The 57671-nt window shown below is 28.6% G+C and carries 53 protein-coding genes and 1 pseudogene (1 of these 54 running past the window's edge); 10 read left to right on the forward strand and 44 right to left on the reverse strand.

Annotated features, from left to right (window positions below):
- Positions 1 to 343 precede the first annotated feature (343 nt).
- From Tmeso_RS00005 to Tmeso_RS16895, 8 genes are all read right to left on the reverse strand, one after another.
- Entirely contained in the window at positions 344 to 928 is a 585-nt protein-coding gene (locus tag Tmeso_RS00005) for a helix-turn-helix domain-containing protein (RefSeq protein WP_099187130.1), read from the reverse strand.
- A 379-nt stretch (positions 929 to 1307) separates the two neighbouring features.
- A complete protein-coding gene (locus tag Tmeso_RS00010) occupies positions 1308 to 1517 on the reverse strand; it encodes an aspartyl-phosphate phosphatase Spo0E family protein (protein ID WP_099187131.1) in 210 nt (69 codons plus the stop codon).
- Between the two features lie 92 nt (positions 1518 to 1609).
- Positions 1610 to 2440, reverse strand: coding sequence for a phosphoenolpyruvate hydrolase family protein (locus tag Tmeso_RS00015; RefSeq protein WP_099187132.1), 831 nt, complete (start codon positions 2438 to 2440; stop codon positions 1610 to 1612).
- Between the two features lie 36 nt (positions 2441 to 2476).
- Entirely contained in the window at positions 2477 to 3685 is a 1209-nt protein-coding gene (locus tag Tmeso_RS00020; RefSeq protein WP_099187133.1) for a Tm-1-like ATP-binding domain-containing protein, read from the reverse strand.
- 159 nt (positions 3686 to 3844) lie between these two features.
- A complete protein-coding gene (locus Tmeso_RS00025; RefSeq protein ID WP_099187134.1) occupies positions 3845 to 5038 on the reverse strand; it encodes a phosphoenolpyruvate hydrolase family protein in 1194 nt (397 codons plus the stop codon).
- A gap of 250 nt (positions 5039 to 5288) precedes the next feature.
- Complete coding sequence (locus Tmeso_RS00030) at positions 5289 to 5828, reverse strand: nitroreductase family protein (protein ID WP_099187135.1); 540 nt, start codon at positions 5826 to 5828, stop codon at positions 5289 to 5291.
- A 34-nt stretch (positions 5829 to 5862) separates the two neighbouring features.
- Complete coding sequence (locus tag Tmeso_RS00035; protein WP_099187136.1) at positions 5863 to 6837, reverse strand: helix-turn-helix transcriptional regulator; 975 nt, start codon at positions 6835 to 6837, stop codon at positions 5863 to 5865.
- 6 nt (positions 6838 to 6843) lie between these two features.
- On the reverse strand, positions 6844 to 6975 hold the full coding sequence (locus tag Tmeso_RS16895) for a hypothetical protein (protein WP_278281307.1): 132 nt from the start codon (positions 6973 to 6975) through the stop codon (positions 6844 to 6846).
- 652 nt (positions 6976 to 7627) lie between these two features.
- Between Tmeso_RS16895 and Tmeso_RS00040 the strand changes: the two genes are divergently transcribed.
- Entirely contained in the window at positions 7628 to 8158 is a 531-nt protein-coding gene (locus tag Tmeso_RS00040; protein WP_099187137.1) for a folate family ECF transporter S component, read from the forward strand.
- A gap of 315 nt (positions 8159 to 8473) precedes the next feature.
- On the opposite strand, the gene Tmeso_RS00045 is transcribed toward Tmeso_RS00040, so the two are convergent.
- The 3 genes from Tmeso_RS00045 to Tmeso_RS00055 all read right to left on the reverse strand — a co-directional run bounded on the left by Tmeso_RS00045 (position 8474) and on the right by Tmeso_RS00055 (position 10216).
- Entirely contained in the window at positions 8474 to 9265 is a 792-nt protein-coding gene (locus tag Tmeso_RS00045) for a GNAT family N-acetyltransferase (protein WP_099187138.1), read from the reverse strand.
- Positions 9266 to 9653: 388 nt separating this feature from the next.
- Positions 9654 to 9947, reverse strand: a complete 294-nt coding sequence (locus Tmeso_RS00050) for a spore coat protein (protein WP_099187139.1) — start codon at positions 9945 to 9947, stop codon at positions 9654 to 9656.
- Positions 9948 to 10000: 53 nt separating this feature from the next.
- Positions 10001 to 10216, reverse strand: a complete 216-nt coding sequence (locus tag Tmeso_RS00055) for a hypothetical protein (protein WP_330400269.1) — start codon at positions 10214 to 10216, stop codon at positions 10001 to 10003.
- A 396-nt stretch (positions 10217 to 10612) separates the two neighbouring features.
- Here Tmeso_RS00055 and Tmeso_RS16260 point away from each other — a divergent pair, with 396 nt between their 5' ends.
- Positions 10613 to 10783: a hypothetical protein gene (locus tag Tmeso_RS16260; RefSeq protein ID WP_187296162.1), complete on the forward strand. Its 171-nt coding sequence runs from the start codon at positions 10613 to 10615 to the stop codon at positions 10781 to 10783.
- 139 nt (positions 10784 to 10922) lie between these two features.
- Positions 10923 to 11879 (forward strand): peptide-methionine (R)-S-oxide reductase MsrB, encoded by a 957-nt coding sequence (msrB, locus tag Tmeso_RS00060; RefSeq protein ID WP_278281308.1) that lies wholly within the window; start codon positions 10923 to 10925, stop codon positions 11877 to 11879.
- A gap of 196 nt (positions 11880 to 12075) precedes the next feature.
- Here the strand turns inward: msrB and Tmeso_RS00065 are convergent, their stop codons facing one another.
- Together Tmeso_RS00065 and Tmeso_RS00070 are read right to left on the reverse strand one after the other, a co-directional pair.
- A complete protein-coding gene (locus Tmeso_RS00065; RefSeq protein ID WP_242967768.1) occupies positions 12076 to 13473 on the reverse strand; it encodes a DHA2 family efflux MFS transporter permease subunit in 1398 nt (465 codons plus the stop codon).
- 200 nt (positions 13474 to 13673) lie between these two features.
- The gene (locus Tmeso_RS00070; RefSeq protein WP_099187141.1) at positions 13674 to 14609 is read right to left on the reverse strand and encodes a flavodoxin family protein; all 936 of its coding nucleotides are present in this window, start codon (positions 14607 to 14609) and stop codon (positions 13674 to 13676) included.
- A gap of 309 nt (positions 14610 to 14918) precedes the next feature.
- Here Tmeso_RS00070 and Tmeso_RS00075 point away from each other — a divergent pair, with 309 nt between their 5' ends.
- Entirely contained in the window at positions 14919 to 17450 is a 2532-nt protein-coding gene (locus tag Tmeso_RS00075) for a GH39 family glycosyl hydrolase (RefSeq protein ID WP_099187142.1), read from the forward strand.
- Between the two features lie 142 nt (positions 17451 to 17592).
- On the opposite strand, the gene yidA is transcribed toward Tmeso_RS00075, so the two are convergent.
- The 3 genes from yidA to pepI form a co-directional block, all read right to left on the reverse strand.
- Complete coding sequence (gene yidA, locus Tmeso_RS00080) at positions 17593 to 18411, reverse strand: sugar-phosphatase (RefSeq protein ID WP_099187143.1); 819 nt, start codon at positions 18409 to 18411, stop codon at positions 17593 to 17595.
- Between the two features lie 520 nt (positions 18412 to 18931).
- Positions 18932 to 19432: a cupin domain-containing protein gene (locus tag Tmeso_RS00085; protein ID WP_099187144.1), complete on the reverse strand. Its 501-nt coding sequence runs from the start codon at positions 19430 to 19432 to the stop codon at positions 18932 to 18934.
- Positions 19433 to 19510: 78 nt separating this feature from the next.
- A complete protein-coding gene (gene pepI, locus Tmeso_RS00090; RefSeq protein ID WP_099187145.1) occupies positions 19511 to 20392 on the reverse strand; it encodes a proline iminopeptidase in 882 nt (293 codons plus the stop codon).
- 592 nt (positions 20393 to 20984) lie between these two features.
- On the opposite strand from pepI, the gene Tmeso_RS00095 reads away from it, so the two are divergent.
- The gene (locus Tmeso_RS00095; RefSeq protein ID WP_099187146.1) at positions 20985 to 21677 is read left to right on the forward strand and encodes a hypothetical protein; all 693 of its coding nucleotides are present in this window, start codon (positions 20985 to 20987) and stop codon (positions 21675 to 21677) included.
- 218 nt (positions 21678 to 21895) lie between these two features.
- Here Tmeso_RS00095 and Tmeso_RS16180 read toward each other — a convergent pair.
- The 3 genes and pseudogenes from Tmeso_RS16180 to Tmeso_RS00105 all read right to left on the reverse strand — a co-directional run.
- Positions 21896 to 22002 (reverse strand): annotated as a pseudogene (locus Tmeso_RS16180) (IS3 family transposase); the annotation flags it as partial.
- A 211-nt stretch (positions 22003 to 22213) separates the two neighbouring features.
- A complete protein-coding gene (locus Tmeso_RS00100; protein WP_099187147.1) occupies positions 22214 to 22636 on the reverse strand; it encodes a VOC family protein in 423 nt (140 codons plus the stop codon).
- A 51-nt stretch (positions 22637 to 22687) separates the two neighbouring features.
- Complete coding sequence (locus Tmeso_RS00105; RefSeq protein WP_330400276.1) at positions 22688 to 23785, reverse strand: stalk domain-containing protein; 1098 nt, start codon at positions 23783 to 23785, stop codon at positions 22688 to 22690.
- A gap of 500 nt (positions 23786 to 24285) precedes the next feature.
- Between Tmeso_RS00105 and Tmeso_RS00110 the strand changes: the two genes are divergently transcribed.
- Complete coding sequence (locus Tmeso_RS00110) at positions 24286 to 24726, forward strand: hypothetical protein (protein ID WP_242967771.1); 441 nt, start codon at positions 24286 to 24288, stop codon at positions 24724 to 24726.
- A 365-nt stretch (positions 24727 to 25091) separates the two neighbouring features.
- On the opposite strand, the gene hypE is transcribed toward Tmeso_RS00110, so the two are convergent.
- The 12 genes from hypE to Tmeso_RS16665 all read right to left on the reverse strand — a co-directional run bounded on the left by hypE (position 25092) and on the right by Tmeso_RS16665 (position 36758).
- Positions 25092 to 26099 (reverse strand): hydrogenase expression/formation protein HypE, encoded by a 1008-nt coding sequence (gene hypE / locus Tmeso_RS00115; protein ID WP_099187149.1) that lies wholly within the window; start codon positions 26097 to 26099, stop codon positions 25092 to 25094.
- 11 nt (positions 26100 to 26110) lie between these two features.
- Positions 26111 to 27196 carry a hydrogenase formation protein HypD gene (gene hypD, locus Tmeso_RS00120; RefSeq protein ID WP_099187150.1) on the reverse strand — a complete coding sequence of 362 codons (1086 nt, stop codon included), beginning with the start codon at positions 27194 to 27196 and terminating at the stop codon, positions 26111 to 26113.
- Between the two features lie 15 nt (positions 27197 to 27211).
- Positions 27212 to 27427 (reverse strand): HypC/HybG/HupF family hydrogenase formation chaperone, encoded by a 216-nt coding sequence (locus tag Tmeso_RS00125; protein ID WP_099187151.1) that lies wholly within the window; start codon positions 27425 to 27427, stop codon positions 27212 to 27214.
- Positions 27428 to 27431: 4 nt separating this feature from the next.
- On the reverse strand, positions 27432 to 29696 hold the full coding sequence (gene hypF, locus Tmeso_RS00130; protein ID WP_330400277.1) for a carbamoyltransferase HypF: 2265 nt from the start codon (positions 29694 to 29696) through the stop codon (positions 27432 to 27434).
- The gene (locus Tmeso_RS00135; protein ID WP_099187153.1) at positions 29697 to 29939 is read right to left on the reverse strand and encodes a hydrogenase maturation nickel metallochaperone HypA/HybF; all 243 of its coding nucleotides are present in this window, start codon (positions 29937 to 29939) and stop codon (positions 29697 to 29699) included.
- Between the two features lies 1 nt (position 29940).
- Complete coding sequence (locus Tmeso_RS00140) at positions 29941 to 30408, reverse strand: hydrogenase maturation protease (protein WP_099187154.1); 468 nt, start codon at positions 30406 to 30408, stop codon at positions 29941 to 29943.
- Between the two features lie 2 nt (positions 30409 to 30410).
- Complete coding sequence (locus Tmeso_RS00145) at positions 30411 to 31820, reverse strand: nickel-dependent hydrogenase large subunit (protein WP_099187155.1); 1410 nt, start codon at positions 31818 to 31820, stop codon at positions 30411 to 30413.
- A 14-nt stretch (positions 31821 to 31834) separates the two neighbouring features.
- Positions 31835 to 32707, reverse strand: coding sequence for a hydrogenase small subunit (locus tag Tmeso_RS00150; protein WP_099187156.1), 873 nt, complete (start codon positions 32705 to 32707; stop codon positions 31835 to 31837).
- Between the two features lie 16 nt (positions 32708 to 32723).
- Positions 32724 to 33134 carry a cytochrome b5 domain-containing protein gene (locus Tmeso_RS00155; RefSeq protein ID WP_242967773.1) on the reverse strand — a complete coding sequence of 137 codons (411 nt, stop codon included), beginning with the start codon at positions 33132 to 33134 and terminating at the stop codon, positions 32724 to 32726.
- Positions 33135 to 33555: 421 nt separating this feature from the next.
- Complete coding sequence (locus tag Tmeso_RS00160) at positions 33556 to 35655, reverse strand: TerD family protein (RefSeq protein ID WP_099187157.1); 2100 nt, start codon at positions 35653 to 35655, stop codon at positions 33556 to 33558.
- Positions 35656 to 35948: 293 nt separating this feature from the next.
- Positions 35949 to 36260 carry a DUF2262 domain-containing protein gene (locus Tmeso_RS16660; RefSeq protein ID WP_305791267.1) on the reverse strand — a complete coding sequence of 104 codons (312 nt, stop codon included), beginning with the start codon at positions 36258 to 36260 and terminating at the stop codon, positions 35949 to 35951.
- 15 nt (positions 36261 to 36275) lie between these two features.
- Positions 36276 to 36758 carry a DUF7021 domain-containing protein gene (locus Tmeso_RS16665; RefSeq protein WP_207653809.1) on the reverse strand — a complete coding sequence of 161 codons (483 nt, stop codon included), beginning with the start codon at positions 36756 to 36758 and terminating at the stop codon, positions 36276 to 36278.
- Positions 36759 to 37378: 620 nt separating this feature from the next.
- Here Tmeso_RS16665 and Tmeso_RS00170 point away from each other — a divergent pair.
- On the forward strand, positions 37379 to 38845 hold the full coding sequence (locus Tmeso_RS00170; RefSeq protein WP_242967775.1) for a phospholipase D family protein: 1467 nt from the start codon (positions 37379 to 37381) through the stop codon (positions 38843 to 38845).
- A 636-nt stretch (positions 38846 to 39481) separates the two neighbouring features.
- On the opposite strand, the gene Tmeso_RS00175 is transcribed toward Tmeso_RS00170, so the two are convergent.
- The 4 genes from Tmeso_RS00175 to Tmeso_RS16265 all read right to left on the reverse strand — a co-directional run bounded on the left by Tmeso_RS00175 (position 39482) and on the right by Tmeso_RS16265 (position 44517).
- On the reverse strand, positions 39482 to 40324 hold the full coding sequence (locus Tmeso_RS00175; RefSeq protein WP_099187158.1) for an Rpn family recombination-promoting nuclease/putative transposase: 843 nt from the start codon (positions 40322 to 40324) through the stop codon (positions 39482 to 39484).
- 255 nt (positions 40325 to 40579) lie between these two features.
- Positions 40580 to 41485, reverse strand: a complete 906-nt coding sequence (locus tag Tmeso_RS00180) for a hypothetical protein (RefSeq protein WP_099187159.1) — start codon at positions 41483 to 41485, stop codon at positions 40580 to 40582.
- A gap of 723 nt (positions 41486 to 42208) precedes the next feature.
- Positions 42209 to 44224, reverse strand: coding sequence for a methyl-accepting chemotaxis protein (locus Tmeso_RS00190; RefSeq protein WP_099187160.1), 2016 nt, complete (start codon positions 44222 to 44224; stop codon positions 42209 to 42211).
- A 152-nt stretch (positions 44225 to 44376) separates the two neighbouring features.
- On the reverse strand, positions 44377 to 44517 hold the full coding sequence (locus Tmeso_RS16265; protein WP_187296163.1) for a hypothetical protein: 141 nt from the start codon (positions 44515 to 44517) through the stop codon (positions 44377 to 44379).
- A 417-nt stretch (positions 44518 to 44934) separates the two neighbouring features.
- Between Tmeso_RS16265 and Tmeso_RS00195 the strand changes: the two genes are divergently transcribed.
- Genes Tmeso_RS00195 through Tmeso_RS00205 form a run of 3 tightly spaced genes read left to right on the forward strand, consistent with a single transcriptional unit; the run spans position 44935 to position 46915 of the window.
- Positions 44935 to 45588: a PspA/IM30 family protein gene (locus Tmeso_RS00195; protein ID WP_099187161.1), complete on the forward strand. Its 654-nt coding sequence runs from the start codon at positions 44935 to 44937 to the stop codon at positions 45586 to 45588.
- 14 nt (positions 45589 to 45602) lie between these two features.
- Complete coding sequence (locus Tmeso_RS00200; protein WP_099187162.1) at positions 45603 to 46259, forward strand: DUF1292 domain-containing protein; 657 nt, start codon at positions 45603 to 45605, stop codon at positions 46257 to 46259.
- A 14-nt stretch (positions 46260 to 46273) separates the two neighbouring features.
- Positions 46274 to 46915: a hypothetical protein gene (locus tag Tmeso_RS00205; RefSeq protein ID WP_099187163.1), complete on the forward strand. Its 642-nt coding sequence runs from the start codon at positions 46274 to 46276 to the stop codon at positions 46913 to 46915.
- 163 nt (positions 46916 to 47078) lie between these two features.
- Here the strand turns inward: Tmeso_RS00205 and rny are convergent, their stop codons facing one another.
- The 9 genes from rny to Tmeso_RS00250 form a co-directional block, all read right to left on the reverse strand.
- Positions 47079 to 48620, reverse strand: a complete 1542-nt coding sequence (gene rny, locus Tmeso_RS00210) for a ribonuclease Y (protein ID WP_099187629.1) — start codon at positions 48618 to 48620, stop codon at positions 47079 to 47081.
- Between the two features lie 313 nt (positions 48621 to 48933).
- Entirely contained in the window at positions 48934 to 49953 is a 1020-nt protein-coding gene (gene recA / locus Tmeso_RS00215) for a recombinase RecA (RefSeq protein ID WP_187296164.1), read from the reverse strand.
- A gap of 166 nt (positions 49954 to 50119) precedes the next feature.
- Positions 50120 to 50638: a CDP-diacylglycerol--glycerol-3-phosphate 3-phosphatidyltransferase gene (pgsA, locus tag Tmeso_RS00220; protein WP_099187165.1), complete on the reverse strand. Its 519-nt coding sequence runs from the start codon at positions 50636 to 50638 to the stop codon at positions 50120 to 50122.
- Entirely contained in the window at positions 50622 to 51962 is a 1341-nt protein-coding gene (gene rimO / locus Tmeso_RS00225; RefSeq protein WP_099187166.1) for a 30S ribosomal protein S12 methylthiotransferase RimO, read from the reverse strand. The genes pgsA and rimO overlap by 17 nt, the downstream gene beginning before the upstream one ends.
- Positions 51963 to 53018, reverse strand: a complete 1056-nt coding sequence (gene mnmH / locus Tmeso_RS00230) for a tRNA 2-selenouridine(34) synthase MnmH (protein ID WP_187296165.1) — start codon at positions 53016 to 53018, stop codon at positions 51963 to 51965.
- A gap of 1 nt (position 53019) precedes the next feature.
- Complete coding sequence (locus tag Tmeso_RS00235) at positions 53020 to 55311, reverse strand: DNA translocase FtsK (RefSeq protein ID WP_099187168.1); 2292 nt, start codon at positions 55309 to 55311, stop codon at positions 53020 to 53022.
- 180 nt (positions 55312 to 55491) lie between these two features.
- Positions 55492 to 56205, reverse strand: coding sequence for a ClpP family protease (locus Tmeso_RS00240; RefSeq protein WP_099187169.1), 714 nt, complete (start codon positions 56203 to 56205; stop codon positions 55492 to 55494).
- A 157-nt stretch (positions 56206 to 56362) separates the two neighbouring features.
- On the reverse strand, positions 56363 to 57577 hold the full coding sequence (gene dapG, locus Tmeso_RS00245) for an aspartate kinase (protein ID WP_099187170.1): 1215 nt from the start codon (positions 57575 to 57577) through the stop codon (positions 56363 to 56365).
- Between the two features lie 17 nt (positions 57578 to 57594).
- Positions 57595 to 57671 carry the final stretch of a YlmC/YmxH family sporulation protein gene (locus tag Tmeso_RS00250; RefSeq protein WP_099187171.1) on the reverse strand. It continues 169 nt past the right edge of the window, so only the last 77 of its 246 coding nucleotides appear in the window; its start codon lies beyond the right edge, outside the window; its stop codon occupies positions 57595 to 57597.

Raw genomic sequence — 57671 nt, forward strand, 5'->3', positions numbered from 1 at the left:
TGAAACATTTATGCAACACCACCTGTTATGTTTTTGTGTAGGAACTTAATTATAACAAGGTTTTGCATAAATGTTTTTTTGTTTTATTTTAATGGAAAATTATTGAAGTGTTTTTGCACTTTCATAGTTATTATATAATATTTTACATATGTTGTATTGATACAAATTATAAAAAGTATATTATTTTTATGTTATAATCAATTCTAACTCTAAATATATTTTTATAAATAACTTTAATACAAAACAAGAATGATTTACACATTCTCTTTCACATAATAACAGATAGTCATTTTTGAAATGTATAATTCATTCTTGTTAATATATCTTAAGCAAATTCATTATTTTATATTGTTTGGTAAAATAAACCATCATCTATGCAATAGAAATATAATTTACCATGACCTTGTTTACGAAATCTAAATTCCATATTCCATTCAGGATATTGCTTTACAATGAGAGCTCTATCTCCTCTAACATAAGCTATAAAGGAAATGTAATGTTCCTTTTTCATTTCATGTTTAGAAGTTACATATAATTCATCTTCTACAGGCTCTACTTCAAGTATATGTTTATTATCTGCTTTTTTCACTTCTAATGGTTCTATCTTTTTTGAGCAACATAATATAGTTGCATCTCCTGTAGCTGTCATTAGATTATTACATTGTGGACATACATAAAACTTTAATTTATTCATGTTCCCTCCTACTAATTCATTTAAATTTATTTCGCCTGATAAAATCCCATCAACACTTACCTCTAGTATCTGTGCTAACTCTGGAAGTAAAGAAATATCAGGACACCCTTGTCCTCGTTCCCATTTGCTTATTGCTTTATCACTTATGTTCATAGCATCTGCAATTTGTTTTTGTGTCATATTTTTTTCTTTTCTCAATTGATATATTAATTTACCAATTTTATTACAGTCCATTGTTATCACCTCTTATATTAATTTAACCTACTTAGCAATTTTATTCAATAAACGAATCGTAGAGGAGGAATTTGCATATTAATTCGGACATATGAATGGTATTATATTTGTACAAGTACGAACTCTTATGATATTTATTATCAAAAAACATTATTAATATTATATTTTCAAAAATATGTTTCAATTTATATTAAAAAAAGCTTTTCTTCTACTTTCATGAGTAAGAAAAGCTTTTTTTAATATTATATTAGTAATATTTGTATTTCATCTTATGTAAATCTTTTTTATAAACTTAGATGGAATAGTGTATGGCTCTACATCTTTAGCAACTAGTTTGTAAGATAACCTTTTTTTTAATATTATTGCTAAATCACATTAATTAAGAACTAAATTTTTTTATAATACTTTGATATTTTAGAATTAATCTATCTAAAGATTGACTTAATTTAATAACTTCCTCATCTAGTAAGTTTTCATTTTTTTCTATTATTAAATTATTTAATCCTTCTCTAGTTTTTTCAATTTCTCTATAGAAATTTTCATGATAATATACTCGAGATTTCCTTTTTTTAAACTCATATAAAACCATGATTATCCCCCCTCTGTTCATAAGTTAATAAGCTTTTAATTTAATAGTCTGTATCCATAAACCAAATCCCAAACAACCCCTTATAGCATGTACTATTTTCTTATTGATTTAAATGCTTCTGTTTGTAATTTTATACCTTTTTCAGCTGCAAATCTTTCGATACTAGAAGCTCCAAAGAAGCCATCAATTCCTTCCGTTTTTTCTATTACGTATGCAGCATCTTCTGGCTCTGCAATGGGTCCCCCATGGCAGATTACCATAATATCAGGGTTAACTTCTCTTCCTGCCTTAATAATATCTCCAATTCTTTCTACACAATCATCTAGTGTAAGTGCTGTTTGTGCACCAATTTCACCTTTTGTAGTAAGTCCCATGTGTGCAACTAATATATCAGCACCTGCTGCTGCCATTGCTCTTGCTTGATTCGGATTAAATACATAAGGAGTTGTAAGCATATCTAGCTCATGTGCCTTTTTTATCATTTCAACTTCTAAATCATATCCCATACCCGTTTCTTCTAAATTCTGTCTGAATACGCCATCAATCAAACCTACAGTAGGAAAATTTTGAACTCCTGTAAAACCTTGTTCTTTTAATTGCTTAAGAAAAACTTCCATTACTCTGAATGGATCAGTCCCACAAACACCCGCAAGTACTGGAGTATTTTTTACAACCGGAAGTACTTCTGACCCCATTTCAACTACAATTTGATTAGCATCTCCATAAGATAGTAAACCTGCAAGAGAACCTCTTCCTGCCATTCTGTATCTACCTGAATTGTAAACTATAAGCATATCTGCTCCACCAGCTTCACTGAATTTAGCTGTAATACCTGTACCAGCTCCTACACCTAATAATGTTTGTCCATCTTTGACCTGCTCTTTAAACTTTAGCATAATTTCGCTTCTTGTCATTGTATTCATAAAAAACGCCTCCAGTAATTTGAATTTATTAATTTACTATTTTTCCATCATATCTATTAATTTCTTGGCTGCAGCTTCTGCAAATTCCACATCATTAATAACGCAATCCATTTCTACTACTTCTACAATATTTTTGTTTACACCGTTTCTTAATGTGTCAAATAGTACTTTATCTTCTTCAGGACCATAGAAAGGTTGTCCCTTTACATCTATACTAGATACTCCTTTTAGTGGTATAAATAAAGCTATATTTTCTTTAGCTAGATTTAATTTTTCAACCAATTTTTTGCCAATTGCTTCATTTTCCTCTTTATTCGTTCTCATAAGGGTCACGGTAGGATTATGTTTATATAAATTACGTCCCATAAACTTCTTAGGTACTGTTTCATATGATCCAAAATTACACATATCAAGAGCACCTACTGATACAACTTGTGGTATATATTTTTTACTTGCAGACTCTAAGCGATTAGGTCCTGCATTCAAAACACCGCCGATAATTTCATCTGCCCATTCTGTAGTAGTAAGATCCAGTACACCTTCAATAAAGCCTCCCTCAATAAGAGCTTCCATTGAACGCCCACCTATACCTGTTGCATGAAATACAAGAACCTCATAACCTCTTTTTTCAAGATATTCTCTTGCTGCTGTTATACATGGCGTTGTTACACCAAACATAGTTGCCGCAACTAATGGTTTTTTCGCTACAATCTTCGTATTTTCAAACTTAAGCATACCTGCAATTGCAAATACGGCATTTGCAAAAATCTTTGTTGAAATTGAGTTAAGACCTGCAACATCCACAACAGAAGGTATCATAATAATATCACTTGTGCCTACATATGGTTCAGTATTTCCTGAAGCAACTGTTGAAACCATGACCTTTGGCATACCTATAGGTAATGCTCTCATAGCTGGAGTTACCAGTGAAGTTCCTCCAGAACCTCCAAAGGAGATGATTGCATCAAATTTGCCCTCATTGTATAATTTAGGTACTAATTTTTCCATACCTTTTGATAATAACTCTGTTGCTAATGCCCTGTCTTTTTTAGAAGCTAGAATTTTTATGTCTATGCCTGCAGCCTCTGCTACTTCACTGTTTGATATATCTGGTTCAAATGTTGGCTTAAATACTCCTGTGTGAATTGTAAAAGTACCTAAACCTAAACTTTCAATCAATTCTTTTACGTATGAATATTCAGTGCCTTTCGTATCAAATGTTCCTGCAATAGCGATTGTCTTCATTTGTTAAACCTCCTCTATAACTTTACTTTTACCTAATATTTATACTATTAGATAAAAAATCAGAAAACGTTTTCATGAAAAAAGTATGATTAACTTTATAATTAATCATACTTTTTTTGCATCTCAATGTAAACGTTACTATGTACTATGTTTTTGTGTTTATGTTATATTTTTAGTTTTATATTTTTTGGGAGAACATCCTTTATACTTTTTAAACATCTTGCTAAAATGTGCATAATCCTTATAACCAACTAATCCTGCTAAATCTGATAACTGTATATTTTCTTTATTTATAATTTCTACTGCTTTATTTATACGGAATTTGACTAAGTACTGTGAAAAACTACAACCTACTTCTTTTTTAAATAGACTACTTAAATATCCTCTAGATACATGAGCTACCTTAGCTAAATCTAAAAAAGAAATATCATTCATATAATTTCGAGAAACGTATTCCTTCACAAACTCAACATAGTTATAGTGTTTTGTAACCCCATCTAACATCTTAAGCATTAAATCATCTTCATTAAGTTGTTCGGAGATTTTAAAAGCTTTTGTTATATTAATAATAGATTTTTCTGATGGAATTCGTTCAAATGCTGATCCCCCTATATATCCCATTAAATCTTTGTTATTACTGTACATGTACTGAACATCAATTGGTGTTTTTACAGGACCACCATATATTAGTTTAAGCACGTCTGGTTTTAACTCATTACACTTATTAAATATCTTTCTCATTTTAACCTTTGCAACTTCTAATGAAAATACTTTTTTTGCTCCTAGTAACCCTCCTCCTGTTAAACCTAAATGTACACAAATCACATCAGCCCCAGCATTAATCATTTGCTCTGCTTGTATTTCATTAAATACAAATGCAACTGTAAACATATCTTTTTTATGAGCTATTCTTATTGCTTCTACTTCAATTAAATAATTACATCCATCTTCTTCGAGAGCTTCTCTAAATTGACTATCTATAAGTCCAACTGTAGGATAGTTATTAATACCTGAAAAACCCATATTCTTTATTTCATCTATATAACTTTTCATATTTTTTGTAGGGTCAGTTGCATTGAGTCCAAAAATAATTGGCATATCTTCTACCAAAGGTATAACTTCTTTTGAAGCAAAATCCATTACCATATCATTACTATTGCAAAATGGTAAAAAACCCGCTAATGAGCTTCTCCCCATTTGTCTAAATCTACCTGAATTTAACACTAAAATAAAATCAGCTTCTCCCTTTTTAGCACATTTTGCTGTCATCCCTGTACCTGTTGCTACTCCAATAATATGATTTCCCTTTTTTATTTGTGCATTGATATTATTTAATAACTTTTCTCTATCCATACTTTCTATACCTCTTATCTTGTTAATAATTTATTATTCCCCACAAATTCAAAACTGTAGCTAAAAACAATTGTAGAAACAGTTTTATTACCTTTTACTACCATTTTATCACATCTTATTTTTAAGTTCATTTACTTACTGCAAGATTTTGCTATTAATTCATAGTCACCCAATTATTGTCTACAATTAGAATCTATTTACGTTTTATTTAATCTGTTAGAGTGCTTGGAGTAGCCCTTTATTAATTTTTTTACCAATTTTCATAATGTATTATATCTCGAAGTTTCTTGCGAGGACGTTCTTTTGGTGCCTCGTCTGCATAGCCAATTGGAATAATACCTACTACATATTTGTCTGATGGTATATTTAATATTGGCCTGATTTCTTCTTGTGTAAACCACGCAACCCAGCAAGTACCTAAGCCTAAATGATCAGCTTCAAGCACTATATGCTCTATTGCAATCGATGTATCTCTAATTATAAGCTTAAGCTCTGGTTGAGGACTGTTCTCATCCAACAACACGTCTACATCATCATTTATTCTTGTGCGTATATCTGCAACACATACTATATGAACTGGAGCCATTCTCATCCATTTTTGATTATGAGATGCTTCTGCTAGTTTTTGTCTAGTTAATTCTGATTTAACTACAATAAAGTGCCATGGTTGAGTGTTACTGCCAGATGGAGCAAGTCTTGCGCTTTCAAGTAGTTGAAAAATTTTTTCATCATCTATCGGCTTATCCATATATTTTCTTATACTTCTACGCATTTCAATTTCTTTAATCATAGCATTTAACCTCCAATAGTTTTCTAAATTTATTTTAAAATTTAATTTCATAAATTCTATTTAGTCGCTTTAATTCTTCTTTAAATTTTTCTCGAATCCACAAAGGTTCCAAAATTTCTAAACTATTAAAAAATCTAAAAGCAAGAGAAACATAAAAATCAACATTAGTTGTCTTTACACCAATTATATAACTGTCACCATCTTCTTTAATCTCACCATACTTAAAAAACACATAATCTTTTATATTAGGATATATATTCTTTTTTACTCTTAACTTTATAAGTATGCTATCTGTGGTTTCGTAAGCATTTTTAAAACAGCAACTACTATAGTAATTTTTCATATTGAAATTCTCGGATGAATCAAATACTTCATCTAATACAGAAATATTACTTATACTTTCAATATTTAAATGAATCTTTGAATTACTCAACTCTGAAAATGCAACGATGTACCATATACCGTCTTCAAACACAATCCCATAAGGTCTTATTATCTGTTCTTCTAAATTTTTAGATATATTTTCATTACAACTCACCTTTAATTTAAAGTTATGCTTAAGTGCTTGTTTTACAATATCAAAAACATAAGAATTTTCAATATCAATATCATTAGATTTTATATCAAAAACTATTTTCTTTTGTACGTCATCAAAATCTTTTTTAAAACATTCATCTACAATGTTTTCGATTTTCAAAAAAGCAGAATTAGCAGAAGCACCATAGCCTGGAATATTAATTATATCAGCAATCTTTTTAGCTAGAAGTAACGCAAATACTTCATCTTTATTAAACATTATTGGTGGTATAAAATAATCATCTAATATTTCATAACCACCTTCGCTACCTGGATAAGATATCACAGGTACATTAATTTCACTTAGAGCCTGCATATCTCTATAGATAGTTCTAACATCAACCTCAAAAACCTCTGATAGCTCTTTTGCAGTCATCTTTTTCTTGTTCTTTAAAGCTAAAATTATAGCCATTAATCGTTCTATTTTTTGCATACTAAATCACCACTTATAAAAATGTACTTTTGATTTATTATATCTATTTGATATTGCTTTTACTATTTCATCAGAAACTTCCCTTTCCTCATATTTTCTTATACTTTTTCTTTCCAAAACTACTTGTATAGCGTCCATAATATGGCCTCCTCATATTTCTTTTCAGTAATAAGTAATTAGTAATCTTTTGCAATCTTTACTAATTTTATATTAATAATAACATAATAATACTGACATAAACCTGTCAGTATTATTATTAATATATTTCTTATTAAGTTCCCTTTGCAATAAATTATTTTTCCATTGAATTTGAATTTTTGAAATCTTAAATGAATGCAAATAGAATATACTTGACTTTACTATTAGTGATGATTTCTTTTGAAATAGTAGCGAAGCTAAAGTTTTTTACAAGTTCAGATTTATTTTTTAAAGTACCATCTGTATTTATATTTTTTGCCCAATGTGGATTAATGGTATTCGGTATATGCCCATTTTTTGAATATAAGAGTTAATAATCCCCAGTGTATCGTTGGTATTCTCTAGAATCTAAAAGGATGATATTCAAATCTTGAATTGCATATAAATCAGAAAATTCAATTTCTTTATGATTTAAATGTTTCTTAAGCCAATTTCAATCAACAAAATTCTTCATTTTCTATTTTTATATAATTTTATGACAAATTAATGCAGTTATGTTATAATTTTAATACAAATATTTTACATATTTATTCAATCGTTCCATTATATTTATGCATACACGCATACATTTACTAATGAATAGGGTGATTTTATGAGTAATCAAGGAAATAAAAAACTTAATGCAAGAATAACTGCTGAGCTTGGACTCTTAATAGCGTTGCAAGTTATATTAACAAGATTTATGTCTATTCATACACCAATAGTTCGGATAGGTTTTGGTTTTTTACCATTAGCCATAACTTCAATATTGTATGGACCTTGGGTAGGAGGAGTTACAGCTGCTATAGCAGACCTTATTGGATTTGCTTTATTCCCAATGGGAACTTATTTTCCTGGTTTTACATTAACTGCATTTCTTACAGGGTTTACTTATGGTATTTTATTTCACAACAAGCCCAAGTCACATAAGAGACTACTCCTATCAGTTTTAATAGTATGTATTCTACTTAACTTAGGTCTAGATACTTTATGGCTATCAATCCTTATAAGTAAAGGATATATAGCATTACTTCCTACTCGCATAATTAAAACTCTAATTATGATACCTGTTCAATTTATTTTAATAAGTCTTGTATGGGATAAATTCTTACTTAAAATAAACCGTCTTATAGGAGCAAGATAAAAAGCTGATTTAGATGGAGTAATACTCCATCTAAATTGTAATTAAGTTAATCCTTGAATTTTTTTATTTCTACTTTATTTTTTCCAACACTCACTATATTTTTAAATATGAACAACACTTGATTTGTGTTATAAGAAATTTAGTCCTCTTCGCTAGTAATCATCTATATATACTTATTTTTTATTATTTATAATTATACTCCCTACATATGCTATACATGATATTCTTTGATATGATACTCCACTTTACAAAATGCTATCAGGAACCGTTAGCTTAAAGGGATATTACCGGCTAGTACTCGAAATCTCTAAAATACTATATATTGTTTTCTACTGTACAAGCTATAAATTTTCCAAACTCTTTAAAACCCAGTTTTTTATAGCAATTAATTGCTGAAAAATTATTTACTTTTACGTTTAGTCCAATAAACTTTATTTTATTTTTAAGACTTTTTAATAATGAATACACTACTTTTTCACCATATCCCCTTTTTCTATAATCAGGGTGAGTTGTTATATGTGCTACAGTAGCAACTTGATATTCTTCAGAATAAGCATGTATACCTGCAAAACTTATTAACTTTTTATTATCATATATCCCAAAATTTTCATCTAACTTAACTAAATTATCATCTAGCCATGCCTCTGGGTAACTTTCCATAATTAGTTCTTTTATATCATTTAGATCATTAAAACCTAACCTTACAGCTTCATTTTCATATTTTTCATCTCGATTCTTATAATCACATAAACCCATATTCATGTATTCTTCTAATTCAAAAATATTATTTTGTGAAAATACACTTTCTAAAGTTGCTCTATTAATATGAGTATAAAATTGTGCTGGTAAAAAATTTTTTATTCTTTTAACTAACTCTGTATTATATTTTTCATTTTCAAAGCTAGCAGCAAGTAAGACAGGTATTTCATAGTTGATAATTAATATAGCGATTTGTTTAAGTTCTAAATTATCAAATAATCCATAACAAACAACATTGTCCCATTCCTTAATTGATAAATAATTTAATTGATATATGTAATTATATTTTGCTTTGTTTTCTAAAAACTTATAAACTACACTAGTATTATGAATAATTCTTACTTCCATATTATAATACAACCTTTCTATATATTATTTTTTGTGTTATTCCTAGAATACTTTATAGTATACGTGAATTATCCCAAGAACATATTTCTACATGTACTTACTCAAATCCTATGTCTTATAACTTTTTTGTTTACAAAGTATTACTAATTATGTAATATTTTGTATGAATTTTATTGATACCCAAAAACAAACAATTTTTAACATACCTATATTTTAATACATGTTAAAAAGAAGGCTACCCGTAAGTCCCTTCTTTTCATAAATAAGCTATGAAATTTTTGTACTCATATCTAGTTTCTCTCTTTGTCATGATAAAGCCCTACCTCAATGTCCCCTTAAAGTACAATGAGAAGAATAAGTCTATATTTATTCTTCTCATTTAATAAAATTATTTTAACCCACTAGATAATTGAGTAGCTTTTTGCTTGGCTTCTTGAACTTTATTTGTTGGAGCATCTTCTGTTTTATACCAACCTTTTTGTTTCATAGCATCAAAAACTCTATATTGAATATTTTGTGAGGTTTTGAAATTATTTACTAATGTATCTCTAAGGTTGGGACAAGAACTTTCTGTTATTCCAGTACTATATGCCGATATAACTTGTTTTTCAGTAGCTAATATATCATCCATTAATTCTTGTTCAGTTAAATTTCCAACATTTCCACCTGTTAGGTTTTGCATAATTATACCTCCTATAATTTATGTTAATGAATTCATAGTAGTTTGTTCAAATACTATTCATGCGATTCTAAATAGTTTTTTAGTGATATAAAGTTTTGTTTATGAGTATTCGCTGCTTCTGTGCATAAAGATTTTAATTGAGGGTCTGTGCAGTATTGAGAATATAAATTACATTTTTTATTCATCAAAGACTCATAATTCAATTGATCATTTATTACTTTTAAGTTTTTATCTTCTAATTGTGGTTTTCCACCCATATTCATATTCATAAATTCTTTACCTCCTATAATGTTCTAGTAGCTTGGCTACAAAATATATTATCTCCTCTTAGTAAAAAATATATACGTATTAAACTATATATTTACTAACTGCAAAATTATAAATTATTTCGTGTTAATTTATTCAATATCCATATTATTTTGCTCAATTAAGTGTAAAAATATAGTGCATCTACTTTTGCTAATTTGTTATAATTTTACTAAATATGTACATATTACAAAGATGAACAACACTAGCTATTAGCATTTTATTAGTGTAAATAATAATATTACAAATGTATAGTACACTTGTAATATTATTTCAGAAACTTTATCCACAAATTTCTTAGGGTAAAATCAAAATTTTTACATAAAATAAATTAGATTATATATAAAGGAGATGCTTGTATGTCTGGTAAAAACAAACAATTCAATAAACAAGATAAAAAAATTGCAGAAAGAATAGAAAATATGAATCTAGAAACTTCAAATGAACTAGGTTTAAATGAATATAAAACAGATATTGGATACAGAAAACAGAACAATAAGCAAGGCCCAAAGGCAAGAATAGATCAATAAAAAGATAGGAGCGAAAGCTCCTGTTTTTTATGAAGCATTATATGATTTAACTTATGGCATAAATTAATTTTATTAGATTCTATAAAAATTATATGGGTATGAGTATAATATACTATTTAATGGAAGGAGATGATCATATTTGTGCAAATATGATTTAGCCACTTTTGCAGGAGGATGCTTTTGGTGTATGGTAAAGCCGTTTCACGAATATAAAGGTGTACTAGAGGTTTCATCAGGATATACAGGAGGTCATCAACAAAATCCAACTTATACACAAGTATGTAGTGACATTACAGGCCACTATGAAGCAGTACAAATAAAATTCAATCCCAATATCATAAGCTATGATTCATTACTATCTATATTTTGGTCACAAATAGACCCTACAGATTCTACTGGTCAATTTGGTGATAGAGGTAACTCTTATAAAACTGCTATCTTTTATCATAATCAAAAGCAAAAAGAAGAAGCTATAAAATCCAAAGATTCACTTCAAAAAAATGGTGTTTTTGATAATCCTATAGTTACTGAAATATTACCATCTAAAACTTTTTATCTAGCAGAAGAATATCATCAAAATTATTATAAGAAAAATCCTACCCAATATGAAATTTATAAAACAAGGTCAGGAAGGGAAAATTTTATAAAAACCCATTGGAATGAAAGAAAAGATAATGAACTACTTAAATCTAAATTAACCCCCCTTCAATATGAAGTAACTCAAAATAAAGGTACAGAGCCTGCTTTTAATAATGAATATTGGGATACTAAGAAACAAGGCCTATATGTAGATATAGTGTCCGGTAAGCCTTTATTTAGTTCAAACGATAAATTTGATTCTGGATGTGGTTGGCCTTCTTTTACAAAACCCATAGATAGAAAATTTATAAAAGAAAAAGCTGATTTTAGCTATAATATGCATAGAATAGAAGTTATAAGTACTAAATCTGACGCTCATCTAGGCCATGTATTTAATGATGGTCCAGTAGATAAGGGTGGTCTTAGATACTGTATAAACTCGGCTTCTTTAAGATTTATTCCAAAAGATAAGCTAGAAGAAGAAGGGTATCAAGACTATAAATACATTTTTGATTAACATAACTTTTATTAATACACATACTAAAATAGTCACTTTGTATAAAAATACTCAATAATTTTAAAAATAATAATAAATAAAATTCAATACAATTAAAACAACAGCATGAATCGAATTAAATATCGAAATCATGCTGCTTGCACACACTCAAATGCCCAGTTTTATTTTTGCTCAATTTTGAAGTTCCCTAGGTCTACTAACTATATTTAATCTTTCCACGTCCAAAATTAAATGATAAAATGAAACCGACTATAACAATACCTGCTGCTACTGTTGTTGCACTTGAAAATCCTGAAGCTACTGCAACTTCATTTGTTACATTTCCTGTCTCTAAAATTTTAAGTTGAACCACTGACATTATTCCCATAAATAATGATGCTCCTATTGCAGCAGAAACTTGCTGTAGTGTATTTACTATTGCTACTCCATGAGGATAATACTCCTTAGGCAATTGATTTAAAGAATGTGTTTGAGATGGTGACATGGTAAATCCAACCCCTACACATATACACATATAAGTTATGATTACCGTTACTAATGATGTTTCACTATTAAACTGAACTAAAACTAATAAAAATACACCTGTTATTCCTAATCCAACAGGTACTAACCACTTTACACCAAATTTATCGTATATTTTTCCACCTATAGGTGTTGCAATTCCATTACAAAGTACAGCTGGCAATAATGCAAGAGCTGCTGTAAAACTTGTTGTTCGTAGTGCCCCTTCTAAATACATTGGCAACATTACATTCATAGTAAAGATAGTCATCATTGATATCATTACTAACAATATACCTATTACAAATTTTGGATATTTAAATGGTGATAAGTTTAACATAGGTTCAACTAAATTAAATTGACGTTTTACAAAAATTATTATGCAAACTATCCCTATAATAAAGCTTAATAAAGTTACAATAATACTCCCTCCAGCAATACTACTTATTCCATATATTACAGCTCCAAGTCCTATAGTTGAAAGTATAACTGATAAATAATCTATTTTTGGTTTTGTAATCTCTACTACATCAACTAACACCATTTTTCCTACAAGCATAGTTACTGCTATAACTGGAATTAAAGCTATAAATAATGCATGCCAGCTAAAATATCGCAATATAATCCCTGAAGCCGTTGGTCCAAAGGCAGGCCCAAGTGAAACTGCACATACACAGGCCGCCATTGCTAAACCTATTCTTTCTTTTGGAGCTACTAGTAATACTGTATTCATCATAATTGGTATCATCATGCCTGTACCAGAAGCTTGTATCATTCTTGAAATCATTAACATAACAAAAGATGCTGAACATGCGGCACATACTGTTCCTAATAATAACAATCCTAATGCACTTAAAAATAAGTTCTTGGTTTTAAATGTTTGAATAAGAAATGCTGTAACAGGTACCATAATCGATGTTACTATCATATATGCTGTGACTAACCACTGAACCGTACCAGCAGTAACATCCATTTCTTTCATAATACCTGATAATGCTACATTTAATACAGTTTCATTAAATGTAGCTATAAATGCACTAAATACTAGTACTGATATGATTGCCGTTGAATCTATTTTCTTTGTAATTTCCAATTTATTTTCCTCCATTGTTTCCTTGATTTTTTAGTTAAATCTACACACTAAATTTTTAAAAAACAGCTAACTATTTTTTCATAAACTAAAATAACCCTCGACAATCAAATTTTTGATTGCCGTGGATTTCATTCTGTATGATAAATCTTAAGTCAATAAATTATTAAAGTTCCATAAAACACAATATCTATTTTATTCTTTTATCTTGCTGGCTTAGTTGCTGTAATAAAATTCTTATATTTTTCTATGCTTTGTTTGTAATCATCTGATTTCTTTAATTCTATGCTTGTAGCAATCGTCTTTCCAATATCCTCAGCATGAATTAATTTCCCAGATAAGGTATCATGTGCATGTTTCAATTGTTCTTGTGGAAATTCAAATCTTACTTTACCATCAACAATTTTAACATCCCCTTCAATACCACACATACAGCAAATAGCATGTGTAGATTCCCTGTCTAAAAAGAAATTTCTACTATGGCAGTGTGTACAAACACCTTCTTCTCCTTTATAAGAAGCATTAGTTATATCTTGTGCAGCTTTAGCAAGATTCCAACCTATTTCATGAATTCTTGCAACTTTATCCTTATCTACAATAATCCCTGTAGACCAAGGAAAAACTTCATTATCTATAACTTTCCACATAGGAGTTAATGCTTGTATTGCTGAATCACATTGGAATCTTGTAACCCAATCTGAACCTCCAATACCTATATAAGAAATTACCTTATCTTTTAATATTCTTGGGTCTGGAGTTTTACCTCCTGTTTCTTTTGCGATTTTATTAGCAGTAACATTATTACCTCTATCCATTCTTGGTCCAAAACGATCTCTAATTGCAAGGAACATACTTGGAGCGCCTTTGCAAAAAATCGGATTTGCAAAGATTATTCCATCTGCATCCAGCATCTTATCTAATAACCAATCAAAATCATCTTTTAATACACACATATTTCCTTTCCCTGTCATAAGTGAATTTACACATGCTGTACACCCAATACAATGTTTTATATCTAAATCTAATAGATTAATAAATTCAACCTCTGCTCCCATCTCCTTTGCAGCTATAAGAGCCTCTTTACACATAGAATCGTTATTCCCATATTTTCGTCCACCTGAAATGCCTAAAATTTTCATATTTTATATCCTCCGATTATTTATTTTCGTGCAAAGTATTCACACAGTTTTTTTATTCATTAGTATTTTAACATGTTAAAGTTATATAAAATATATATTCATATATTATATTAACTACAGTTTTATATTCTTTTTTACTTTAAAGATATTTTTTTTATTATTCTTGATAAAATTTTGCAGTTAAAAAATTAAAATTTTGCAGTTTTAATTTTTTTCTTGTTTTCTGTTATGTTATAATCTTTATTGATAGTGTTATAATTTAGTACTCTATTATATTCTAAAATTATATTTTTACTATGGAGGTACTCTATGGATATAAATCAAGAACTTGTAAACTTTAAAACTTCTTCTTCAATGAATTTTTCTGTACTTTCCATTGAAAATTTAGAAAGATACTGGCATCAAAGTATAGAGCTAATATATGTATTATCGGGTAGTGTTCACGTTCAATGCCGTAATATGCAGTATAATTTACACGAAGATGATATTATTCTTATAAATATGTTTGATGTACATGCCTTATCTAGTAATCAATGTGAAGTATTATCCTTAAAAGTTGATATTTCTTCGCTTGATTCCGAAATTTCTCGTTTCTCTCAAAAGCGATTTGATTGCAATTCATCTATAGAAACAGATAAAACTAAATTTCTACCCTTAAAGCGGCTTCTTGCTTCAATTGTAAAATCTAACCTAAATCCAGAAGATAATATTGAACTTTTGAATAAATCATATATTTATAAATTATTGTACACATTGACCACTAATTTCAAAGTAGAAGATACTAATAATTTCAATGACTTAAATAAGAATTCAGAGAGAATAAAAAATATATTGAATTATATAAACGAAAATTATAGACAAAAAATATCATTAACTGATTTAGCAGATGCATTTTATCTATCTGCCCCATATATTTCAAAAATTTTCAAAGAATTTATAGGTATTAGTTTTAGTGAATATTTAACGGAAGTTAGGCTTTCTTATGCAACAAAAGATTTAGCTGTGCCTAATTTAAAAATTGAATATATTGCTGAAAAAAATGGTTTTTCAAATACACGCTCATTTGTTTCTGTATTTAAAAATAAATATGAATGTCTTCCAAGTAAATATCGAAAAAAAATGGATACATATAATTCTGAGAGTCAAAATAGCATGACGGAGAGTATAAATTATTTTGCTTTGCGTCATCATACTTCCTTTAATCGTTTAGTAGATTATCTTAAACAGGATGTTATTATTTCAGAGGAAAACAAATCTCATACTACAATTTATGAAATAAGTCCAATTAATACATCAATAAAAGGAATGCCGCTTCGACATACATTTAAAACACTTACTTGTATTGGAAAGGCAAAACATCTATTAATTTGTGAAAATCAACATATGCTTCTTGAATTACAAAAAGATATTGGATTCGAGTATATTCGTTTTCATGGATTACTTGATGATGAAATGATGTTTTATTCTGAAAATGAAAATGGAGACCCGGAATTATGTTTTACTTATATTGATTTAGTAATAGATTTTCTTCTTTCAATTAATTTAAAACCTTTTATGGAACTTTCTTTTATGCCTAAAAAACTAGCAAGTAATCCTGAGCGTACAATGTTTTTTATTGATTCAGTTATTAGTTTGCCAAAAAGCATGCAAAAGTGGACTTATATTATCCAGCAGCTAATTAAACATTTTATTTCTCGATACGGTAAAAAAGAAGTTGAATCTTGGCCATTTTTCTTATGGAATGAACCTGATTTAATAAAAATGTTTGGATTTAAAAATAGAAATGATTTTTTTGATTTTTATAAAGAAACGTATAAAACTATAAAAAATATTAGCCCCTATATTTGCTTTGGTAGTTCTCCAGTTTTTTCTGATACAATAGCGGGGTCAAATAACTGGCTAGATACATTTATAGATTTCTGTAAACTAAATGATTGTTTCCCTGATTTTATAAATATGCATTTTTATCCCATGGATTTATCAGGGCAGGATGTTACCACTATTTCAAGAAAAGTTCATGGTGAAATGCAAAAGTATCTAGTATATATGGAATCTGAAAATGCCCTAAAAGAAAACATTCGATGTATAAGAAAAAGAATGAAGGAAAATCATTGGGAAACTGACAAGCTATATTTAATTGGTTGGAATTCTTCAATATCTCATAATGAATTATTAAACGACACTGTATACAAAGCAGCATATATCGCTAAAAACATATTAGAAAATTACGATACCATTGAAAGTTTTGGTTATTGGCAAATATCAGATTTCACTGAAGAAGTAAAGATAAAAAATCAATTATATCAAGGAGGTAAAGGTTTTTTTACTTACAATGGAATAAAAAAATCCCACTATTATGTTTTCCAAATGCTTAATAAGCTCGGTGACAGACTTCTTGAAAAAGGAGATGGATTCTTTATAACTACAGATGGAGATTCAATTCAAATAATCTTATATAATTATCAGCATTATTCAAAACTTTATGCATCAGGTGAAGTATTTGATATGACTTTTGAGAATAGGTATACACCATTTCCAAAGTCCCATACTTTAAAAGTAATTCTTCCACTTACAAATCTTTTGGAAGATAGTTATCAGTTAACAGAAACTATTGTGAATAAAAACTATGGAAGTTCTTTTGATAAATGGCTTGAACTAGGTGGTCTGCCTTTAGAAAATAAAAATGATATTGAGTATTTAAAATCTGTATCTCTTCCACTAATTCAAAAAAAAATACTAGATATAGAAAACAACTCCTTAACAATAACTACTGAATTACAGCCACATGAAGTACGCTTGATAGAAATCAAACCTCTTTATGCTGATTTTCTTAATATCTAAAAATACTTATAATTTTGTATTTTATAGCTGTAGTTGAGAAATTTAATATATGAAATTGAAGTATTTAATAAATCAGCTATAATAATTAAATGCCGATTATCTTCTTAATACAAAAGCCCCTTAAATTCAAGGGGCTTTTGTATTATACTGCGTCTACTTTTTCTATCATAAACTTATTTATAACATGTGCAACACCATCTTCTTCATTTGATAAAGTTATATAATCTGCAATTTCTTTAACTTCATCAAATCCGTTTTCCATGGCAACTCCAAGTCCTGCATATTCAATCATCGCAAGATCATTTTCGGCATCTCCAACACAAATTACTTTATCTGAATTAATACCAAGCTCATTTGCAACTGCATTAATCCCTACTCCTTTATTTACAGACTTGTGTAAAAACTCTAAAAAGAAAGGAGCACTCTTTACAATAGTATATTTATCTTTAATATTTTGAGGTATTTTAGGAATAATCTTATCTATTAATTCAGGTTCATCAATCATCATAACCTTAACTATAGTTTCATCTTTATCAACAGACTCAACTGGTAATTCATAAACATCTATTCCATTCATACTACCCTCTAAATCTGTATACTTATTGCTGTTTGGCGTAATTACACTAGATTCTGTTAATGCATGTATGTTAACACCAAGTTCTTTGCTCAGTTCATAAAGTTCTTTGTAATCATCTAAGCTTAAAGTTATCTTAGAAATAATCTTTCCACTTTTAGTAGTTTGAACTAACGCTCCATTAAATGCTACAACATAATCCTCATCAGAAATAAGGTCTAACTCTTTAAGAAATTTCTTAACACCAAGAAGTGGTCTTCCAGTTGCTAGAACAACCTTCTTTCCCTGATTCTTTGCCTGTTGAATAGCTTCATAATTAGCCTCTGATACTTTCATTTCTTTATTAAGTAAGGTACCATCCATATCTAATCCAATTAATTTATACATAACTTTTTCCTCCTATTGTTTATTGTAGTATTATATATACTAAAATAATATTATAATATATTTTTTATACTTTGAAAAACCCTTTAAGATATAAACTTAAAGAGTTCAATTCATTATTTGGGCATAACTACTATATTTATTAAATCTCTCTTTGTGCATTTACATAAAATCATTCCTTATATGTTATATATAATCTATTAATTAGTCATTTAGTTCTTATACCTTTCAAATTGTTTTTTATAATATCTAAAATTAACTTTTGCCATGATTTTCTTAAGTATAGATATGGTATATCATATACTCTTTTAAACTATTTATCCTTATAATTAAAAAACTCCCTCAAATAGTTATTAACTATTGGACGGGAGTTTTAGTCACATGATTCCATCTATTTTTATTGATATCTAACAATATCAACCTCTTCAAGTACAACAAAGATTACTTTGTTTACACTCTATCACTATAACGGGTGTAAGGATTCCCAAAACAGTCTACTACCAAAAAGAATTACTTTTATTAATTACTTTCTTGTTAATTTAATAACAACATCTTTATATTGAGGATATTTCTTTAAAAGGTATTCTCTTTTAAATAGTTCAAAGTCTTCAAATTCAAATCCAGGGGAAACCATACATCCAACAAGAGCATATCCAGGATCATTCATTGCAGAGCCAAATATATAATTTTTACGAACTAGAACTTGAGGCTTTTCTCCATTTTCAATATCTAGTCCAAGCTTTTCTTGTGTAAGTTCACCTTCAGGAGAAATCATATATATTGTTAATGGAGAACCTGATTGGTAATACCACATTTCATCAGATTTAAGTCTATGAAAATTTGAAACTTCTCCATCTCTTAATAAAAAGTAAATACTTGACCATAGTTTTCTATTGCCTTTAAAGTTAACATCTAAGTTATTATATGTAATAGTTTGTTCAGAAACAAACATTTCTTTGTAAAATCCACCTTCAGGATGAGAACTCATATTTAGTTTTTCAATAAAATAATCTGCTGTATACATTTCTAAAGCCCCTTTTAACCTTCACTTTCGTGATTATTTTTTGCTTTGATAAAAAGATTCAGATAGCTTACTTATTCATTAGTCGTTTTCATTCAACCATTTAATAAGCACTTCTATGTATTTGTCATTCTCTTCTACGAACGGCATATGGCGACTAAATTCAAATAATTCCCATTTTGAATTAGGAATCTTGTCATTCATTGTTTTTGCAACAAGTGGCGAGCAAAGATCAAGCAAACCACTGATAATTAAACTAGGTTCTTGAATATATTCAATCTCTTTCATAAAATCAAAGTTTTTTAATGTACCAGATGGGCTGAACTCATTCTGACCCCAGGCAGTTACATAGGCCTCTGTTCCAGCAACCTTTGGTCGTCTTAAGCACTCTGGGGAATCTGATCCTACTGGTCCTGCACAATGGCGAAGCATGAATTCTGCTTCTGCCTGCTGATACTCTTTTAACGAATAATCTCCATTTTCTTCTGCTTTTGCAATAGCAGCTTGCATTTCCTTAGGAAGATATGCAACTCTTCTACGCTGTTCTTTTTCCCATAATTCAGCTGATGGTAGAGTACTGGATAAAATATAACTCTTTATTCCTTGCGGTTTATATTCACAAGCATATTGGATTGCCTGCATTCCTCCCCATGATTGTCCTAATAAGTGAATCTCATCTAAGCCTAAGTGTTTACGTAACTGGATTAATTCTTCAATCCAAGTCTTAGCACACCACAAGTCAGGACGAGAAGGTGTTGAAGACAATCCGCATCCCAATTGGTCATACATAATAACTGCACGTCCATCTTCCGCAACTTTGTCAAGTACTTCAAAATAATTATGTGTAGAACCCGGTCCACCATGTAGTAAAACCAACGGCTTCTTATTTCCTGTACATTCACCCACTATACGATAGTAAGTTTTATATTCTAGATATGGCATATACCCTTCAGTAATTTTCATAATCAATCTCCTTATGTTTATTTTTTAGTTATTAAATACTAATAGGATAATATTATTACCTAAAAATGTCAACATGAAGATTAAATTTTATAATTTCCTATTTTTTATAGAACTTTATAGTTTTTTTGTTATTCTAGTATTTAGCATACATTCCTTTATAAAAGTTATAATCTGTTAGCATATAAAAATAACCTCACTTAAGGTATTCTTCCTAGTATACTTGTCTTATATATTATCTAAATTTAAATTAGTATATCCTTCACAATTTTGTACTACTACAACTTACTTCTTGGCGATATTATAACATAATGTACCCTTTTTACAATTCTTCTTAAAATACCATGTAGATTTATTTTGATAAGTATTTTTTTCTTAACTTATACTATTATTAATTTTGAATATATCTAATTATCCCCTTTGCCAAGTTGCTCTTCATACAATTTACTGTTGCGTAGCCTCATTTTCTCAGCCAGTTATTCAAAGATTAAATTTAGAAGAGAAGAGCATTGAAATATTCAATTAGACAAGACTCTGTTTTTATAAGTATAATTATGAATAACCTAAACTTAGGACCGGAAGGGAGTAAATATTAATGTGTGATATTGCTATTTCAACATCTGCATTCTGTTTGTGGGATATTGGACCTGAACGCAAACTGAATATTTGCAAGGAGTTAGGATTTAATCGTATTGTTATTGCGTTTAGCACATTGAAAATGCTTCGCCAGTTTGCTTCATCACCTAAGCTATGTGAAAAATTGACACAGTTTAATCATGTGATGATTCATGCACCTTGGTGTGGAATCAATTACAAAAATAACAAAGCAACGAAAGATGTATTTGCTCATCTAGATATGATTGTTCAAAAAGTGAAAATTGATGCAGTCATTTTTCACTTTGATTGTATTAAGGATTGGTCGCAATTTAGAGATTGCTCGTTTCCTTATTATATAAAAAATCCTAATCATGCATCGTGGCAGACTTTTGATGAGGCATTGCATCAGCATGGTTTTGATAGTGTATTAGATATTAATCGATCAATCCGTTTTGAAGATTATATTGATAAATACTTGAATCATCATGGAGAACAGATAAAAGCCATCCATGTGAGTGGTTTTATTGATGAACTGGGGCGCACCCCCATTGTTGAGAGTGGGCAAATGGAACTGCTGAATAAAGTGAAACAAGTCAATGCCCCTATTATTATTGAAGGGCTATTTTCGCCAGGCGATTTTGAAGGTATACGAGAAGAAATTAAAGTCATTCAAGATAGTGTATATGGGTAATGCTTGTTTTTTCTAGGAAACAGGCAATTTTGGCACAACTTAAATGTCTTATAAATAATCCTGCTTACCCCCATTACAGTGAACCGCATCATAAATGATACGAACAGAAATTTTTGAAAAAAAGAAATTAAATAAGAATGTTAATTAAAATGGTACCTATAGATAAGACATACTAAAAAAGTGTTTGTTCTATAGGTACTTTAAATTGTCAACAATTTTTACACTTTTTGTTGGATATCAATAAACCTATATTCTACAGGACTAAGACAATCTAAGGACCCGTGGATTCTGTGATTGTTATACCAATTACATAATCAAATAATTCACATTTTGTCTAACCTCCAGTATCAAACTATTTATAGAATCCTTAATAGTATTTTCTCATCTACTAAAAATATTCATGTTAAAAAAACACTTTAAATTATTAATTAGAGTATTTAATAGAGAATCTACTATACTTCATAAAACATGGATAATAAGCAAATATATTATACTCAAGTTTTTAAATCCCTTTATTATAATTTTAAATTCATTGTTTAATTTACTCGTTTTACAATTGGATGACTCTCTTTAAATTGAACTAAATCCCATAGATTACCATACAAATCTTTAAATACTGCAACTATACCGTATGATTGCTCTTTAGGTTCTCTTACAAACTCTATCCCTTTTAAAATCATTTCGTTATAATCTCTCCAAAAATCATCAGTTCCTAGAAATAGAAAAACTCTGCCACCAGCTTGATTACCTATAAATGCCTCTTGTTCAGTTTTCGATGCTCTTGCAAGTAATATTGTAGTCCCAGTAGAACTAGGTGGCGATACAACTACCCAACGTTTGTCTTGTTCAGGTTGATATGTATCTTCAATTAGTGTAAAATGAAGTTTTTTCGTATAAAATTCTATAGCTTCATCATAATCTTTAACAACTAGAGCTATATGGACAATTGATTGTACCATTTTCTTACCTCCTAAACATTTCTATATTATAAATAATAGCAGTGTTATTGTCTACTGTCCCTTATATATGGAAATTGCTCCATCCGTTCCAATATGTAAATAAGAAGGAATACAGTCTACTGTTCCAAACCATTTACCGCTAACTCCAATTATTGGTCTCCATTCGCTGTATAAACCATAGTTCTTGAAATCCAAATACAAATCAGATTTTGCCTCGGATACCTTCATATTAGCAATCTTACAATTGTCTGATCGTGAAAAGCAGTTATTACCATCAAAAGTTTTAGACATTGCTATTGAGGTAACTGCTTTTACAGAAGCATTTGTAAAGTCGGTAACCGTTGAAACTTTTCGGATTATTTCCATACCATCAAGTTCAACCACCAAATCCACTTGTTTTTTAGATACTTTCTCGCTATAGAATTTTATATGATGAGTAGAACCTTGCTCTAAAGCAATATTGTCCCCCCAGCGCCAATCATCCCCTTGACGCATATATACAGTCCATTTATTGTAGTTAGGGTGATTTGAATCTTCAATGAATTGAAAGCCACCTTCAACGTTTCCCACATCATTTTTCCAATCAAAACCAAAATATACATAGGGACAGTCTCCTTTTTCTGCTATTGTAACCATAGGTAGCGTAATTTCTGCTTGTATACCATCAAAACCTTTAAACTCAAGCTGTTTACGTGAGAATATACCCGTAGAACCTCCATTGATATTAAATGGCGTGAATTCTATCGAATTGTCATATGAGGTGTTTTTGGTTACTGAAATAATCCTAGTTTTATTGTCCCAATCAACTGCATATCCGTAAGCCTTCATAACCTCCCTAAGAGGAAGATAAGCGCGTCCATTTTTTACTACTGCAGCTGTATCTATAGAAATAGGTATTTGATTTTTGAAAATCTCCTTCTTACCCATAGGAATTTCCACTTTAATTTCACCTTTGCGTGATATTACAGTCTGTATCTGTTGATTCCAGTCCACTTGACAACCTATTGAACTCAAACAAATTCGTAAAGGTACCATAGTACGGCCTGTATCGCTTACGTAAGGAAACCCAGTTGATTCATCAAACATAATCACTTTGCCATCTACTATGATGGTAAGTGGTTTTTCCGAGGCCTTGCCCACTGTACCCATAGCAACAATAATTATACTGATCAAGGTAATTAGAACTATTTTTTTCAAAATATGAATCCTCCTTCTTTGTAAGTATCTTTATGTATTCTTAAACTTGATTTTCTTAGTCTAATTATATACGAAAATACTATTTTTTAGTATAATTATCTATTATTACTTGGTAATGCATCTGAATCTATGCCTATATAAAAAAGACAACCTCATTTTAATAAGAGTTCCCTGATTATTTCAAATCATCTATTCTTCTAAAGTATATTTTGAATCAATAGAGTCTCTACAAGCCAAATCGTATCATTTGCATGATAGAATTTCATTCCATCTATTGATGGTTCAATGTAATTTAACCCATACTTATACAAAAATTACTGATTTTAAAGAGATAACCTATATTTATATAATTCTATACTGTTACTTAAAATCAATATTGTAATTGATATATAAATATACTATAATTCTATACACTTATAGTAATATGAAATTTAAATATCGAGGTGAATGCAATGAATAATTTAAAATTAATTAATACTGATAAAACTCTTTTTAATGGCAAAGCATACAAGTATCTAAAAGGAAGTATTTTAGTAATGTATGTTCTATTTATGTTAGTCTATATGTTTAGGGCGAATTTATATAAATTAGATAATCATTACACTACCTTGTTTGCCTGGACAGCACCAAATCTTATACCAAGTTTCCTTTTTACATTGATAGGTATTTTTTACGTAGTTCCTATATTATTTAAAACTACAAATGTAATTAGCAATTCTAAGTTTATATGGTTAATTAATGTGCTTAATATAAGTATTTTTGCACTTATAGAATATCTTCATGTAATATTTAATTTAGGACTATGGGATAACAAGGATATGATTGCTTCTTTAATTGGTATTATAGTTGCTACAATTGTTTACTTTAAATTTAGAAAGTCTTTTATTAATTAAATATAAATAGGAATTTGCTCTTATATACTAACAGTTTTGACTCTTTACCATATAATATCAATAAGGTTTTTCTTTTCATACAAAACACTCAAATCATAAAATAGATATCAATACAAGCTGAATAAAGACTTGTCTTTTATAAAAACACTAGATAATATCCTGTAAGTATAAGAAACCCGACTGACTCAATACCCACAACATAAAAAGAAAATGTCATTAAGAGAAAACATATATCTAAAACAGTAATATGTTAAACGATTACTTATAAAACTAAAAATTCAGATGAAGCAATTATTCCATCTGAATTAAGTTTCACTTTATATAAGTTATACCAATCTATTTTTACTTTTATTAAGAATATATTATTAACATATCCTCGGTAACAATTCTCCTTCATGCATATTCAACATCCTAGTTCCTCCTATTTCTGTCTTCAAATATACACTTCTTTTATTATCATTTATAACTTCACCTATTATCATAGAATCTCTTCCTAAAGGATTTTTTTTCATAGCTTCAAGTACCCTATTAGCATCATTATTTGATACTATAACTACTAGTTTTCCTTCATTTGCCATATATAAAGGATCAAATCCTAACATTTCACACATACTCATTACTTCATCTTTAACTAATATATCTTCTTCATATAAAACTATACTCCTACTGCTATGGTTTGTTATTTCATTTAATGTTGTAGCTAATCCCCCTCTTGTTGGATCTCTCATTATTCTTACGTTTTTACTTGCATTTAATATATCTTTAGTCAACGTATTTAGTAAATTGCAGTCGCTTTTTATATCTACATCAAAATCTAAGTCTTCTCTTTGACTTATTATACTCATTCCATGATCTGCTATTGTTCCACTTATTATTACCTTATCTCCTTCTTGTATATTGTTTGCACTTATATTTAATTTATCATCTTCTATTAACCCTATACCTGTTGTATTTATATATATTCTATCTACATTTCCTTTTTCAACAACTTTGGTATCCCCAGCAACTATTTTTACATTAGCTTGTTTTGCTGTCTTGGCCATTGAAATAACTATCTTTTCTAAAATATTTATCTCTAAACCTTCTTCTATTATAAATCCAACGGTGATGTACATTGGTTTAGCACCACTCACCGCTAAATCATTTATTGTTCCACATATAGATAATTTTCCAATATCCCCACCTGGAAAAAATATTGGTTTGACAACAAAAGAATCTGTTGTTACAGCTATTCTTCCATTTAATTTTTGTAAAATGCTAGAATCATTTTGCTGTAATAATATATCATTTTCAAAATGTTTATAAAACATATCATTTATAAGATTATGAGTTATCTTTCCCCCACTTCCATGAGATAGAGTAATTACATCCATATTAACACTCCTTATCTTATGCCGTAATTATAATATGCATTGCACGTTCCCTCCTGTGATATCATACAGGCTCCTATTGGATTTGATGGGTTACATACTTTAGAAAATAATTTACATTGTGTTGGTTTTTTTATTCCTTTTAATATTTGACCACATAAACAATCTTTATGAATATCATTATGTACTGTTTTAATATTTAATTTAGACTTTGCATCATATATTTTATATTTTTCTTTTAACTCAACCCCTGTATTTTTTATATTTCCAAGACCCCTCCATATGCTATCAGAATTAGTAAATACTTCATCAATAATAGATACTGCCTTTTTATTTCCTTCATATTTAACAATCCTGTTATATATATTTTTAACTTCATATTTTTCTCTATTTATCATTTCTACTAAAAAATATATAGCTGATATTATATCACAATATTCGAATCCTGCTATAACAGCTGGTAACCCATATTCTTTAGCCAAAAACTCAAAAGGCTTAACTCCTACAATAGCGCTTACATGTCCCGGACATAAAAATCCATCTATATTAACTTGTTTATCTATTACTATCTTTTTTATAGCGTTTGGCATTGTTTTTATAGATTGTAAAACACTAAAGTTATTTATATTTTCATTTTTAGCTTTATAGATACTAAGTGCTATAATTGGAGCTGTTGTTTCAAAACCAATTCCTAAAAACACTACTTCTTTTTTAGGATTTTGTTTTGCAATTTCATGGCAATCAAGAGGCGACATAACTAATCTAATATCTCTTCCTAAAGCCTTCTCTATTTTAAGTGAACTATATGTACCAGGAACTTTTATCATATCACCAAATGTAGTTATTATAACATCATCTCTTTTACAAAGCTCTATAGCTGTATCTATATAACTCTGTGCCGTTACACACACAGGGCAACCTGGGCCTGATATTAAGTTTATATTTCGAGGTAGTAAATCCCTTATTCCATTTTTTAATATAGACATTGTATGCGTTCCACATACTTCCATAATTGATATATCTCGTTCTAATTTATCTGAAATACTATATAACATCTTCTTTGCTAATTTAGGATTTCTAAATTCTTTTATATATCTCATATATACTTCCTTTATTTAATCTTTTAATATACCTTCAAATAATTTTAAGGTGTGTTCTGCCTCTTTTTTATCTATCTTTTGTATAGCACATCCTACATGTATTAAAACATAATCTCCTATATTTAAATTATCTAATAAACACGTATTTACTTTAGTTTTAACTCCCCCAAAATTTACGAAAGCTTCCTCTTCATAAACTTCTATAACTTCAGCTGGAACTGCTATACACATATTATCACTCCTTAGAATTCTCATTAGCTATAACTACTTGCCCAACACATATACCACTATCATTACACGGTATTAATTTATGAGTATAGACTTTAAAACCTTGTGAAACTAGCTTTTCATATATTCCCTTTAATAATATTTCATTTTGAAATACTCCTCCGCTTAATGCAACCTTATGTATATTATAGTTTTCAGCTATAATATTACACATTTTTACTGAAAAATCTATTACTGTATTATGAAATTTTTTAGATATAACACTATAATTTATACCTTGATTTACATCTTCTATTATTCCTTTTATTATTTTATCTGTATTTATAATATATTTTTTATTTATACATTCTATATTATAATCATATTTTCTACACTCATTTTCATCTGCTCTATTTTCTAATAAAATTGCTGCTTCACCTTCAAACGTTACTTTACCAAAATATCCAGTTACAGCTGATACAGCATCAAATAGCCTTCCCATACTCGAGCACTCAGGAGAATTTATATTATTTTTTATTATAGCTAATATAGGTTTTATATTTTTATCATTCATAGAAGGTGGTATGTTTTTGTATATCTCATTTTTATAGGTTTTATAAATATAGCTTACAGCCATTTTCCATGGCTCTTTAGCTGCTACATCTCCACCGGGCATACTTACATAGTTTATATGTCCAACCCTTTTAAAATCCTTATAATTACATATCAAAAACTCCGAACCCCATATTTGTCCATCAGTTCCATACCCAATTCCATCATAAGCTATTCCTATAACATTATCTTTTACTTTATTTTCAACCATACAGCTTACTACATGTGCATGATGATGCTGTACAGCTATTTTTTCTATATTTTGCTTATTTACATATTCTGATGACCAATAATTTGGATGCATGTCGTAAGCTATTATTTTAGGATTTATATTATATATATTTTTATAGTGAAATACATTATTTTCGAATCTATCATAGGTTTCTAAGTTATCCATATCTCCTATATACTGACTTATAAATACATTTTTGTCTTTAGATAAAGCGAATGTATTTTTTAAATGTGATCCACAAGCTAAAATATCTTTTTTATTTTCAATATTCATATATATTGGAGAATATCCTCTAGAGCTTCTTAAAACTCTTTCCTCACCTAAAATAACTCTACTTACAGAGTCATCTACTGGTATATATATCTCTCTATTGTGAATAAGAAAGTAATCTACAATATTATTTAACTTTTTTAAAGCATCTTCATTTTTATACTCTATTGGAAGTTTTCTTAAATTCGCACTAGTCATAACTAAAACTTCTATACCCTCTTTAAACAATAGATAATGAAGTGGTGTATATGGAAGCATAACTCCTAATTTATTACTATCAGGTGCTATATTATATGGTAGCTTCTGTTCTTTTTTATTTAAAAGTAATATAGGTCTTTTATTACTTAAAATTACATTTTCTTCTTTTTTATTTAAATTACAATATTTTTTTACAGTATTAATATCTTTCATCATTAAAGCAAAAGGCTTCGTAGGTCTATACTTTCTATTTCTAAGTGTATCTATAGCTTTTTTATTTTTAGCATCACAAACTAGATGAAAGCCTCCTAATCCTTTTACTGCAACTATTTTACCTTGTTTAATTAATTTAACAGTTTGCTTTATAGTATCATTGCATAATATTTTATTTTCAAAGTTGTCTATAAGCTCTACCTTTGGACCACAGATTTGACACGCATTAGGTTGTGCATGAAATCTTCTATCTAATGGATTTTTATATTCATACTTACATTTATCGCACATTTCAAATTCATTCATAGTTGTTGAGTCTCTGTCATAAGGCAATTTTTTTATTATTGAAAATCTAGGTCCACAATTTGTACAGTTCGTAAAAGGGTATTTATATCTTCTGTTTCTAATATCTTTTATATCATTTAGACACTCATCGCATATCCCTATATCAGGAGATATTAATGTTATAGCATCTTCTTTATCACTATGTTTTATTTCAAACTTTTTGTGATTTATTATTTTTTTATCTTCTATAATTATTTCTTCTATCTTAGATAAAGTAGGTGGTTTATGTTTTAAGTTATATATAAATTTATTAATATTACTCTCTTTTCCTTCAATATCTATATATACTCCTTTTGAAGTATTTTTTACCCATCCATTCAAATTATTATATGAAGCTGTTTTATATACAAAAGGCCTAAATCCAACCCCTTGTACTATTCCCTTTACTGTTATATATTTTCTAACTATATTTATTTGTATTATTTATTCCCCCTCTATACTATCTAGTAACAACTCATGTCCTTTTACTTTTTCTATTACTATTTGTGCGTTTTCACATATAGTTCCTTTAGCCATTGTTTCAAAGGAAAATTTAATAGAACTTTCATCGATACAACTTAACTCTCCTATTTTAATTACTACTTTATTTACCTTTTTTAAACCATAGCTCACAATATTTTGGTTTATTATCTCAAACATCTCAGACATTGCAGATACTTCATGCATTTTACTTGCCTCCCTCAATATTATTTAAGACTCTCTTTATTTTGTTTAAAACATCATTACATATATTTTTAAATATTTCATTTAAAGAATCAGAAATACTTAATCTAAAATCAACATCAAAAACTTCAATTCCGATAATATATCCTCTTACACAATTTTTATAATTTATTATCATATCTACAAGACTAATATCATGTTGAGTTTGTGGATTATTTGAATATCCTTTTGCTTCTTCAAATGATAAAAATGAGACCGTTCCACACTCTAAGCCTAAATATGTGCTATCCAGTATGATAACAAAGTCATTATCATCAATTTCATTTAAACAATATAAAAAATCTGTTTCTCCAATAATCACTTCTATTTCTGAGTTAAGCTTCATAATTTCATCTTCGATTTTTTCTAAAACATATATAGCTACCCCATCATCACCCATAACTCTATTCCCTATACCAATGACTTTTATCATAATTAAACAACCCTTATATTAATACTAGAATGTTTATCACTTATAATATGAGTAGCACAAGAAACACAAGGATCAAATGATCTAACTATCCTTCCAATCTCTACAGGATTTTGTACATCTTTAACATAAGTCCCAATTAAAGCTTTTTCTATAACTCCTTTTATACCATCTGAATCAGTTGGAGATACATTCCAAGCTGTAGGAGTTATAATCGTATATTTTTCAATTTTTTTATCATCTATAGATAGCCAATGACCCAAAGCCCCTCTTGTAGTTCCCTTAAGTCCTATTCCATTTGCTTTATCAGGAATTTCATATTTCTCTTGTTGTGTAGGTTCCATTTTTATTTTGCTTAAAAGATTATCAATTATATTGCATATTTTCTTAGCTTCAAGTCCTCTTGCAATAGTTCTATCCATAGTAGATACTCCTCTAGTATAATCATTACTTAACCACATTCTTGCTAAAGGTCCTACTTCAACCGCATATCCATCATATCTAGGTGCCTTAACAAAACTATATGCATTTTCTTTATTAATATCCGGCTCAACATACCCTTCTTCAGGTCTTATATTATTTTTAGCTGACTTATACCAAGCATAATGTACGTTTTCAGTAATTTTATTATCATCAAGGGGTTTTCTTTTATTATTTATTAATACTCCTGGTTTAACATATATTAAAGGTTTATTGTAATCACTATCAAATACTCCATAGCTCATAAAATTACCATAGCCCTTACCATTTTCAAAATAATCACTATAATATTTAGATATAATATAAATATCTTCTATCATTATATTTTCTATAAAATCTTTTATGGATGATAATATTGATTTTAACTCTATAAGTATTGATGAGTTCATATTTACTGTAACTCCACCTACAAATACACCGTGATTATGTGGTGCTTTACCTGCAAGAATAGCTAACATTTTATGAGATAACCTACTGTATTTTATAGACTCTACATAATGGTTACTTAATTTTTCATTTAGTTCTTTTGGCAGTCTATAATCTCCATAAGATTCTTTGTACAATGGATTTATTTTAGGGCCATTAACATAATCAGGAAAAGTATATTGATAGAAATGTCTTAAATGGTTTTGTAAAAATTCACACCCATGTATTATATCTCTAATCATGCTATCATTTTCATTAGGTACTACTTTTAAAGCATCTTCAAGTGCTAGCGCTGATGATATTGAATGAGCAGTTGAGCAAATACCACATATTCTTTGAGTAAAATATATTGCATCTAAAGGTGGTCTTCCTTCTAGCATTTTTTCAAATCCTCTAAACAACATACCACTACTTTTTGCATCTACTACTATGTTTTTTTCTATATTAACCTCTATTTCTAAGAATCCACTTATCCTAGTAAGTGGATTTATTACAATCTTTTCTCCCATGGTTTCCTCCTCCCTTAATATCTTACAAATGGTTCCATAGAATCTGGGAATCCATTTCTAGCACAACCTATACATGGTGTATTATTACCGATAGGCCAATTGATACTATCATTCCACCTTTTTATTGGGCAATCTGTTTTAGTAATAGGTCCTCTACATCCTAGTTTGAACATACACTCCTTATCTCCTAGCTTTTTAGCAAATATTCCTTTATCAAAATATGATCTTCTTTCACACATATCATGAATTGTTACACCATAAAAAAGTATAGGTCTATTTTCTTTATCTAGTTCTGGTTTTCCAAAAGATATAATATGAGCAATTGTACCAATTATCCATTGTGGATGCGATGGACAGCCTGGAACTCTTATAACTTCTCTATCTAAAAAATCATACACACTTTTACTTAATGATGGATTAGGACTTGCTGCTGAAGGTCCTCCATATGATGCACATGAGCCTAAAGCTATAACATATTTTGCTTTTTTGCCTGCCATTAATACAGCTTCCATTCCAGTTATTAGTTTCCCTTTGTATCTAGCTATTACATTATACAGTCCTTTATCTTTTGTAGACACTGCACCTTCTACTACAAGAATAAACTCCGTATCTAGAACCTCTAAGAATTTTTCAAATGCTTTTTCTCCTTCTTCAGCCATAATACTGTTGTCATATTTCATGTTTACCATCTGATCAAGAAAATATATTACATCTGGATCTTCTGCATTTAATAAAGATATAATATTTCCTGAACAACCACATGCCTCAAGCCAAATGAGATTAATTTTCTTATTTTTGTTTTCATTTATATTTTCTATAGCCAAGTCAACTATTTGTCTTGGAATTTTATTTTTGCTATCTATTATGGGACACTTTTTATTAGGCAATATAGATCCCCCTCATTTATTTCTTTAATACTCCAATTTTAGGTAGATTGTTTAAAATTTCTTCTTTGCCATGGCATTGCATAAACTCATTTGTTAAATCTTTTCCTGAATATAATCCAAAATGAGTACCTCCACCCCATGTAATCTCGTTGCTTAAATCATAAACAATTCCATTTATTCCTACATAAGCAGGTTTACCATTTGACCCATCATACTGAGCTAACTCTTCAATTGTAAATTCTCTTTGATTATTAGAATTTACTTTTTCCCCATCTCTATTGTTAGTTAGATTTTTTAATTTATTTATTTCGTTTTTTAAGAGTTTTTTATAATATAGTTGTTGAGATGGAAATTTTGCAAAGTAAACCATTTGTTTTAAATACATGATTTTTTGAATTTTAAATTTAATTTTCAGACTCTTTTTCACTTTATTCACCTCATATTTTTTGTTGCAAAATATATGCTTTAATAAATACAATATCTATTAATAAATACTTGAATATATAACGTTTTATTACAATAAAAAAAGAGATGCAAAGCATCCCTCTCTTGTAAACTAGTAATATACTATAATAATTTAAAATAATAATTGTTATTTCTATAGTTAACTGAACAATATTTAAAGATACTATGAATTTCAAATGATTATTTTATAAAGGTAATAAAATCAATGTTTTTTTATATAAAAACTAAATTATATAATATATATCAATACAACTTACTGAAAACTTACTTTATGTAAAATTCGTAAATATTTTAAATCATATCCTATAGTTATAAGGAACCCAACCGACCCAATACCCACATAAAAAAAGGTAATCTAATTTAAAATCAGATTACCTTTTGCCTTACATAAATTCAGACATTATTTTTTCAATATCAAAAGGTGTAATACCTCTATCAACAGAAAAAATAGTATCCGCTTTATCTATTTCATCAATAATTGTTCCTCTTGTATTAGCATGCATTTTAAATAATTGGTATAAATTAAACTTTGATAAATTTGTAATAGCTTTTCCCATTAAAACCATACCTTTTTCATTTCCTTCAATATTATTATACAAGTATGGATTAGATTTTAAAGCTAAATCACTCCAAATAACTTTCCTTTCTACTAAATCAAGTATTACAGGAATACAAATTCTAGTATCAGCTGTTACATCTATTTTATCCTTTACTGTTGCCGGTTCAAAGACTTCACCCGAATTAGGATATTGTCTCATCATCCAACCAGCATAGCATTCTGGAAGATTACAATAAGGTTGCTCCGTAAATGAATTTAAAGACATAACTACATATCGTCCACCGCATTTTATAATTGAATTTATATCTATATCAATAAATTCACATGCCCCATTAGGTGCTTCTACAATATCACCACTATGACATACTTTATACTTATCTGACTTTAAATTAGTATATGAAGCATGTTCCAAATATCCCCAATTTCTATCATAAATAATAGCAGATAAATCAATATCTACTCTCCCAGTATGGACATTGCCTACAAATCCTTCTTTCCACCACAAGAAAAATCTGATTGTATTCCCAATTGTATTCCCATCAGAAATATCAATCTGAGAACCTCTTACAATAGTTCGAAGAGCTTTACTAGATGATCTTTGTGAAAAAGGTACAATATAATCATTTAACTTTTCATTTATATAAACATTGCCTAATTGCGCTAGCTTTGAAAAACGTGTTCTAAGCTCATTTTCACATATTTTAACTACTCTATTACAGACTTCATCATCTATTAAAGTTAAATTATTCTTTATAGCATATACTTTTGCAACGTTTCCTTTTGGGAAAAATACACGTAGATCATTATCTTTATTTCTATGTTTAAAATGAGCTATTACTTGCATCAATACAGGAGATGCTATTTCACCACAAACTTCTTTAAAATTGTCTATAACATATTGCCAGTCTTTAGTTGAACGTAACAACTGATCTAACCTTCTCGCAAATTCTCCAGGTCGAGTCTTAAGTAAATATACTGATTCTATAATATCATTATTTAAAAAAGCTTTTTCTATTTGAGAATTAAATGTTTCGATTTTTATGTTATTACGAATAATATTAAATGCTTGAAAAGATTTTGGATATTTACCCTTATACTCAAAAGGATGTAATTTTTCTCCTAATCGTATCCATTGATTTTTATATCGTATCATATCTTCTGTTATGTTATTACAGTTTTCAAGCAAACTTAATATAAGTCTTCTTTCACATCGTTTAAAATTCCTAAATCTAGTATTTGTTGCTAAACTAGTATCTCCATCTGACAAAGCTACTGTTAATCTAAGTACATCAGTAGCTGTTTTTATATAATTAAAAAGAATATCCTTAGCTCTATTAGTATGTTTTAATAACAAACTTGCTAATAATGCCACATTTTCTTTAAGAGGAATATCCTTTGGAATAATTGAATTTACATCACCTTTATATTCTTCAACAAACCACTTAATATCTTCTTTGTCTGCTTCAGAAATAGAAGTTTTTGAGCTTAACAAATCAATACATATTTGTTTAAACTCTTCTTCATCACCTAAATCAATAACTCTTAAATTTATATTATCTAATAATGGTATTCTTTCTTGGACTTTGGATTTGGGTAAGTCTAATGTTATATAGTGAATTATAGCATTTATATATAAAGTGCATACATCACTATCCATTACTTGTTTAGGAAAATTAGGATACATTGGTTTATGTTCTACATTATAACCTACTATCGTTTTTAACTCACCAATGATTGAATCATAAAAAACTTCTAATTCATCTATTGATAGTGTTCTTATTATATCCATCAGTTTTTTAGAAAAGGTATAACCTATTCCCTCAATATTTTTGAGAATAGATGCTAAATATACATCAGGTAATTTATTGTTACCTACTTTAATAAGAATTTTGTTTTTACGTCTTAAATAAATTGAATTTATCATAACAACTCCTAAATATCAGGAAAGCGGTACCCCTAATTCCAATAAGATATCAATAGAAGGAAGGAGTACCATAGCCTGAAACTTGAATTTTCATTCTAAATTAGAATACCAAATCGATGGATTTTTGTAAAGTTATTTTTAATTTTGAATTTGCTCAAATTTATTTTATTTAAATATTTTCTTTTTCTTCTTAATGCAACACTTAAAAAAAATATAAAAAAGACAACCTCATTTTAATAAGATTGCCCTGGTTATTTCAAAATCACCTATTCTCCAATACTTGCTATATGTCATTATCCTGCTATATATGCCGAATCAAATTCTCCATTTACGTTTCCTTCTACAATTATGCAGTGACCCCAGAACATGTCTCCATCCGAAAAGTACATCTCAAAACTGCCGTCCTGATGAACGCTCATGCTCTCAAATTCCATAAGTCTAATAAAAATATCTTTTGTAATCTTATCAACCTTCGCATCATCATCCTTCAGCCATTCATTCGCCAACTCCAACATTTCACTCGACGCGTAATCCCTTATTTTCGCATTCCATTCCAACTCATTCTTAAAAAGCACATGCGCGGTTTGAAGCGAGCTCTTCATCACATCTTCGTCTTCATTTCAGTCAAAACACAAATCTCCGTCTTCTCCACCCCATGAAACATCTTTTCCGAAAACCTTGACGCTCTTATTCATTTCAAATTCACCCAAAATCTCATCATTATAATAAATAGGCTTCATCGACTCCTCAAGTATAGCTTCAAGCTCCTGATCTTTATATTCAACATCCAAAACCTCTAAAAGCATCATGGACCTTTTCCCCCTGCGTATACTAAGCCTTACAATCGAGTTCTTCGTTAGAATGCCCCTTGTTTTTCTCAGTTCCTCGTCGTCTACAAGCCATTCTAGACTGACTTCATCCTCTACGACAGGCTTATCTCCATTTACATCCTTACATGCAATAATGTCTATGGACGAGTTCCACAGAACATCTCCTCCCACTTTTCCCGAACTCACACCCGATGCCCCTGTTACAACAGCCACTTCAATCACATCTTCGGTGAATCTATTTTCGAATCTGTTTTTTTCACTAGATCTGCTCATATCATTCCCCCCACTTGTCTCATATTTACTCTAATGTTAAATTTTTTACTTGTACCTAAATTCCACGTCAAATTAAAATAGCCTTGCTTTATGGCTAACTTGAAAAGAATTCTGTAAATATATTCTATATTGTACCATTTTCATAATGTCCTTTCCATAAAATTTAATGAAGAATTTCTGTGAACCTCAATATTCTATTTGATGTATTTTTCAAGCTATACGGACGTTTTCTAACTTGTTAACGTAGAATCTAGGTATAATTTAATAAATAGTCTCATATCATGAAAAAATAAGTTGGTATTCGATCTTATATACTAAAAAACTTATACTAATGGTTTGTACTCTTTATAATATAAACACGTTTTTTCTTTTCATACAAAACATTCATCCATAAATATAGATGTCAATATATGTTATATCTCCAATCCAAGTTTCATTTTTAGTATCAGCAGAGAAATTTTGCATAAGAAGATTATCTTTTATTAATTCTTCTTCAACTTTTTATAACTTCCATGTTCTTTTCTAGGATGTTTACCAGAAATAAGCTTTGTTATTATGTTAGATAAATTTCGACATGATATGTTATACTTTAAAGAAAACAAATGAAAGGATTGATAATTTTGTCTTCGAATAAATCTAATATCATATTTATAAGCAAAAATCCGAAAAAGAAATATTTTACTGTAAAAAATATAGCAATTATGCTAGCAATCGTTACAGTAGTAAACGGATTTATTACACCAATGCCAAAAGGACTTTCATTTGAAGGAGAATTACATAATGTTTCTGATATAGAATTTTTATATGATCTTACATATAAAAAGGATGGTGAAGTGATACATGAGCAATCTATATTTGAAAAACAGTTAGAATTGATTAAAAATGCAAAAGAATTTATAATTTTAGATTTGTTTTTATTTAATGATGATTATGATAGGAAGTTAGATTTTCCTCAAATATCAAAAACATTAACAGATACATTGATAGAGCAGAAAGACAAATATCCAGATTTAAAAATAATATTTATAACCGATGAAATAAATAACTTTTATGGTGCGTATAAGTTCAAATTCATAGAGCAGTTAAAGGAAAATGATATTGAAGTTATTATTACAGATTCAACAAAGACAAGAGATTCTAATCCTTTATATTCAGGAGTGTGGAGAACTTTCTTTAGGTGGTTTGGAACTTCAGGAAAGGGTTTGATGAAGAATGCTTTTAGTCCAGATTCTCCAAAAGTTACTCTTCGTTCTTACCTAAAGTTGCTTAATTTTAAAGCCAATCATAGAAAAGTTGTAATTACAGAAGAATCTGCGATTATATCTTCTTCTAATCCTCATGATGCTAGTTGTTATCACTCTAATATTGCTTTTAAAGTTAAAGGGGATATAATTGATGATTTAATACAGTCAGAATTAGCAGTAGCTCGTTTTTCAGGAAGTGAATTTAAAGATTTAAAGTTAAAGTATAGAGGTGATATTAAAGAACCGTTAGAAGCTACAAGATTAGCTTTAATAACAGAGGGTAAAATAAGAAAAAATCTACAGGAAGAGATTGAAAATACTAAAGTTTATGATAAGATTACAATGGGAATGTTCTATTTATCCGATAGATTTATTGTAGAAGAATTAATACGTGCTGCAAATCGTGGTGTAGATGTAAAGTTAGTTTTGGATTCAAATAAAGATGCATTTGGTATAGAAAAAAACGGTATACCAAATAGGCCAGTATCTGCTGAATTAGTAAAGAAAACAAATGGCAAGATTAAAATAAGATGGTATCAAACTCATGGAGAGCAGTATCATGCAAAATTAGCTTTTATTGAGAAAGATGATCAAACTATAATAATCGGCGGATCTGCTAATTTAACAAAAAGAAATATAGGCGATCATAACTTAGAAACTGATATAAAGATAGAAGTAAAAAACGATAATAAGCTTGCTTTGGAAATAGGTCAGTATTTTGATAGGATATGGCAAAATAAAGATGGACACTATACAGTCGATTTCTCTGAGTTTAAAGAAGATGGTTTTTTAAGAAATATAATTTATCGCATTCAAGAATTTACTGGACTAGGAACTTTTTAAAAAATTGATATGTAAAAAATGGACCAAGAAAAAAATAAGTTGAGTCTTCAAAATTAAAATTTGTAAAGAATCATATATTCTCATTTATACTAAATCATTTAAGTTTTGAGCATAAATTTGCATCATTATGATTATAGCCCAAATTATAAGAAAATATGTATATTTCTCTATAACTTGGGCTATAATCATAACTAGAAATTAAAATATTCAATTTTTTCCAAATACTGATTAGTACCGAATAGTTCAATTATAAATTTTAAAGCACAAAGTTATTTACACACTCTAATATTTTATAAGGCTAATATTATCATCTTGTATAAAAGCACTCGATAATATCCTGTAGCTATAATGAACCCGTATGACCCAATACCCCAACATAAATAAAACTATTATTAAAGGAAAATATCCACCTAAAAATAGTCATAGGTAAAAATATTACTTACTATAATAAAGCAGTTTTCTAGTATATATCTTTCAAATAAGTATTTTAAATTATCATTTTAATCTCATATATGGCTGCCTAAAATCTATTTTTATTTACCTATAAATTAAAACAATGCTTATTAAAATATCAAGTAATTCTATTTTAATAAGCATTGTTTTCTTAACTTAAATATTATTAAATTTTTAATGCATCTAATTATTTTCTTTTTCTAATATTTCCTTTAAATTTATTATATCTTCTTCTGATAATTTCGTAGCCTCTTTTACTATTGATATATCCATTCCTAGTTTTAATAAATTCTTAGCAGTTTTCATTATTCCTTGCTTCATTCCATCATTTTTAGCCTTATTAAGTGCACTAACTTTATCCTTTAATATTTTAGCTCTCATCTCATAAATCATTCTCTGTTCATCATCATTACTAATCCTTACTAGTTCATCCTTAGCTTCTTTTATTTCTTCTATACTCATTTCTAACTTTCTAACCTTTTCACTTTCAGGATTTTTTAAAAATTCAGTCCAAGCAACTAACATATCCTTTTCATCACTATTTTCCTTAAGCTTTGGTATTTCTATAAAGTGTATTTCCATAATATCAGTAAGTTCTTCATTAGTTTCCTTTTCTTTTAATAAATAACCATTATGAAATCTATCATTTTTTAGATATTTGAAATTAAGTATGTTTATACATATAGTTCTTGATAAAGTAGAATAATTATCCCCTTCGCCAAGTTGCTCTTCATATAATTTACTCCAATAATAAAGGCTTCTTTTTATCATATTGTATTCATTCTTTAGCTGTATCTCTATATTTATAACTTCTTTGTTGCTTGTTGTAGCTTTTACATCAAGTCTTGAAAATTTATCTTCTACAAAGTGTTTTTCTAAATCAGTGTTTTGTATTTCAACATATTTTATTAAATGCTTTGGCTTTAATATAGCATTTAAAAATGATATTAGTATTTTAGGATGTTTAGTTGATCCAAATATATTCTTAAATACAAAATCTATTTTAGGGTCTAATAAACCTTTCATAATAGCACCTCCAATTTATCTATTTATTAATATTATATACTATAAACGTACATCTTTACATAAAAAAAGACAACCTTATTTTAATAAAATTGCCTTGATTATTTTCAAATCACCTATTCTTCCATAAGATACTTTGGATCCATATAGTCTATAATCCAAATCGTATCATTTGCATGATAGAATTTTACTCCATCTATCGATAATTGTTTTGCATCAATTTTAAGAATTGGAATTTCATCTTAATATCCCTATACACTAAAGTATTATAGTATAACTAGCATCTTGTCTGTATTTTATATTTTCTATAGCATCCATTATTTTCCTCTTTGCATATAGTGTACTACAATAACATATACTAGACTTCGTATAATTTTTTTCTAGTGAAAAATATTCATCAAATAGTATAGGAATATCCATTTCATCGCCTTGTTTTCCAATTATATCTATAGCTATAGTTCTACTATCTTCGTTCTCTTCTCTATCTAATTTCATTATATTTCTAGCATAATCAACTATAATAATATCTGTATATTTATATAAGTAATAAAGTGCTTTATATCTATCATAATCATTTGCAGTTTTAACTATCCCTATAAGAGCATTTGTATCAATAGTACCATCTGCTTTTACTATATGTTCATACTCATTTATCAGTGTTTTAATATTATAATCTACAATTTGAGTATCCCTTACCCTTATTCTCCCTATTTTTTTCCTTATCTTGAACTTAGAGTAGACTATATCCATATAACCGTCATCTGTTCTTATCCTAAAATGATAATATTGCTTACCTGTTGATTTATTTATTTTCTTGAGTATAACACTATCTAAAAATTCTCCATAAATATAATCATTTGCACAAATTGACTTTTCATAATTAAAATACTTACAATCTTGAAAATATAAAATATATTCAAATTTCTCTTTATGCTCAAGTACATAGCTTCTTTTTTCATCATCTGTGCCTTTTAGTTTATCCCATATATTATCTACATCAATTATACTACTTATATTTAACTTAACTTGATCTGGAGACCAGCTTGAATCTTTTCCTTTTGAATTTGAAAATTCTATATTTTCTATATCACTATCATGAAAATAATTATTCAAAAGATAATACTTTGTAAGTTTGTCCTCTGGATATAATTTTTTATTTTTCAAATTTTCACATCCTCTATCAGTCTTCTATCATCTAAACTTTATTATATGATACAGTAGTTTTTATTTTTGGTATTTTTTTCAATATAATTTAACATCAATTATATCAATATGAAATAATTTTGACTAGGTATACATATTTTTTTGAATTCATATATTTAATATAAGAATGTATTTTATTTAAAATCATAAATATTTCGAGGAATTAGAATATTTATGTATCCATATCCATTAGAATATACTAGACAAGATTGTAGTATTAAAATTGATATAAATAATAGAACTTTGACATTATATAAAAATAGAAAGTTCTTCAAGTCGTATCCTGTCGCCATCAGGAAACCTTCCACCCCTACACCAAAGAGAACATTTAAAATTGTAAATAAAGCTATATGCTTGTGCTGAGCAAATCTGGTTATAACACCAATATCACGAACAATCTTTCACGCATATGCAAGGCTATATCACATTATTGAATAGGAATGCATAATAAAGATATTATTCAACTTTATAATCTAATCCCAATTTAAACTGTTATAAAAATCATATAATTTATACACAAAAAAAGAGAAGAAATATTATAGTACTATTCTTCTCTTTTAAATCAATTTATTTTTTAATGTTTTGCAAGCTAACTCTGATATACCTACTGTAAAAAGTCCATATTCAATGATAATTATATACAAAAAAATCCTATAAACTAAACACTCTTCTATATTTACCTTATCATATTTCAAATTTACTTATTTCTTTATTTAAATTTATCGCAAGATGATTAAGTGAATCCGATGCTTTTGCAACTTCCTCAACAGCACTTGCTTGTTCTTGCATAGAAGCACTAACTTCTTCTGATGCCGCTGCTGTTTCTTCTGATACAAATGATATATTGGTTATAGCTTCCACAATATTATCTTTATCATTATTAATATTAGTGACATATTCACCAATAGAGTTAATCTTCTGTGTAATTTTATCAATAGATTTTATGATTACATTGAATGCATCATTAACACGAGAGACTGAGTTTGATTGTTTTATAGTACTTTCTTTTGCCTCATTCATAATTTCAACAGTTTTATTACTATCATTTTGAATATTAATAACAATTTCCTTTATTTCATTAGCTGCATTACTTGAACTTTCTGCAAGCTTTCTTATTTCATCAGCAACTACCGCAAATCCTCTTCCTGCTTCACCTGCTCTTGCTGCTTCTATAGAAGCATTTAATGCTAATAAGTTAGTTTGATCTGCAATTGAACTTATTGTATCTAATATATTAGCTATATTTCTTGCCTTATCATTTTGCTCAAATATTGCTTGTGCAACCTTCTTCGTTTCTTCATTATTTAATTCTGTTATTTCTTTTAGCTCTTCTATAAGTTTAACTCCTACTAAATTAGCATCTATAACTTCTTTTGTAGAATTTAACATATCCTCAGTACTTTCTGAAAGTTCATTAAGTTTATCCGCTAAATTAGATGCTAGAACGGATCCTTTCTCCGACTCATCAGCTTGATTAGAAGCTCCTTTAGCAATCTCATCTATAGTTTTTGCTACTTCTTCAGCTGATGCACTAACCTCTTCCGAGGTTCCTGCTAAGTTTTGTGCAGACTTATTAACTTCCTCAGATGTATTTTGTATATTATTTATAAGTTTTACAATATCATCAAGCATTTCATTGAATCCGTCTCCTATTTGACCTATTTCATCTTTACTTTTGAAATTACATCTTACTGTAAAGTTACCTTTCTGTATTTTTTTCATATTACCTAAAAGTATATTTATAGGTTTTGTTAAATTTTTAGAAAATATAATAGAAGTAATTCCAGCTACCAATAAAGAGATAACTCCTATAATTAATGTAGTGTAAAACAAAATCTTAGTATCATCTCTAATTTCGTCAACATACATAGTTCCAATAACAGTCCATCCTAATTTATCTATTTTAGTAAACAATGCAATTTTATCTTTCGAAACTCCTTGTTCATTCTTAGAATATTCTATACTTCTCTCATTAGTTTTATGTATAGCTTCTTCAACCTCTTTTACATCTATATGAGTGCCTATAAGTTCTTTATCTTTATTAGTAATATAATTTAAGTCCTTATCTACCAAAACAGCATAACCACTTTTCCCAAGTTTAAGTCTATTTATTTTCGTCGAAAAATTTTCTAAAGATATATCTACTCCCAAAACTCCAACCAATTCATCATTGTTATAAGTATTATATACAGGTATATAAACAGTTATAACCATTTTTTCAGTAGCTATATCTTTATACGGTTTTTCCCATACCATATCATTTTTAGTTAAAGTATTTTTATACCAATCTTTTTCTACAGGATCATACCCTTCTGGTAAGTCATATTGAGGATATAAGTACATATCACTATTTGCCGTAGCTAAATAAATGCTTTCAACAAACGGATGAGCTTCTTTATACGTTTTAAAGGTTTCCATCATCCATGTTTGAGAATCTGGATGTGATATAATTTGCTGCACATTTGGATCATGAGACATTTGAATAATATTAAATTCATTTTCTTCTATAAAAGTAGTTATATTTTCTTGTATTTGCTGAATCATTTGGAAGGAATTATCTTTTAAATTCTCTTTTAAAATCACTGTTGACTTAAAGTATGAAGTTATCCCTAATGCACTTAGTGACATAGTTATTAGCAAAATAAACACTAAAATAAGTTTAGAACCTATTTTATTTTTAAAATTTGAAATTTTTCCCACTTATACACCATACTCCTTATTTTTATATTTTTCCTATTTAAATCCCATTACCCATATGTACTATGCTCAAGTTCTGTTCCACTGGCTATTTTACTATATTTTCACATAGTATTCAATGATTTCTACCTTATTTGTCTAAATATTCATTTTTTCTACAGCTTTTTTATACTCATAGCAAATTTACTTAAATCTCCATATATATGCTCTCCATCAGATAAAATCACTGCATCGCTAAACAATGGACCATGTCGTGTGACTATTATTATAGTATCTGGTTTAATACTATCTATCATATTTTCAAAATATCTAAGATAAGCATTTTTTAAATCTTTATCTTTGAAGAAATCTCCATTGTATATATTAACTTTTGTATATCCTCTAGTACATGTTCAGTAAAATCCATTTCATTCAAATCAATGTCTCAAATGTTTACATTTAGTATATATATGACTTAATCTTAAAACACAAAACCAAAATATATAGTTTCCAAAACTACATTACATCATTTTAAATATCTTTTTTTATTATATTTATAGTATTTTTAAGAAAAAGTTAGTATTTAGCATATATTTTGATATAATTTTATTTCATTAGCCTTTACCAACCTAAATGGCATTTTCATTTTTTGCGTTTATGTATTATCATAAATACATCAAGTAGTTTTAAAAACTACTTGTAACTATAATCAATTGATATGGAGGTATGTTTAAATGGGAATTTTTACAAGATTAAATAACATAATAAAAGGAAAAGCAAATAGTGCATTAGATAAAGCAGAAAATCCTATAGAACTTTTAGATCTTAAAATAAGAGAAATGGAAGAAAGTCTTAATAAAGCTAAATTGTCTTCTGCGGAAGTTATAGGGAACGCTCATTTAATAAAAAAACAGATGGATGAAACATTAAAAGAATCTAATGATTTTGATGAAAAAATAAGACTTGCAATGAGCAAGAATAATGAAGATTTAGCTAAGAAAGCTTTACAAAAGAAAATAGAATCCGATAAAAAGTATGAAAGCTTAAAGACATCTTATGATGAGGCTAAAATAAAATCAGATCAATTAAAATCAAAGCTTATTAGTTTAGAAGAGGAAATTAAAAAGACAAGACATTACAGAGATGAAGCTGCTGCAAGACTTAATAATGCTGAAGCATCTCAAAAAGTAAATGAAATATTAGCAAACATAGATAATGGATCTAACAGTATTGATTTAGATGATATTGAAAGAAAAATTTCTAAAAAAGAAGCTTTAGCGGAAGGTATGTCTGAGCTCAAAAACAATGCAGACTCTTTAGATGAAGAATTTGCAAAATTGGAAAATGATATAGATTTAGACTTAGAACTTCAAAAATATAAAAACTAGTTAAGGTGGTTAAAATGGACTCTAATTTATTTAAAGATGAAAAAAATAAATATGAAAAAATATATGTAGATATAAATTATGCAATAAATGATATTAATGACTTTTTATCAGAAGATAAAATAAAACAAAGAAAATATATATCAAGATTAAATATATTAAAGGATTATATAAATCTTATAGATACTTTAGAATCTAAATATAATAAAAAATCAATTTTTAAGGTTTTTGAAAAAGAAGATTACTATATAAATAAACTGGGTAAATATAAAGAAGAACATGAATCTCATTTTAAGCAGATAGAAAACTGCTTAAAATGCTCATGTTTTAGATGTATAAAAGAATGTAATTTCGATACTTGCCTTGGATGTAGATTAAACTCAAAAATTGTTGTATGCGACCATAAGAATGTGAACTCTACAGTTTATAACGACTATACTTTAAATCTTACAAATAACGATACAAATAAAGAAGATATATATAAAGTGTTATCCACTATACAGGTATTAAATGACAATAAGAGATATATCGTCATTCAAAACATACATAATTATGATGAAAAATATATATTATACCACTATCCTGGTATAAAAGAAGATAATTATGGAGAAATATCGGATGCTTGTGAATTCGATTATATAGCTGAAATATTTAATTCTTGCAACTTAGATTAAGGGGATGTATTTTTATGAATAAAAATTTTAAAAGAATATTCTTATCTATATTCTTAATATTTACATTAGTATTTTCTCAAATAATGGTGAATACTGCTTATGCTAAAACAAGAAGTGGCTCCTATTCTAAACCTAGGAGTTCTTCTTACAGTAAATCATATAAAAAACCAACAAGCACTAATAGTACATTAAAGACTTCTAATTTCAAAAACAGCACTAATACAAAAGATTATAATAAAATAACAGATACATCTTCTACTCCTCCAAAATCTAGTAACTCTGGATTAAAAAGTGGAAGTTTCTCAAACACTACAAAAAATAATACAAACAATTCTAGTACCTATTCAAATACAAAGGATACTACATATAAGGATTCTACTCCTAAAAGCTCTATGAAAAGTGGAAGTTTTTCAAATACTACAAAAGATACTAAAAATGAAAAAACATCTGATACTTCAAATAAAAAACAGGTTTTTAGCGATCAAGACTATACTCCAAAAAAATCCCATAGCTTTTTTAATTTCAGATACCCATTCTACAGCAATCGTGGATTTTACGGTTTAAGACTTAGTTTTTTTGATATAATGATATACTCATTCATTATAATAATGGTGTTTATATGCGTGATTTCTATAATAAGAAATAAATTCAAATAAAAAATTCGTCTAGTTGCTACGCACTGACTCATATCGCCAACTATCCCTACGTGCTCCGTTGCTCAAAAATAGTTGTAGGTGCAGATATTCAATCAATGTTATCCAAAGATTCAAAACTATATAGAATATGCAAAATAAAAAAAGTAGCCAATGGCTACTTTTTTTATTTTGCATATTCTATTGCTCTCGTTTCTCTTATTATGTTTACTTTTATTTGTCCTGGATATTCTAATTCATCTTCTATTCTCTTAGTTATTTCTCTAGCAAGTAGATGCATTCCATCATCCGTAACGTTTTCAGGTTTTACTATTATTCTAACTTCTCTACCTGCTTGAATAGCATATGATTTTTCTACTTCATCATATGAATTAGATATTTCTTCTAACTTTTCTAATCTTTTTATATAAGCTTCTAGTGTTTCTCTTCTTGCCCCTGGTCTTGCGGCAGATATAGCATCTGCTGCTGTAACTATAACTGCTTCAACAGTTTGAGGTTCATAATCTCCATGATGAGTTGACATAGCATGAATTACATCTTTAGATTCTTTATATCTTCTAAGTAAATCCATTCCTAACTCAACATGAGTTCCTTCCATTTCATGATCAACTGCTTTTCCTATATCATGTAAAAGACCTGCTCTTTTTGCAAGTTTAACATCCGCTCCAATTTCAGCTGCCATTATTCCAGCTAAATGAGACACTTCTATAGAATGCTTAAGAACATTTTGACCATAACTTGTCCTATATTTAAGTCTACCAAGTAATCTTATAAGTTCTGGATGAAGTCCATGAACTCCAGTTTCAAAAGTAGCTTGTTCCCCTTGCTCTTTTATTATGTTTTCTACTTCTTTTCTTCCCTTTGCAACCATTTCTTCTATTCTTGCTGGATGTATTCTTCCATCTGATATTAGTTTTTCCAGTGCAATTCTTGCCACTTCTCTTCTTATCGGATCAAATCCTGATAATATTACTGCCTCTGGAGTATCATCTATTATCAAGTCTATACCTGTTAAAGTTTCAAGAGTTCTTATGTTTCTACCTTCTCTACCTATGATTCGTCCCTTCATTTCATCATTAGGAAGATTTACTACTGTAACTGTAGTTTCAGCTACATGATCTGCTGAGCATTTTTGAATTGAATATGCTATTATTTCTCTTGCTTTTTTCTCAGCTTCTTCTTTAGCAGCAACTTCTATTTCCTTTATCATCATTGACATTTCGTGTCTAACTTCTTTTTCTGTATTAGTCAATATAATATTTTTTGCTTGCTCTGATGTAATTCCTGAAAGACTTTCTAACTTTTCAATTTGTTTAGTTTTTACTTCTTCTATATCTAGTTCTTTTTTCACTATTGCTTTTAATTTTTCATTCAAATTAGATTCTTTTGATTCTAGTGACTGTAGTTTTCTGTCTATATTTTCTTCTTTGTGAACTAATCTCTTTTCATATCTTTGAAGTTCACTTCTTCTTTCTTTATTTTCTTTTTCTACTTCACTTCTCATTTTATGAGATTCTTCTTTTGCTTCTAATAATTTTTCTTTTTTTATAGTTTCAGAGTCCTTTTCAGCTTTTTCCATTATCTGCTTAGATACTTCTTCTGCAGCTCCAATCTTTTTCTCAGCTATATTTTTTCTCACTATATAGCCTAATAAGATACCTATTCCAGTCCCTGCTACAACTGATAATATTATTTGTATTACTATAATCTCCACCTCCCTTTTCTAAAGTAAAATCCAATCCAAATTGTCATTTAAATGAATTAAATTCAACTAATTCAACCCTAAAACCTCTGGATTAAACGAAAACAATCTATTTATATTTTTTATTTTTATTTTAAACATAAATAGTAAAAATTTAAGTCATTAAAATTCGTGAACTAAACAAAGTCTTTCTTTTCATTTTCTAATTTAAAGATGCACTTAGTTAAAAATATATAGAGACTTAAGTCTCTATATATTTAAAAGTCTCTTATTCCCTAATTGTATAATTTTTTGATTAAAGTGTCAAGGTTTACACTCCTTATTCAGTTGCTGTGTCCGTCTCTTCAGCTTTTATAAGACCATAATGGCTTCTTACTTTATTATCTATCTCTTCTATCAAGTCATCGTTTTCAGTCAAGAACTTTTTAACGTTCTCTCTTCCTTGTCCTAATTTTATATCTTTATAATTGTACCAAGAACCTGATTTATTAATTATATCTACTTCTACAGCTACATCTAGTAGATCTCCAACCTTTGATATCCCTTCTCCATACATTATGTCAAATTCACATTTTTTAAATGGAGGTGCCACCTTATTCTTAACTACTTTGACTCTTGTTCTACTTCCAAGTATATTATCTCCTTGTTTAATAGTATCACATTTTCTTACATCAAGTCTTACTGATGAATAAAACTTTAATGCTCTACCTCCAGTTGTAGTTTCTGGATTACCAAACATTACTCCTACTTTTTCACGAAGCTGATTTATAAATATTGCTATTGTATTTGACTTTTTAATAGATCCCGTTAATTTTCTAAGAGCTTGCGACATAAGTCTTGCTTGTAAACCTATGTGTGAATCCCCCATTTCCCCTTCTATTTCTGCTTTTGGAACAAGGGCTGCAACCGAATCTATTACGATTATGTCTACAGCTCCACTTCTTATTAATGCTTCTGCTATTTCTAATGCCTGCTCTCCTGTATCAGGTTGAGATACTATCAAATTATCTATATCTACTCCTAGAGCCTTTGCATATACTGGATCAAGAGCATGCTCTGCATCAACAAATGCAGCTATTCCTCCTGCCTTTTGTGCTTCTGCTACTGTATGAAGTGCTACTGTTGTCTTACCAGATGATTCTGGTCCATATATCTCTACTATTCTTCCCTTTGGAAGACCGCCTATTCCAATAGCTATATCAAGACCTATAGACCCTGTTGATATAGTTTCTACATTCATTTTTGTATTTTCGCCAAGTCTCATTATAGAGCCTTTACCAAATTCTTTTTCTATTTGAGAAAGCGCCATATCTAATGCTTTTTTCTTATTTTCATTCATAGTTAACCCACCTTTCATATAAAGAACAGACGTTCTATATAGAATTATATATTATATTTTCTTTATAGTCAATTATGTATTATATTATTCACATTATTTTTACTAAAATCTTCTGTACTAAAAATAACACCTTAAAATTCATCTGAATTCTAAGGTGTTATTTGTTTTAATCTATATTTTTAAATATATTTTTGTTTAGATTTATATAGTCATATCCTGAGTATATCGTAAGTATTACAGCAATCCCCATAATTATATTAGAGTATGGTATATCTAATAAAATCATCATTATTGCTAGTATTTGAGATACAGTTTTTGATTTTCCCCATTTACTAGCAGCTATAACTATGCCAGATGATGCTGCTATTGCTCTTAATATACTAACAGCAAATTCTCTTGATATTATTATTATTACAGCCCATGATGATACTAGATTCAAATCTACCATAGTTATAAAGGCTGCTGCGACTAATAGTTTATCCGCCAAGGGGTCCATAAACTTTCCAAAATTAGTCACCAAGTTATATTTTCTTGCTATATACCCATCTAAAAAGTCTGTTATAGATGCTATTGCAAATATTGATGCTGAAATTAATAGTGAATTTTTAATATCAGAAAGTATTACTACTACAAATACAGGTACTAATAATATTCTAAGTATAGTCAGCTTATTTGCTAGATTCATCTAATATCACTCCCATTAAATCATATTCCAATGCATCATTTACCTTTACGTTTGCAAATTGACCTATGTCTAATTTTTTATCTGTATTAACATATACAATACCATCTATCTCATATGCATCTTGGTATGTTCTTCCTATATATACGTTGTCTTCTAATTTTTCTTCTATTAAGACTTCATATACATCCCCTATCTTAGATTGATTATTGTGAAGAGATACTTCTTGTTGTATAAGCATTAATTCATCTCTTCTAGTATGTTTTGTTTCTTCATCTATTTGGTTTTCTAACTTAGCAGCCCCTGTTCCTTCTTCTTGAGAATAAGCAAAAACCCCAAGTCTGTCGAATTTAACTTCCTTTACAAATTCTTTTAGTTCTTCGAACTCTTCTTTTGTCTCTGAAGGAAACCCTACTATTATAGATGTTCTAATGCAAGCTTTTGGTATTTCTCTTCTTATCATATCTATCTTACTTTTTATTTCTTCTTTAGTAGTTCTTCTATTCATAAGTTTTAGTATTCTATTATTGCAGTGTTGTATTGGAATATCAAAATAAGCGCATATCTTTTCGTTTTCTTTTATAACTTTTATTATTTCTTCATTCAATTCTTCTGGATATGAATACATAACTCTTATCCATTTAAGTTCATCAATTTTTGCAAGTTCCTGAAGTAAGTATGCAAGTTTTTTCTCTTTATATATATCAACACCATATCTTGTTGTATCCTGAGCTATTACTACTAATTCTTTAACTCCATTTTTTATGAGTTCTTTAGCTTCTTTTAGTATATTTTCTACCTCTCTACTTCTATATCTTCCTCTTAATTTAGGTATTATACAATAAGTACAGTGATTATCACATCCTTCAGCTATTTTTAGATAGGCCATATAAGAAGGAGTTGTAGTATACCTTGGTAGTGTCTCATCATATACAAAATCAAGTTCGTCAAGTTCAACTATGTTTTTTTCTTCAGACAATCGTTTTATTATTTCAGCTATTTTAGAATAGCTTGCCGTACCAACTATAGCATCTATTTCTTGTATCTCATTTTTCATTTCTTCGCTGTATCTTTGTGCAAGACAACCAGACATTATAAGTATTTTTAAATTTCCTGTTTTTTTATACTCTGCAAGCTCTAATATTGTATTTATAGACTCTTCTTTTGCCGACTCTATAAATCCGCAAGTATTTACTATTATTACATCTGCCTGTTCAAAATTGCTTGTAAGTCTATGTCCATTGTTCTTAAGTATTCCTAACATTACCTCAGCATCTACTAAATTTTTAGAACATCCCAATGATTCTAACGCTATTTTTAAACTCATCTATTTTAAGCTCCCTTCATGTAACTGTCTATGTATACTTATTAAATTGTCCATGGCTTTTTCAAATTCATTACAATCTATAATATCATCATATTTAAATTTATCAATAGAATATTTATATAACGGGTCATAATAATTTATTATAAGTTCTTTTGCTATCTTATCATATTGTTTTAAGCGAAGTTTCTCATTTAAGTAATTTGTTTTCTCATTTCCAAGTCTTTTTCTAAGTTTTTCTATTGACTCTAATATTTTATTATCCTCTTTGGTGCTTAAATTCACATATTGATTTACCAATCTCTTTATTCTATTTTCTATACGATCTTCAACAAGTATGTGATATCCTTTTTCTATAGTCATATTATATATATTCTCTGGCAACATAACATACCCTACTCTTCTACTTTCACTTTCTGTAAATATGTATTTAGAATTTGAATTTATTATATAATTAAACAATAATGTTTCAAACATCTTCTGGCTAGGAGGCTCTTTTTCAAATCCCAAATAACCAAATACTGATCCACAATTTTGAGCAAACCCTTCTAAGTCCAAACTACTTACGTCTTTGCTACTTAAATATTTAAGAGCATCTGTCTTTCCAACACCAGTCAATCCATGTAGTACTATAAATTCATAATTTTTATCTGCATTTTCTAAAAAATTTATAACATAATTCCTATAACTTTTATAACCTCCATCCAGCTTATACATATTAATACCCAGTCCAGAATAAAAGTTCACTAAAAGAGAACTCCTCATTCCTCCTCTTGCGCAGTATACTACCAAATTATCATATTCAGTTGATAATTTCTTCAGTTTTATATAAATATCCTGTAATTTATCAGCTATTAATTCTAACCCTTTTTCTATAGCTTTTTCTTTTCCCTCTTGTTTATATAATGTTCCGACTATTTTTCTTTGTTCATCATTTAAAATAGGGATATTAATAGAATTTATAATTCTATCCTCTGCATATTCTGACTCAGATCTTACATCTACAAATATAATATTTTTTAACTTTAAAGCATCTTCAATTTCTATAACCTTACTCAAATTATTCACCCACTGTACTTTCAAATTCTTCTTTCGTAACTAAAACTTTTCTAGGTTTACTTCCCTCACTTTGACCTATCAATCCTCTTTCCTCCATTTGATCAATAAGTCGAGCTGCTCTATTATATCCTATTCTAAATTTTCTTTGAAGCATTGAAGCCGAAGCTTGATTGCTACTTATTACAAGTTCTATGGCATCACTTAGTAAATCATCAACATCAGATGACTCCATATTTATTCCTTTATTTATATCTTCAATTATATCTTCTGTATATTTTACCTCTTCCACTTGGCTTTTTACAAAATTAACTACTTCTTCCACTTCATCGTCAGATATGAATGCACCTTGAAGTCTTACAGGCTTAGTAGCTCCAACAGGATAAAATAACATATCTCCTTTTCCTAAAAGTTTTTCTGCACCACCCATATCTAGTATTGTTCTTGAATCTGCCTGAGAAGATACAGCAAATGCAATTCTTGACGGTATATTAGCTTTAATAACCCCTGTTATTACATCTACAGAAGGTCTTTGTGTGGCTACTATAAGATGCATACCTGCTGCTCTTGCCATCTGTGCCAATCTACATATAGCGTCTTCTACATCATTAGGACTTACCATCATTAAATCTGCAAGTTCATCTATTATTATTACTATCTTAGGCAATTTTTCTTCTATTTTATTATTGTATCCAGTTATATCCCTTACTGAATTTTGTGCAAATAATTTATATCTTCTATTCATCTCGCTTACTGCCCAATTAAGAGCAGATGCTGCTTTTTTAGGATCTGTCACAACTGGTATAAGCAAATGTGGTATCCCATTATAATTTGTAAGTTCTACAACTTTTGGATCTATCATTAAAAACTTAACTTCATCTGGCTTTGATTTATATAATATACTATTTATAAGTGTATTAACACAAACACTTTTACCAGATCCAGTTGCACCTGCTATAAGTAGGTGAGGCATTTTTGCTATATCCGTAATTATAGGCATTCCTGATATATCTTTACCCAATGAAAATGATAGTTTTGATTCATTATTTGTAAACTCTTTAGATTCTATAACCTCTCTTAGTGTTACAATTTGAACTTGTTCATTTGGAACTTCTATCCCAACAGCTGCTTTGCCTGGTATAGGTGCCTCTATTCTTATACTCTTTGCAGCTAAGCTTAAAGCAATATCATCAACTAATCCTACAATTTTACTAACTTTTACTCCTGCTTTTGGTTGGATTTCATATCTAGTTATAGTTGGTCCTTTAGTAACTTGGTTTATATTTGCTTCTACACCGAAATCTTTTAGTGTTTGTTCTAATACTTTAGCATTCTTTAGTATTTGCTTTTTATCTTTTATATCTGTATTATTGCTAGATTCTTTTAACAAATCCAAACTAGGTATCTCATAATCCGAAAAATTCTCAACATCTGAGTCCGTTACTATTTTTATTTCTTTTTCTTTATTACTTCTATCTTTGTCCATATTTTCTACATCAGATTCTTTAATATTATTATCTTCTACAATTAATTTACTGTATACTTTATTATCTACATTATCTATTTCAGTTTTAGGTTCTTGATCAAAATTTATTATTTTTATAGGCTTTTCTTTTGAATTTTCTTCATAAGAATCTTCCCTATTGTTAATTGTAACCTTCTTTTTAGTTTTATTATTTTGTTTTTTTTCAACTGTTACAAACCCGACGACAAAATTTTTAAAAACAATAAAGCTATCTTTTAATACATTATTTAATATTTTTAATGCATCTTGTATTGATATGTTAAAACCAAATAAAGTAATAACAACCACAGCAAAACTACTAACTATATAAGAACCTTTAAGTCCAAATAATTTAATAAAATAATATGCTATTATAGTACTAAATATCCCACTCCCGTTACCCTCTATAGATATTGAAAATATTATTTTTAAATTTCGAGATATAAACGGACTATCTATTGGTATAAAATCCTTCTTCATAAGTCCATAAGTTAAAATTATTATAAATATCAAAGGATAATACAATTTGTAATTCTTTATATTTTTAATTTTATCACTATTTATTAAATTGATTACTCCTATTAAAATTATAATATATGGTACTATTATAGATAGTTTCGAGAAAAATCCCAAAAACATTACCTTGATAAAATACCCAACTTGCCCCATAGAATCAGTCTTTAAACTATATAAAAGGAATAATCCTAAAAATATCAAGCTAAGGTCTCTAAGTTCTTGCATAAACTTATTATCTAGCTTGTTTTTAGCTTGTCTTTTCTTTCTTTTTCCCATAAGCATCACCCCGTCAAAATATATAATACATAGATTATGTACATAAAGCGAAAACTTAATTCAGATGGAATCTTTATCTCAGCTGAACTTTTAATTTTCAGATAAATTGTGTATATTATTACATTAATAAAAGTGTTAATGCCTTTCACACTAACACTTTCATTTTATAATTATAACATATTATTTATTTTCCTGCGAATTTTCATCCGATTTTTCATCTGATATCAAATTTTTTAGATACTGTATTGCATCTTTTAATCCTCCTACTTCATTTATCAAATCATATTCTACCGCTTCTTTTCCGATTAGTACGCTACCTACATCATTTACAAGTTCATCTCTTGAATTCATTAATTTATTTAGATTCTCTTTATCTATATTTGATGTTCTAGTTATAAAATCTGTAATCCTTTGCTGCATTTTTCTAAAATACTCAAAAGTTTCACTTACTCCTATTACAAGTCCATTCATTCTTATTGGATGAATTGTCATAGTTGCAGTTGGAGCTATAAAAGAATAGTCTCCTGATGTTGCAAGAGGAACTCCAATACTATGACTTCCACCTAACACAAGTGTAACAGTATGTTTAGATAAACTATTTATGAGTTCAGATATGGCTAATCCTGCCTCTACATCTCCTCCTACAGTATTTAATATTATAAGCACTCCTTTTACATTCGGATTCTCTTCAATTGCGTATAATTGAGGAATTATATGCTCATATTTAGTTGTTTTTTTCTGAGGAGCAGACATCATGTGTCCTTCTATTTCACCAATTATACTTATACACTGTATTTCTTTATTCTCAAATGGTAAATTAGGAGTACCTAACTGCTTTATATCTTCTATCATATCCTTATTTTTAGACTCATCTTTATTTTTTTTATTTTCCATAATTTCCTCCTATTATTGTAGTTACATTGACAAACAATTTACATTCATCTTATTTTGCCCAATATATAGGAATTTAAGCAAAAAAATAAGTTGCTATTTATAGCAACTTATTAAAACTTAATTTATATAATTTTAAAAAAATCAAGTTACTTGTATTTTATTTTGATAAATTAAATTCTTTATGAAGAGCATTAACAGCTTTTATTAGATCTTCTTGTTTTATTAGACAAGATATAGTCATGCGTGAATCTGAAGTTTGAAGTATTTCTATTTTAGCCTCAGATAATACTCTAACTATTCTAACCATGACTCCTGGAATGCCATTTATTCTGCTACCTATTAAAGTCACTTTTGAGCAATTTTTTACTATTTCATAGGTTATATCGTATTTATCAAGTAATTTTTCAAGACACTTCAATTTTTCTTCTTCAATAGTAAATGCCTTTTCTTTAACAAAAAAATTAATCATATCTATACTTATCTCATTTTGTTCCATATCACTTAATAAATCTGTAAATGTAGTCTCTTTACAATCTATAATTTTAACTTGTGCTATACCATTTGCATTAGCTATACCAGTCATTAAATCTTTTTTATTATTCATATACGTATCTATTTCTCTTGATAAATACGAACCTATACTGGTTCCATTTTCTGGATTTGAAGTATTTTTTATTTTCAAAACAATATTATTATTTTTAGCTATTTCAACAGCTCTTGGGTGAATGACCTTAGCTCCTTTTTCAGCCATTTGAAATACGTCATCATAATTTATGCACTCTATAACTTTAGCATTTGGTTCTATTCTAGGATCAGCAGTCATTATTCCGTCTACATCTGTGTAAATTTCAACAATTTTCGCACTTAGCCCTGCTCCAACAATTACAGCTGATGTATCACTACCTCCCCTTCCAAGTGTTGTAACCTCTCCATCCTCTGTTATCCCTTGAAATCCAGTTACTACCACTACATTATTTTTTTCTAACTCTTTCTTTATTCTCTGTGGATTTACCTTAACAACTGATGAGTCTCCATATTTTCCATTAGTAATAATTCCAGCTTGAGCACCTGTTAATAATATAGAATTAATCTTTTTACTTTTTAATATATTAACAAGTAAAGTACCTGATATTATCTCCCCACAAGACATTATAAGATCAAGTTCTCTCTTTGACATATCCTCATTGGCTTGTTTACAAAGTTGTATAAGAGTATCTGTTGCGTATGGAGCTCCTTTTCTTCCCATTGCAGAAACTACAATAACTAAATCATACCCATCATCTTTGTGTTTTTTTATTATTTCACATACCTTATCCATTTTTTCATATGATTCTACTGATGTTCCTCCAAATTTTTGAACTAATATATTCATAACCTAGCCCTCCAACGTTATATATTACCTTCATATTCAATTATAATCATATCATTACCTATTTTTTTTACGTTTTTCCACGGTACCTCTAAGC

Origin of the sequence: Tepidibacter mesophilus, assembly GCF_002724055.1 — a bacterium.
Taxonomy (GTDB): Bacteria; Bacillota; Clostridia; order Peptostreptococcales; family Peptostreptococcaceae; genus Tepidibacter_A; species Tepidibacter_A mesophilus.

What these genes read in the sequence shown, in the direction of transcription:
- Tmeso_RS00200 (WP_099187162.1), top strand. Translation starts at nt 45,603, where the DNA reads ATGGACTCTAATTTATTTAAAGATGAAAAAAATAAATATGAAAAAATA.
- Tmeso_RS00100 (WP_099187147.1), bottom strand. Translation starts at nt 22,636, where the DNA reads ATGGTACAATCAATTGTCCATATAGCTCTAGTTGTTAAAGATTATGAT.
- rimO (WP_099187166.1), bottom strand. Translation starts at nt 51,962, where the DNA reads ATGAGTTTAAAAATAGCGTTAGAATCATTGGGATGTTCTAAAAATTTA.
- Tmeso_RS00050 (WP_099187139.1), bottom strand. Translation starts at nt 9,947, where the DNA reads ATGCAAAACCTAACAGGTGGAAATGTTGGAAATTTAACTGAACAAGAA.
- Tmeso_RS00015 (WP_099187132.1), bottom strand. Translation starts at nt 2,440, where the DNA reads ATGAATACAATGACAAGAAGCGAAATTATGCTAAAGTTTAAAGAGCAG.
- Tmeso_RS00235 (WP_099187168.1), bottom strand. Translation starts at nt 55,311, where the DNA reads ATGGGAAAAAGAAAGAAAAGACAAGCTAAAAACAAGCTAGATAATAAG.
- hypE (WP_099187149.1), bottom strand. Translation starts at nt 26,099, where the DNA reads ATGGATGTAATTACTCTATCTCATGGAAGTGGGGGAAAGATAACTCAT.
- Tmeso_RS00240 (WP_099187169.1), bottom strand. Translation starts at nt 56,205, where the DNA reads ATGGAAAATAAAAAAAATAAAGATGAGTCTAAAAATAAGGATATGATA.
- Tmeso_RS00070 (WP_099187141.1), bottom strand. Translation starts at nt 14,609, where the DNA reads ATGAAAATTTTAGGCATTTCAGGTGGACGAAAATATGGGAATAACGAT.
- pepI (WP_099187145.1), bottom strand. Translation starts at nt 20,392, where the DNA reads ATGAAAATTACTGAAGGGTATATGCCATATCTAGAATATAAAACTTAC.
- Tmeso_RS00025 (WP_099187134.1), bottom strand. Translation starts at nt 5,038, where the DNA reads ATGGATAGAGAAAAGTTATTAAATAATATCAATGCACAAATAAAAAAG.
- Tmeso_RS00035 (WP_099187136.1), bottom strand. Translation starts at nt 6,837, where the DNA reads ATGCAAAAAATAGAACGATTAATGGCTATAATTTTAGCTTTAAAGAAC.
- Tmeso_RS16895 (WP_278281307.1), bottom strand. Translation starts at nt 6,975, where the DNA reads ATGGACGCTATACAAGTAGTTTTGGAAAGAAAAAGTATAAGAAAATAT.
- dapG (WP_099187170.1), bottom strand. Translation starts at nt 57,577, where the DNA reads ATGAATATATTAGTTCAAAAATTTGGAGGAACATCAGTAGAATCATAT.
- Tmeso_RS00095 (WP_099187146.1), top strand. Translation starts at nt 20,985, where the DNA reads ATGTGTGATATTGCTATTTCAACATCTGCATTCTGTTTGTGGGATATT.
- pgsA (WP_099187165.1), bottom strand. Translation starts at nt 50,638, where the DNA reads ATGAATCTAGCAAATAAGCTGACTATACTTAGAATATTATTAGTACCT.
- Tmeso_RS00005 (WP_099187130.1), bottom strand. Translation starts at nt 928, where the DNA reads ATGGACTGTAATAAAATTGGTAAATTAATATATCAATTGAGAAAAGAA.
- Tmeso_RS00055 (WP_330400269.1), bottom strand. Translation starts at nt 10,216, where the DNA reads ATGAATATGAATATGGGTGGAAAACCACAATTAGAAGATAAAAACTTA.
- Tmeso_RS00085 (WP_099187144.1), bottom strand. Translation starts at nt 19,432, where the DNA reads ATGTATACAGCAGATTATTTTATTGAAAAACTAAATATGAGTTCTCAT.
- Tmeso_RS00010 (WP_099187131.1), bottom strand. Translation starts at nt 1,517, where the DNA reads ATGGTTTTATATGAGTTTAAAAAAAGGAAATCTCGAGTATATTATCAT.
- Tmeso_RS00205 (WP_099187163.1), top strand. Translation starts at nt 46,274, where the DNA reads ATGAATAAAAATTTTAAAAGAATATTCTTATCTATATTCTTAATATTT.
- Tmeso_RS00040 (WP_099187137.1), top strand. Translation starts at nt 7,628, where the DNA reads ATGAGTAATCAAGGAAATAAAAAACTTAATGCAAGAATAACTGCTGAG.
- Tmeso_RS00075 (WP_099187142.1), top strand. Translation starts at nt 14,919, where the DNA reads ATGGATATAAATCAAGAACTTGTAAACTTTAAAACTTCTTCTTCAATG.
- yidA (WP_099187143.1), bottom strand. Translation starts at nt 18,411, where the DNA reads ATGTATAAATTAATTGGATTAGATATGGATGGTACCTTACTTAATAAA.
- Tmeso_RS00105 (WP_330400276.1), bottom strand. Translation starts at nt 23,785, where the DNA reads ATGGGTACAGTGGGCAAGGCCTCGGAAAAACCACTTACCATCATAGTA.
- Tmeso_RS00175 (WP_099187158.1), bottom strand. Translation starts at nt 40,324, where the DNA reads ATGAAAGGTTTATTAGACCCTAAAATAGATTTTGTATTTAAGAATATA.
- Tmeso_RS00110 (WP_242967771.1), top strand. Translation starts at nt 24,286, where the DNA reads ATGAATAATTTAAAATTAATTAATACTGATAAAACTCTTTTTAATGGC.
- Tmeso_RS00145 (WP_099187155.1), bottom strand. Translation starts at nt 31,820, where the DNA reads ATGGGAGAAAAGATTGTAATAAATCCACTTACTAGGATAAGTGGATTC.
- Tmeso_RS00135 (WP_099187153.1), bottom strand. Translation starts at nt 29,939, where the DNA reads ATGCATGAAGTATCTGCAATGTCTGAGATGTTTGAGATAATAAACCAA.
- recA (WP_187296164.1), bottom strand. Translation starts at nt 49,953, where the DNA reads ATGAATGAAAATAAGAAAAAAGCATTAGATATGGCGCTTTCTCAAATA.
- Tmeso_RS16665 (WP_207653809.1), bottom strand. Translation starts at nt 36,758, where the DNA reads ATGAGCAGATCTAGTGAAAAAAACAGATTCGAAAATAGATTCACCGAA.
- Tmeso_RS16265 (WP_187296163.1), bottom strand. Translation starts at nt 44,517, where the DNA reads ATGATAGATAGTATTAAACCAGATACTATAATAATAGTCACACGACAT.
- Tmeso_RS00195 (WP_099187161.1), top strand. Translation starts at nt 44,935, where the DNA reads ATGGGAATTTTTACAAGATTAAATAACATAATAAAAGGAAAAGCAAAT.
- Tmeso_RS16260 (WP_187296162.1), top strand. Translation starts at nt 10,613, where the DNA reads ATGTCTGGTAAAAACAAACAATTCAATAAACAAGATAAAAAAATTGCA.
- Tmeso_RS00140 (WP_099187154.1), bottom strand. Translation starts at nt 30,408, where the DNA reads ATGATAAAAGTCATTGGTATAGGGAATAGAGTTATGGGTGATGATGGG.
- Tmeso_RS00160 (WP_099187157.1), bottom strand. Translation starts at nt 35,655, where the DNA reads ATGATAAATTCAATTTATTTAAGACGTAAAAACAAAATTCTTATTAAA.
- hypD (WP_099187150.1), bottom strand. Translation starts at nt 27,196, where the DNA reads ATGAGATATATAAAAGAATTTAGAAATCCTAAATTAGCAAAGAAGATG.
- Tmeso_RS00030 (WP_099187135.1), bottom strand. Translation starts at nt 5,828, where the DNA reads ATGATTAAAGAAATTGAAATGCGTAGAAGTATAAGAAAATATATGGAT.
- Tmeso_RS00125 (WP_099187151.1), bottom strand. Translation starts at nt 27,427, where the DNA reads ATGTGTATAGCAGTTCCAGCTGAAGTTATAGAAGTTTATGAAGAGGAA.
- Tmeso_RS00020 (WP_099187133.1), bottom strand. Translation starts at nt 3,685, where the DNA reads ATGAAGACAATCGCTATTGCAGGAACATTTGATACGAAAGGCACTGAA.
- Tmeso_RS00045 (WP_099187138.1), bottom strand. Translation starts at nt 9,265, where the DNA reads ATGGAAGTAAGAATTATTCATAATACTAGTGTAGTTTATAAGTTTTTA.